Origin of the sequence: Synechococcus sp. R70.1 (assembly GCF_047461675.1) — a bacterium.
Classification (GTDB): domain Bacteria; phylum Cyanobacteriota; class Cyanobacteriia; order Thermostichales; family Thermostichaceae; genus Thermostichus.
In genome coordinates, this window is the sequence record NZ_JANSHR010000026.1 from 263,134 (window position 1) to 317,223 (window position 54,090).

Below are 54,090 nucleotides of genomic sequence, written 5' to 3' on the forward strand. Positions count from 1 at the left end.
ATCAGGCCAAAACCGTAGCCGCGCTGGATAGACCCTGCCAGCCAACCGGCAATTGCCCCGATCACTAGAGACCTTAGTACGCTTTCCATGCCCTTTGCTCCTTCTTTTCTCGAGACAAATCCCCTCTACCTCCAGCTTCTTTCGAAGTCGAGACAGAGCCTAGCAGTGACATGATAACTGCAGGGATCCCTTGCTTTCCACGGCTCCCCAGCTCTACAAAAGGAAAGACTGGCAGGGTGAGATCTGCCAGCCTAGGTTAGTTCCCTGGAAGTGAGCTGAGAGCGTCGTTGCCAACGACTTCAACCCAGTTCCAGTCTCTGCCGTTTCCCCCCTCCCGAAGTGATCCGGATCACGCGGCAAAGGTTCTTTAGAAGCGGCCCTGCTCCCCACCTCTGACCGACAAAGGTCAAAGCAATGGAGGCAGAGCCCTAGAACAAGGGCAATTGCTGCTCTTCCCAGTCGGCGGGGCCTGGAGGATCCGCCTCCTCCTCGTTGGCATTCCCTTCCGGCAAGGGATCTGCTGCTTCCGCCAGCAACTGACGGGCAGCCGCCAGCAACTCGTTGCGCAAGGGGGCCAGATCGCTGCGGTCAGCTAGATACTGCTCCAGAGCCGTCAGGGGCTCTAGATGTCTGGGATCCAAGCCCGGCAAGCGGATGCGGCCAGGGCTGACCACTTCTGGGGCAATGGTGTAGCTGAAGGCAGGGGCAAGGGCTTGGTGCAGAGCCCGCTCGTCAATGCCATCGAGCTGGTCGGGGCGAAGGCGGTAGATGAGGCGTAGGATGGAGCCGGCTACAGGGGCCTTGGCAATGGCCTCCAGGAGTTTGGCTTGCACTTCTTGGGGGGGATAGGGGGTGAGATCGAGGCGGATGGTGTGAAAGGCGCGGGCGGGCAAGGGCAAAAATTCGTAGCTTGCTCCTGTGGCCGTAACCTCTGCCACTACGCAACCTTTTTCCTCTTTTTCCTCCCCGAAGTCCACCCGCTCGATGCTGCCGGGATAGATCACCAAGGGATCCCGACAGAGCACCTGGTGGCAGTGCACATGCCCCAAAGCCACGTACTGGTAAGCTGGCCGCGCCAGCAACCAGAGGGGCACCGTCAGGCCTTTGCCTACCGAAAGATGCCGCTCGGCCCCGTGGCGGGCTGTATCTACCATTACATGGGCTAGTAAAATTGCCGGGATCCCGGGCCGTAACCTGCGGGCCTCCCCTTCCAGCACCAGATCCAAGCGCTGTAGCAGCTTCTGGGTCAGCCCTTCAGGGTCAAGGCCCAAGCCCTCTTGGCGGGCCAGTAGGGTGGAGCGGTTTAGCCAAGGCAGGGTGGTCACCTGGACTGGGCCGCTGCGAGTTTCAATCCAATGGGTCTGCAGCCGATCCCCGACGACAAACCCCGCCACCCCTAAGGCCCGGTAGATGGCTAGGCTGTTGCCCTCCTGGCCCTGTCCGTATTGGTCGTGGTTACCCACCAAGAGAACGGTCGGGATGCCGGCATCGGCCAACCGGCGAAACTGCTGGGCAAAGAGTTCTTGGTGCCGAGGGGGCGGCGTCGCATCGGGAAAGGCATCTCCCCCAAACAGAACTAAGTCCACAGCTAGATCGAGGGCAAGGTCAATGCACCGCTGCAAGGAAGCCACAAAATCCTCCAAGCGGGTGTTCAGTCCCGTGGCCGGGTTGATGGAGCCGTAGGCTAGACCACTGCCCAAATGGACATCGGAAAAATGCAACAGCCTCACCATCTCAGCCGCCCTTCTCTAAATTCCAGGCCCAGCCTGGGATCTAAGTCTCTCGGCGCGGCCGGGCCCACTCTAGCCGCAAGGGCCGACCCATAAATTCCTGACCGTTGGCAACGTTAATGGCTTCTTCTTCCTCCGCCTTGGTGGCCAACTCCACAAATGCAAAACCCCTTGTCTGGCCGGTTTCTCGGTCTCTCGGGATCGTAACTGACTTAACGTTCCACCGCTGCTGGAAGAAGGCTTTGAGCTCTTCAGTTGAAGCTTTATAGTTTAGGTTTCCCACAAAAATGGTCATAGCAATGTAAGCAAGGCAAGGCACAGGTCAGGAGGAGCAGCAGCCCCAGCTCAAGGTACTTCACTTCTACCATGACGCCTTGCTCGCTTGCCCAAAATAACAAGACGTAAAGGGATCCCTGCTCAAAAAGCTTCGCATCTCCCTATCCGAAATGCGCCCTCGTCAAATCTGTAGAACTGGACTTTTTCTGCTACTTCGTTGAGATCTCCCTCCCCCACCTAGCTACCAGGGCTTGGCATCTTATTGCAGCTTGTTAAGGGAGATTGTTAAGATATGTGTTATCCTGACTGCGTCGCGCGTCAGGGGCAGGTTTGGAATAGCCCAAAGCAAGTCTCTGACCTACCCCCAAGCCTCTCGAGGTGACGATAATGGAGGAAACGCCAGGTCTTTCTTTGGAACAAGAATTTCGCCAGCGGGCTTTTGAGATGCTGGTGGCTCGCATGAGTCCCGAGCAAGCTAAGGACATCCTGGTCAAGCTGCACAAGCAAATGCTGCTGCAGGAGGCCACCTATCGCCAGTTGCTGCGCCAGTTCCTCAACGCCTAGGGGTGTATGCATGCCCTTTCATTTCCCACCTGGTGGATTCACGTGGCCAGCGTCTTGGAGTGGCTGGCGGCCATCGTTTGGGTGTGGCAGTTTGGGGAGCGAACGGGGCGCCCCGAATGGCGAAGCCTGAGCTGGGCGATGCTGCCGGCGCTGGTGGGAGCCATGTGTGCCATTACCTGGCACTGGTTTGACAACGACCCCAACTTGGAGGGGCTGGTGACTGCTCAGGCTGGGTTTACCCTGCTGGGCAACTGTACGCTGGCGTGGGCAGCCTACCGCATTTGGCGAGCCGAGCAGGCGGAGGAACGAGATCCCAGCTAAGCAATGAACAGCTTGTTTGCTCTCTCTCTGTTTCCCTACTTGCTCTTTTTGTTCTTCCTGTCGCGGCTGCGCCGGATCCCGCGCTTGGCGGTGGCGGGCTTTTGGCTGCTGCTGCTTTTTGTTGCCGTCAGCATCCCAGCAGGGTTGTACGCCCAGAAGCACTACGGCACTTCTTTAGCCAATGTGGATCCCCTCCATGGAGGGGCAGAGGCTTTTCTCACTCTCTCCAACATTTTGGTGGCCTTGGGCTTCAAGCAAGCCCTTGACCAGAAGGCCCAGGGATCCCCGAACAGCCCTGAGCAGTCGTGAGTCCTCAGGCCTAACTTCCAGGCGTCCCCGGGGTTTGAGCAAGTGTAGAATGAGGGGACCAGCTAGACAAGCTGATGTTTGTTTTGTAAGAGACCTGCCCGATGGTGGCCACGCTTTCTGTCCCCAAAGTTAAACTCAAAAACCCACCGCTGCGCATCCATCGCATGGGGGACAAGGTGCTGCGGCAACCAGCCAAGCGGATTAGCCAAGTCAACGACGAGATCCGCCAATTGGCGCGCGATATGCTGCAGACCATGTACAGCGCTGATGGCATTGGTCTGGCAGCACCACAGGTGGGCGTTCCCAAGCGCTTGATTGTGGTGGACATCTATCCCGACAAGCCAGAAGTGCCGCCGCTGGTACTGATTAATCCGGAGATCCGCGAGTACCTTGGCGAAACAGTGGCCGCTCAGGAGGGTTGCCTAAGCATTCCAGGCGTCTTCTGTGAGGTTCTACGCGCCCAGGGAGTGGTGGTGTCGTTTAAGGACGAAAGCGGACGGCCCCGCACAATCCAAGCCGATGACTTGCTAGCGCGAGTCATCCAACACGAAATCGATCATCTCAACGGTGTGCTGTTTGTCGATTACGTGGAAAACGAACTGCTGCTGGATCAGGAGCTGCGCAAGCATGGCTTCCAGATGCAGGATGTGCAACGCAGAGCTAATCCCCTTGCCGCTCCTGCCCTGAAACCTCGCTAGGTTATTTGCGCAGGCGCTGGGCCAAGAGCTGCTCCTCCAGGGCGGCAATGCGGTTGTAAGCAGCAGTTAGCTGCGCGCTCAAGCGCTGGATCTGGGCCTCAGGGGCAAGATCATAGGTCGGCTGGCGGTTGCCGACTACAGGCGGATCCTCCTCCAGCAAAAAGTTATGGCTCCCATCTCCGACCAAGTCGGCGTTTAGGGTGCTATAGCAGGAGGAGGCGGGCACAGCTTTTTTGGCCTCTTGCCGCGCCAGCAGGGCAGCGACCACCTGTTCTGGCAGCCGTTCAATGGCAGCTTTCAGCTCCTGAATTTGCCCCTCCAGACGCTCAAAATAGTGCTGCAAGGTTTCGCTCATAGCTGCCACGCTCTTAACTCTTTACTCCCATTGAAAAGACAGGTTTCTATCCCTCCCTCCCTTCGCCCAGATCATTTAACGATTGAACAAAAAATGCAGGATTCCCTCCCCTCCTCCCCTCAGCGAGGTTACACCTTGCCCGTGTTTGCAGTGGCTGCTGCCAAGGCAGCCTTTCACCACCTCCTCAAGATTCCCTTGCCCCAGGAGGGTGGTTGTCCCGTCGTGGCAGTGCAGGTGGAGCCTGAGGTGGGATCGGTCAGGATCCCGGTGGAGCAGGTGGCCACGTTGTCGGAGAACACCGCTTTAGCCATCACCCGCTCGGATCCCGGCCCTCACCTGGATCTCACCCGCAACACGCCGGTCTGGGGGTGGGTGGCTCTGGAGGAAAGAGATCCCACCGCCCCCCCCTTGCTTCTAGAAGCGGGCGAGGGGCTGGGGCGACACGCTGACGGCAGTCCAGCCATCTCTGCCTACGCCCGGCGTCTGTTTGAGGTCAACCTTTTGGCAGGGATCCCGGAGGGTTATCGCCTGCGGGTGCGCATCATCTTGCCGGAAGGCAAGCTGCTGGCAGAACGCACCTCCAATGCTGCTTTCGGGGTGCTGGAGGGGCTAGCCCTGGTGGGGACGCGGGCGGAGGTGGAGCCCTCTGCCAGTGCCGAAAGTCTGGAGCAAGCCCGGCAAGAGCTGCAACAGAAGCTCGAGCAGCACAGGCAGCTGGCCTTTTGCCTAGGCAGCCACGGGCAACAGGTAGCCCTGCGGCAAGGGATCCCGGCAGAGCAAATCCTGCGGGTAGCCAATTGGGTAGGGCCGCTGCTGGTGGAGGCGGCGCTGCGGGGGGCGGAGGCCGTTCACTTGATTGGCTACCACGGCAAACTCATCAAGCTAGCAGGCGGCATCTTCACCACCTCCAGCCATGTGGCCGATGCCCGCCTGGAGATTCTGGTGGCAGCCTTGATCCGCTGTGGGGGAGCAGCCGAGCAGGCGCGACGGCTGTTGGAGCTGGGAACGGTGGAAGCAGCAGTGCAGTACCTAGAAAGCCTGGGTTGGGCAGAGCCGGTGCTGCAGGCCCTGGCTTGCCGAATCTGCGAGCGGGCAGCAGCCTATGTGCAAAAGTACGCCGGCCGATCCCTAGCGTTGGCGGTAACGTTGTTTGATCGACAAGGGCAAGTTTGCGTGCAGGCGGGGCAGGGACTTAAACCTCAGCCTGCTCAAACCCTCTAGTGGTTTTCAGCAACTCTAGGCGCTGAGCTAGGTTGGATCCGAAGCTACCCAGGGATCTCCACCAGTGGCTACTTCTTCTGCAGCTTCTCCCCAGCCTCCTCTGTCGGAGAGGGTGGCGCGCCTGCAGGCAGCCCTGAGTGCCCTAGGGTTGAGCTCTCTCCAAGTCCAGGCGCGTCTTTCCGGCCACCGCCTGTTGCTGCGTTTAGAAGGGGAGCCCCTCCCGGATCCGGATTGGCTGCTGGAGAGCCTCCTGCCAACCCTAGAGGAAATGGCGCTGAGCTACCGGCAGCGCCAGGTGGAGCTGTTCGGCTTTCCCCCCAACGAAGGGATCCCGGAATGGCACCGCGAGTGGCGCTACCAGCCGCCGCCCAACCCCAACAGCCCCTTGTACCGTGCCCGGCAGGGGGATGAGGAGGCCCTCCAGGAGGTGCTCAACTACTTGCTCCACCCAGAAGGAATCCGCGCTCGGGTTCACCTGCATCCCAAGCTGGGCTGGCTGCAGATTAACTTGCAGGCTGCAGAGGCGCCGGATCCGGCCTGGGCCAAGGATTTTGTGCGGCGGGTTCTAACGCGCTTAGAATTGACCTTTGTGCAACGGCTGCGGCTTTCTGGGCAAAAGCTGAGCTCTTTCTTTCCAAGCTGGAGCCAGGAATTCGATCTCAAACAGCCCGCCTTTTGGCAGGCTCCCCCAGGCAGGCTTTCTCCCTTTCCTTCTCCAGCAGCCGACGCTGCCGATGGCGAGCCCCCTCGGCCTTCCCCCGCCGCCCTAGACTAAAGGGCAGGGTTCAGGGGGTTGGCCATGCGGGTTGTCTTCTTTGGCACGCCGGAGTTTGCCCTGCCTTCGCTCCAGGCTCTCCTGCAGCCGCCGTCTCCTTTTGAAGTAGTGGGATTGGTCTGCCAGCCGGATCGGCCCCAGGGACGAGGACAAAGGGTGCTTCCTCCGCCCACGAAGGTCCTTGCCCAAGCCCAGGGGATCCCCGTGTGGCAACCTGTCTGTTTGCGGCGGGATGCAGAGGTGCTGGCGGCGCTGGCGGCTCTGGCTGCCGATGTGTTTGTGGTGGTGGCCTACGGCCAAATCCTGCCACCGGCGGTGCTGCAGATGCCCCGGCTGGGCTGCGTCAATGTCCACGCCTCCCTCCTGCCGGCCTACCGCGGCGCTGCCCCCATCCAGTGGGCCATTGCCAACGGCGAGACCGAGACTGGGGTCACCACCATGCTCATGGACGAGGGCCTAGATACAGGAGCCATCTTGCTGCAGGCCAAGCTGCCCATCGGGCCGGAGCAGACCGGCTTGGAGCTAGCCTCCCAACTGGCCCAACTGGGGGCAAGTCTGTTGGTGGAGACGCTGCTGAAGTTGGAAAAAGGAGAGCTGACCCCCATTCCTCAGGATGACTCGCGGGCCACCTACGCCCCCCTGCTCAAAAAACAGGACTTCCAGCTCGATTGGCGGCGCTCGGCCCAGGCTTTGCACAATCAAATCCGCGCCTTTTCCCCCAACTGCTTTACCGGCTTGCAGGGGCAGCGGATTAAGATTGTCCGCTCCGCCTCTCCTCAGTTGCACCCGCCACCTAATCCTCTTCCCCAGGGCAGCCCTGGAGAAGTCGTGGGACTGGCCAAGGGAGAAGGGGTGTATGTGGCTACCGGTGAGGGATCCCTCCTGATCCGACGGGCCCAGCTGCCTGGCAGAAAAGAACAGTCGGCTTGGGATCTGGTCAACGGCGGCCAGCTCAGGGTGGGCATGCGCTTTGAGCCACTTTTGGAGACCGATGGTTCCTCTCCCCAGGCAGAGTAGGTCAGGGGGCTCATTCTGGCTGGGGAAACTCCTGCCAGAGGTTGGTGTGTTGGCGCAGGCTGAGGAACTGACCGCCGCCCAGGATGAGGTGATCCAAAACGGGGATCTGCAGCAGTTGTCCCGCCTGCAGCAGTTGCCGCGTGAGAGCCAGATCCTCGGGGCTGGGATCCAAGCTGCCAGAGGGGTGGTTGTGGGCCACCAGGATGCGGCTGGCTCCCTGCTTGATGGCGCTGCGGAAGGTTTCCCGGGGGTGGGTGAGGGTTTCCGTGGCGGTTCCCCGCGTTACGATCTGCTGGCCGATGAGGCGGTGCTTGATATCCAGGTGCAGGACGGCAAAGTGCTCTTGGGCCTCCCACATCAGGTCGGCGCTTAGGGCCATGGCCGCCTGTTCTGGCGATTCAATCACCGTCAGCTCAGGTGGTCGGGCCAAAAAGATCCGCCGCCCCAGCTCGATGGCCGCCAGTACCGTTGCCGCCTTGGCCGGGCCGATGCCCTCAATTTGAAGCAGCTCCCCGGCCTCCACCTGGCGCAACTGGGCAAGGGGATCTCCTTGCACTTCCAGTTTTTTGAGGAGCAATTGAGCTAGGCCCAAGGCAGAGAGCTTGCCCGGCCCCTGGCCTGTGTTGAGCAAAATGGCCAACAGCTCGGCGTGGGAGAGGCTTTTGGCCCCTTGGCTGAGCAGTCGCTCGCGCGGGCGGTCCCGAAGGGGAAGGTCGCTAATACGCAGCACATACTGGCCCATATTCTTCAACAGCCAAAAGGGGCTGCTACAGGCTGGGATCCCAGGTTACCAGGCAATCGGGCACCTACGCCGTGCTTGCCAGGAACCCGCAGCGGATCTCAAAGATAGGGTACAAACGAGCGCAGCCCATAGGGGCCAACCCTTCCTGAAAAAAAGTGGACGGCTCCCCCCTGAGTATGCTGCAACAACCGCCAGCACCAGGATCAAGGTAGGGCCACAGGTGAAGAAGGGTTACAAGATAGCTCCTAGGAAAGGGGAAAGGACAGAACCGTCACAAAGAGGAAGCCAACTCAAAACGGGATCCCTTGAATCCACCGCAACGCCGCACGCAGCTTGGCCAGGAGAGCGGTGGCCACCCAGTCCGCCACCTGGACGCCTGCCGGATCCCTGCCGACAATAAGGACACGGGGCTGCCGCGTCTGGTAAGGAGATAGAAGGTCTACCTCCACACTCCCCCAGCGCGTAGCGCTAACGGGTATCCCGGCGGACTAGCTAATGTCTCACTAGGAGGCAGTGCGGTGATGGAAAACTTCAATCCCGGCTTGGGCGGACAAGGGCCTAGTGGATTCGATCTGGCCATGGGTGGCCTGGTGGCTGTTCGACAAGCCCTGGCCAGTCCGGATCCCCAAGTGAGAATCCGAGCTCTCAAAGATGCTCTCCAACATGGGGAAGAAGGGGCCCAGCTTCTCCTGAAAGCACTGCAGGAGGACAAGGAGTGGGAGGTAAAGTTCGCTGCTTGGGAGACGTTCCTGAAATCCGACAATCTCCACCACGTGCAGGCAGCAAAGGCATATCAGATCCCCCTACGTCAGGTTGGGGATATTCGAGGAAAGTATATAGCTGGCGAGCGAGACTTTCGCTGGGCTGACTTGAGGAAGGCCAACCTGAAGAAGGCTGACCTGAGCGGGGCTAACCTGATCGGGGCCAAGCTGAGCGGGGCCTGGAGGAGGCCAACCTGAGCGGGGCCGAATTGTTCGGGACCGACTTGAGGGGAGCTGAACTGACAGGTCCTCAGCTCAGAGGGGCCAACCTAAAAGGTGCCAAGCTCGATTCTGAGATTTGACGAGCACAATTCTTCCCGATGGGACGCGCCATCCTTGACTTCGTAGCCCCAAGGTCTGTGGGGTCTCGAAGAGGTCGGAAAGCGGGATCCTCCCAGCCAGGGCAATAGCAGCCAGGACGCTCAGAGCCCTCCACCCCTGACCGAGATGCCCGATCCAACGAGCCTCGTCGGCAGCCCAAAGGGATCCCAGCAGTGGGTCAAAGCTTAGCCGGGGAAAGCTTCTAAAGGCACCACCCGGCCCACACTTTCGGGCGAGCGCAAAAGGCGCAGCAGGTGAGCGGCTAAGGTAGATCCCTCGATCCCGGCGGGAATTTCCACCCCACACCAGCGGCTGGAGCTCTCCTGCAGGGCTGTCACCCACGCGGGCGACAGGGATCCCTGGGCCACCCCAATCAGTTGCGGCAGGGGGTCACCGCGGTAAAGCCCAATCCAGCGCAGGCCCAGTTGGAAGGGCCCAGGCCGAAAACGAGGGTTAGGGCTGCCGTCGGCTTCAAACTTGCTCAGCATCAGCTGCAGCGAATAGATCTGGCGGGTATTCAAGGGGGGAGCGGCAACCCGGCGGGCGCGAAAGGTGGGCACCATCTCGGCAAAAGGAACCTGGACGGTCTGCTCCTCCCCAGGGGTGGTGTCGAAGGCGTAGGCGTAGGCTGGGCTGTCCCAGCCGCCTTGATCCCTGAGCAAAACCTTGTAGCGCTGTCCATCGCCCCGCAGCCGCAGCTCCAGGCCAGCAAACCCTGAGGCGTCCAAGGGAGGCTGCCAATTGCGCGTGCGCGTGGAAACAAAGCCGCCGAAGTTGGCCGTGGAAACCTGGCCCGTAAGCAGCAGCTCGCCCTCTCCCCAGAGCAGTTGGCTTTGGCTCACCCCACCCATTACCACATCGTCCAAGATGCCCCAGAACTGGTTTAACTGGGGGTTGGGCTGGCGGAAGTCGAAGAGTATCTGTTCCGTTTGGCCGCTGCGGCGCAGCCGTTCCAGGTGGGCCCTGGCCACCTCTGGCGCTCCCAGCCCTAAGATCACCCTGGCTGTCGCACAGTCCTGGCTCTGCCCTACCTCCGCCCCTTGCTGGCGCAACGCCTCTGTCAAACCTTCGGGCAGGCCATCGCCCAAAAGAACCAGAGGAAGGGAAGTGGCTGGCGTCAGAGAAGGAGGCATAAAGGGAACTTCTGGGCTTTGAAAGCCATTCTGAAGCCAGCGCCAGAAGCTGGCAAAGGGTAGCACCTCGTAGTAGGTGAGGGTGTTCCAAAATCGCCCTAAGTCCCAGGTCATCTCTAGCTGCTCCAAAACGCCCTCCAAGTAGGCAAACCGGCTACCTACCCAAGGGATCCCCTTCTCCAGCGTAGGCAAAGGGGCAAGGGTGCGGCAGCAGTTGGGGAACCGCCACAGATTAGTCCCGGGGACCGGCAAGCAAGGCTGTGATCTGGTCAGCAATGCGCTGGGTGGCCCCAGGGGATCCCATGCGCCGTTGCCCGTGGGCCCGCAGTTGGGCGGCGTAATCGGGATCCCTGGCTAGGCGATCCAGAATTTGGCAGAGCACGGCAGGGGCCTGCTGGGGAGAAGTGAGGTGGACGGCGGATCCCAGAAGGCGGCTTTGGGCTTCGGCAAAGCGCGGGGTAAATTGTGGCCCCTCTCCTGGCAGGGTGACCACTGGCTTTCCTAGGCCGACGCATTGTTCCGTGGCCGTCCCCGCCATGGCCAACACCACTGTAGCTCGGTGAGCACAGGTGCCGAAATCTCCCCACACCAGCAGCAGGTCGCGGCGCCGAGACGGGATCTTCTTCTGAAGGGGATCCCGCTCCAGGTTGGGGCTGAGGGCTGCATAGACTTGGATTTCCGGCGGCAGTTGCTCTACCACCTGCATCATCAAAGCCCAGTTGCGGTAGGCTTCCGGAGGACGGGATCCCGGCAGCAACAGCACCGCAGGCCGGCTGGGATCCAAAGGCAATTCCCCCCGCGGCTCTAAGTCGTCCATCATCGGGTTGCCCAGGTAGAAGGCCCTTAGGCCCCGTTGCTGCAGGCCAGTTGCCGTCAGCTCATCCCGCAGAAAAGAACCCAGGCAGCGCCTGTGGGCCATCAGCCAGCGCTCCCAGGGCAAGTAATCGGAAGCCGGCTGGCCCAGCCAAGGGCGGCGGTAGGGCCCCCGCTCGTCCCGCCAGTAGTAGTCCGACTTGGCCGTACCCACGAAAACGTAGGGGATCCCGCTCCACCAGGCCATGGCTAGGGGCACAATGTCTCCCACGGCTAGCACCAGCTCCACCTGCTTGGCTAGGCGGCGCACCAGAGCCAGTTGCTGCCTCGTCAGGCCCAACAAGCCAGCGCGCAGATCCCGCCACAGCTGCCGCCAATCCTGGTAGATAAATCCCCCCGAAGGCATTACCTGGGTCAGGGGCAGCAGCGGGATCCCTCGCCGTCGATACGCCACCCCTTCCCCCACAATCGGCAGGGCCTGCACTGGGATCCCTCGTTGGGTGAGGGCTGAGGCAATGCGGCTAGCCACCTCATCTTCTCCGTGGCCATTGCTCAGGCACAGCACCCGCGCCAGATTTTGGGAGTTCATTGCTGGGGGAGGTTGTCGTCTCCAGCCAGACTAAACGAGCCTACCAAAGCCTACCGAATTAAAATAGGGCCAATCTGAGAGAGAAAGCCGGGGCGATGATCCGAAATGAGCGACAGCGAGCCGAGTTTATTGCAGCGGTGGAAGCCTTGCGCCTGGAAGGGCCCTACTTCGTCGAGACCCGTCTTAGCCGTCAGCGGGGACCTTTTTGGCGGGCGGTGAAGGATGTGGCCGCCGGCCAGCCCTGGTGGGAGATCCGCTACTTTCCTGCCTGTGAGCGCTACGCTTGGGCCTACCTGCCGGAAGGAAGCGGCCCCCGTGAGTTTGCCTGGGGACACACGCCCCAGCAGGCTTTCCTCAACGCCCTTTGGCAACAGCCTGACTCCTCTTCGGACAAGGGCTAGCCCAGGTGCCGGAGAGACTATTCCGGTTTAGAGTAAGGATTAAAACTCCCACGCGCAGGGGACATGAAACCACAAGCCGTCGCCCGGATTCTCGATGCCAACCTTGACCGCGCTCGCGAAGGGCTCCGGGTATTGGAGGAGTGGTTTCGCTTTGGCCTGGAGAACGGCGAGCTGGCTAGCGAGTGCAAAGCTATGCGCCAGGCCCTAGCCCGTTGGCACAGCAACCCACTGCGGTTGGCCCGCGACACCCCTGCCGACCCCGGCACCCAGCTCTCCCACCCCCAGGAGGAGGAGCGGCGGGATCTCAGCCACCTGTTGCAAGCCAATTGCAGCCGCGTGCAGGAGGCGCTGCGGGTGCTGGAAGAATACGGCAAGCTGGCCGAATCCCAGCAGTGGGTGGCCCCTGGCCTGGCCAAGCTGGCCAAGGACATGCGCTACCACCTCTACGTTCTTGAAAGTGAGCTGTTGGGCAAATCCCTGCGCCGACGGCTGTTGGCAGCCCGTCTTTACCTGGTCACCAGCCCGGTGCCCCACTGGCTGGAAGTAGTGGAAAAGGCGCTGCAGGGCGGGGTGACCTTGGTCCAGTACCGCCGCAAGAACCTGGCCGACAGGGAGATGCTCTGGGATCTCAAACAGCTGCGGCAACTGTGCGACCGCTACCAGGCGTTGATGATTGTCAACGACCGGGTGGACTTGGCCTTGGTCAGCCAGGCGGATGGGGTACACCTGGGCCAGACGGATTTGCCAGTTGCCCAAGCCCGACAACTGCTGGGATCCCAACGCCTGATTGGCCTGTCCACCACCAACGCCGAAGAGTTGGCCCAGGCCCTCGCCAGCGACGTGGATTACATTGGCGTCGGCCCTGTCTACGCTACCCCCACCAAGGCGGAAAAACCGCCTGCGGGCCTGGAGTACGTGCGCCTGGCTGCCGAGAAGGCCTCTCTGCCCTGGTTTGCCATTGGCGGCATCGATCTCCACAACCTGCCGGAGGTGCTGCGGGCAGGCGCCAGTCGCGTAGCCGTGGTGCGGGCCCTGATGGAGGCGGCGGATCCCACCCAGACCGCCCGTGCCATGCTGGCCGAGTTGCAAGGGATCCCTGCTCTATCTTGAAAGAGAAAAAGCCTACTTGTTCATTCCCCTGATGGCAGAGTTGGCAAAAGAACTCAGAGAGCTCACGGATCGCAACCAGAAAAGCGGCGGCGATCCCAGCCTAAGTGGGATTGCCACTGAGGTGCAAGGGGAGCTGATCCAGGAGCTGGATCTGATGATCCGGGCCCGCTACCCCCTGATCTACCTGGTCTCCCCGGAAGAGGAGCCGGCCGATGCCGTGCTCGTGCAGGTAGCCAAGAGAACCGATCCGCCGCGGCGGCTGCTGTTTTGGGACGTGGTACGGGGCTGGCAGGATAGCGGCGAAGACCGGGGTTCCCTCATGGCCGCCCTGGGGCGGGTGTGGCGCTCAGCTCCCCAGGAAGACACCCTGTTTGTGCTGCGGGATCCGCACTTTGTGTTGCGCAACGCCACCAGCGACAAAAACGCCCCCATCCTGCGGGAGCTGAAAAACCTTAGCCGCGAGCTCAAGCGCACCCGCAAGACCTTGATCCTGCTCAGCCATACTCTGGAGGTGCCCAGCGACCTAGCCGAGGAGGTCACCGTTGTCGATATTCCCCTGCCCAACAGCGAAGAGATTAGCCGCCTCATCCAGCTCTATGTAGCTCCCGAAAAACTTAAGCTCAGCCCCTTGGGTCGCGAGCAACTGGTCAAAGCCTGTCAGGGGCTAAGCCGAGAGCGCATCCGCCGTGTTTTGGCCCGCGCCCTGGCCGCCAAGCAGGAGGTCAACGAGGCCGATATCGACCTGGTGTTGGAGGAGAAGAAGCAGGCCATCCGCCAGACGGGCATTCTGGAGTTTTTCACCGCCCGCGAGACCCTGAAAAATGTGGGTGGGCTGGACAACCTCAAGGCTTGGGTGCGGGTGCGCCAGGAAGCCTTTACCGAAGAGGCGCGGCGCTACGGCCTGCCCAACCCCAAGGGGGTGCTGCTGGTGGGGATCCAGGGCACCGGCAAGTCCCTCTCGGCCAAGACCATCGCCAACGAGTGGCGGCTGCCCCTGTTGCGGCTGGATGTTGGGCGGCTGTTTGCTGGGATTGTTGGCGAGTCGGAAAGCCGCGTGCGCCAGATGATCCAACTGGCGGAGGCCATGGCCCCCTGTGTGCTCTGGATTGACGAAATTGACAAGGCCTTTGGCAACATCACCAGCGGCGCCGACGGGGACTCGGGCACCAGCCGCCGGGTGTTCGGCAGCCTCATTACCTGGATGCAGGAGAAAACCAGCCCGGTCTTCATCGTGGCCACTGCCAACAATGTGCCCCTCTTGCCGCCGGAGCTGTTGCGCAAGGGCCGCTTCGACGAGATCTTTTTCCTTAACCTACCCACCCACGCCGAGCGCAAGGAGATCTTCCGGGTACACCTGCAGCGGCTGCGCCCCAACCGCCTGCGGGAATTCGACCTAGATGCTCTAGCAGCCGCAGCTCAAAATTTCAGCGGCGCCGAGATCGAGCAGGCTATCGTGGACGCCATGTACAACGCCTTTGGGGGCAGTGGCAGTGGCGCTCGGCGAGACTTCACCCAGGAAGACATCCTGCAGGCCATCCGCGAAACCGTGCCCTTGGCCTCCATTGCCCGCGAGCAGATCGAAAGCCTGAAGTGCTGGGCTGCCCAAGCCGGCGCTAGAGTTGCCTCTCAAGATGCTCAGGTGCTGCAGGAGATGAAGCAATGTTTTGCGGCTTCGTAGAGCCCCTAGGCGGGGGTTGAGGTCCTGGAGTCGGCTCCCACCAAGCGGCTTACTGAGGCATTGGGAACCTAAGCGCTCCTCCCCTCGTGTCACAATGGGTAAAGATTGGCTTCTTTTTGTGTCTTGGCCCTGTGCTCAAGCCTCTGTACTACCGCGAGATCCCTTGCCCAGAGACCGCTCAAGTGCTGCGCTGGCTGCAGGAGCACCTGCCTTTGCCTACGGGCAGCCAAAAGGTGCTGACTCCTACCGGCCTGCGCCTACAGGGATCTGGAGCGGAGCTGGCCGTTTTCCTCTGGTCGGGGCTAAACACCACCTATCTCAAGATCTTTCAGTGGTCAGAGCGGCCTTTTCCCCAGCAGGGCCGCTGGCTAAAGGAAGTGGAAAAGGCTATCCAAAGCCAGTTTCCCCACCGCTACCCGCAGTTGCCCCCTATCGATCTCAGCCAGGGATCCATCTTTGAGCAATTGGAGCCCTTTTACCCGCAGACGGTAAAGTATTTCCGCCGCATCCCCAACGGCGAGTTTGACCTGCAGCGGGTTTACTGGTGGGAGAGGCGCTGGCGGGAGGAGGTACAGTCCCCTCCTACTCAGCGGCCACCGGTGCTGTTGCGTCAGCCTGCCCCCCAACCTGCACCCTTGGAGTGGGACTTGGTGGTGGTGGGCGGAGCCCTGGGAGCCATCTACGGCGCGGCCATGGCCCGCCTGGGCTACCGCGTGGCCTTGGTGGAACGGCTTCCCTTTGGCCGCATGAATCGGGAGTGGAACATCTCGCGGCGGGAGCTGCAGACCCTGGTGGACTTCGGCCTCCTCAGCTCTGAGGAGATGGAGAGCCTCATCCTCAGGGAATACACCGATGGGTTCAACAAGTTTTTTGATGGCAACAGCCCTGTACGCGCGCCCGTCCTGCACACGCCGACGGTGCTCAACCTGGCCATCGATGCCGAAAAACTCCTGCAGCTCTGCGGCCAGATCCTAAAAGCCTGCGGCGGCGCCATCTACGAGCGCAGTGAGTTCCAGCGGGCCTATATCGAGGAGCAAGGCGTCACGGTGGTGGTTAGGGACTTAACCACTCAAGAAGAGTTCTGCCTGGGAACCCGCCTGTTGGTGGATGCCATGGGGACAGCTTCCCCCGTTGCCCAGCAGCTCTACGGCCGCCGCGCCTTTGACAGCGTTTGCCCCACGGTGGGAGCTACCATTGCAGGGGGGTTTGAGCCGGGAGTTTGGGATCCCCAGTTTGGCGACATCCTGGCCAGCCATGGAGACATCAGCCGCGGTCGACAACTGATCTGGGAACTGTTCCCTGGGCCAGGGGAGGATCTCACCTTCTACCTGTTCTACTACCACCAAGTACACCCGGAAAACCCGGGCTCCCTCTTGGAGTTGTATGAAGACTTTTTCACCATCCTGCCTGAGTACCGCCGCTGTGACCCAGAGCGCCTGCAGTGGAAGAAGGCCACCTTTGGCTATATCCCCGGACGCTTTGGCCGGCAGCCAGCTCCCGCAGAGCCCTTCGACCGCGTCCTCTTGATTGGGGATGCGGCAGCCCTGCAATCGCCCTTGAGCTTTACGGGGTTTGGATCCCTGGTGCGCAACTGCCCCCGCCTTTGTGACCTACTGGACACAGCCTTGCGCCATGATCTGCTCAAAGCGGCCGACCTAGCCCAGATCCGCGCCTATCAGGGCAACTCGGCGGTGACCTGGCTGTTTTCTCGCGGCATGATGGTGCCCACCGGTAAGGTACTGCCGCCCGAGCGCATCAACGCCATCCTCAACAGCTTCTTTGGCACTCTCACTACCGAGCCGCCAGAGGTGGTGGACGACTTTATCAAAGACCGGGCTGGCTGGCTGGCCTTTAACCGCATGGCCATCAAGGCAGCTCTGCGGAACCCACGGCTGCTGCTGTGGATTTGGGAGGCGGTGGGGGCGGAAGGCTTTGCCCAGTGGCTACCCACCTATTTCAGCTACACCGGCCTGGCCTTGCTCTCGGCCTTGCTGGGGGGCTGGTTCCCCAAGCTGCTGCGGCGCCTGCAGCTCTGGCTGGAGCCTCGCTACCCGCGCCTCTGGCTGCGCTGCCTAAGCTGGAGCTACACCCTCACTTACGGTGTCGGCCGGCCGCGCCTCGAGTTCCACCTTCCTGCTCCTAGTTCTTCTGCTAAGCCAAGCGTCCAAAATCCGATACCGAGCTGGATAGAAGAAAGAGTCTAGCTCATGCAGCCACGGCAGTTTAGAGTCACAAACAGGTAGGCTAAGGGCAGAACTTGTTTGTCACCACCCATGAGCGACACGGTTTTCAGCAAGATCATCCGTAGGGAGATCCCCGCCCAAATTGTCTACGAAGACGAGAGGGCAATTGCTTTCAAAGACATTGCTCCCCAGGCCCCTGTCCACATCCTGGTGGTGCCCAAGGAGCCCATTCCCCGGATTTCCCAGGCCAAACCTGAGCATGAGGCGCTGTTGGGGCACCTACTGTTGACAGCCCAACGGGTGGCTGCTGCAGCTGGCCTAGACAAAGGCTACCGCTTGGTCATCAACGACGGAGAAGACGGTGGCCAAACTGTCTTTCATCTCCACATTCACGTTCTCGGCGGTCGACCCATGGGCTGGCCTCCCGGCTAGACGACGGTTTTGCCGCCAATGGGGGGCTTTATAGAGCGCTCCGCGCTGCCAGGGCGAGAAGGTGCAGACGTGTCAACCGGTGTCGAACGCGCTTGGGCAAGCGCTGTAGAGGGCAAATTTTGCCAACTGCGGGCATCGGCTGGCAGAGAGTTTACCCAAGGGCACTTAGCGGGGCTGGAGAGACAAGCACCTCTAGCTCTGTGGAGGCCCCGCCTTTAAGCAGGAGGCAGGGGAGGACGTCAAAGATACAATGCTGCTGTTAAGGGTAGCCGGCGGGTGAGGTCTAAAGCCAATGGAGTGGCATGTCACCGATGCGGAAAGCCTGATGATTATCGACCAAGAGGTGGGCAAGCATGGGCTTTCTCCTGCCGAATACGAGGTGGTGCGTCGGGTAATTTACGCTACCGCAGACTTCGAGTATCTCCACCTCATCCGGTTTGCCAACGAGGCTCTGCAAGCAGGGGCGGCAGCCCTGGCAGCGCGCACCACCATCGTGGTGGACGAGCCAATGGTGCAGGTGGGCATTGCGCGGGCTGTGCAGAACACCTTTTCCAACCCCATCTACTGCGGCAGCGAAGCTGTCACCCGCCCCCAGAAGGACAAGACCCGCTCTGCCTGGGGCCTGCAGACCCTGGCTCAGCGCTACCCGGAGGCCATCTTTGTCATCGGCCAGTCCCAGACTGCCCTCACCACCCTAGTGCAACTGATTACAGCGAAGGAAGTAGCCCCCGCCCTCGTGATCGCGACGCCGGCTGGGTTTGTGAACGTGGTGAAAGCCAAGCAGGAGCTGGCCGATTCGATGGTACCCCACATCCGCACCGAGGGACGTAAAGGCGGTCCCGCTGTAGCAGCGGCGGTGTTGGATGGACTTTTGGATCTAGCCTGGCAGGCCTACACGCAACCTGGCCGTGGGGATCGCCCAGGTAAACCTAGCCCTGGATAAGCCAAGATCACAAACGCCCTGGGATCTTGGTCACACCTTTCTAGGTTTCGTCTTGGCAAGCTGGGAGCTGCCTTCTTGGAGTGCAGCAGGGCGTCTAGTTATGCAACATTTCCGGCATTTCAGTGGTTTTTGGAGGATCAGTTGCCTTCTAGCTGTAGCGTTTGGGCTGAGAGGGTGGGCTTATCCCGAGCAGGTGGCCGCTTTGCCCCTGTCTTCCCTCGCCGCCTCCCTGGATCTCAGCTTGGAGGAAGCCCAGCTCAACCCCTACCAGCGCTGGCAACAGCAGCATGCACCTTCTGCCCTTCCCTCTGCGGGTAGCAGCTTCTACCGCCTAGCCCAACAAGCAGAGCAAGAAGCCCCAAAGCTGCCTTTTCCGCTCAAGGCAGAGGGGATTCCCTTGGGACAAGACAGCTCTTTTGTCTTGCATCCCAGCGGTCTAGGGTATCGGCTGTCTTATTGACGATCAGTAGTGATTCCCCACCTTTCGGTGGTGCACCGCAGTGAGGCCCTCAGGACTGGAGACCCGTCCTGCCTCAAGGATGCTGTAGACCACCCAGTGGTCACTGGTTTCTAGGCGGCTGGCCACGCGGCACTCTAGGTAGGCCAAGGCATCGGCAAGGATAGGGGATCCGTTGGCGGCAGGGTAGGTCTTGACGCCAGCAAAGCGGTCGGCCCCTGGAGGAAACCGCTTGAGGAAGTGGCGCATCAGGGACTGGTGATGGCCCTCCTGCAGCACGTTGAGGACAAAGGTGTCTCCCACTTGCAGGAAAGACTCAATGGCCCGATCCTTGGCCACCGCAACGCTGATCCCCGGCGGATCAGAGCTGGCCTGGGCTACCCAGGAGGCGAGCATGGCGCTAGTGGCCTGCCCTTTGCGGGCGGTGAGGATGTAAAGGCCATTGCTGATGCGACCCAGAGCGCGATCCAGGTCAGCATCTAGGGCTTTCATTTGCTGAATGCTGCGATCCCGGGTCAGCCATTGCCCTAGGTCGGTGCCAGCCTCTTCCGCCAGCTGCAGCAGGGTTTCGTTCACAGGCTGCTTGAGGAGGATGGGCGGAAACACTTCCTTGGCACCCAGCTCCTGCAAAGTGTTGCGGCAGAGGTAGACCGACTCGTCGTCTTCTCCCCCCGACTCAAACAGGCCAAAGCCCTGCTTGCCGTGGGCAGCAGCCAGGAGAGTTTTCAGCAGCATCTGCGTGGTGGCTGCCTCGGGCCCCGATTGGGGGGGCATGCCGATCACCACACCGGCAGCCAAGCTGGTTAGCTCCCGCACCTCATGGGCATCCAGCAGCCGCAGATCCGCCAGCTCTACGGCAACGCCGGTTTTTTGGATCCCGCGGGCAATGGCTTGAGCCAACGTTTCCGCCTGGCCATATCCCGACAGGTAAAAGACAGCCACCAGCCGTTCGGCTTTGGCCTGCTCTAGACTCCAGCGGCGGTAGTGCTCTACCCACTTAGACAAGTGATGCCGCAGTAGGGGGCCGTGGCCGGTGGCGATGGCCGCAATGGGAGGTAGGGCTTCCATGCGCTTGAGAGCCGAGAGCACGGAGCGGGCGTTGGGCGCCATGAGGCAGTCGTAGTAGAGCTTAAAGTCGGCCTGCAGCAGGTGGGGATGCTCATCCCAAGCCAAGTCGTCGCAGTAGTGCATCCCAAAGACGTCGCAGGTGTAGAGGATCTGGGTGCCGTGGTCGTAGGTGAGGATGGTGTCGGGCCAGTGCAGGTTGGGAGCCGAGATGAACTCCAGGACATGCCCCTTGCCCAGATCCAGGCGATCCCCCTGCTTCACCACCAGGTGCCGGAAGGGCCGATGCACCAGGTTTTCTAGAAACTGCACGGCCACTTTAGAGGCCACCACCGTCAGCTGGGGCGCCAGCTCCAACAGGTCCCCCACTAGGCCGCTGTGATCTGGCTCGGTGTGGCTGACCACCAGGTAGTCGATTGTGGCGGGATCCAGGAGGCCTCGCAGCAGATCCAAGTACAACTGCCGAAACTTCTCGTGGGAGGTGTCAATGAGGGCCACCTTCTCGCCGCGGATCAAAAAGGAGTTATAGGTGGTGCCATTTTCCAGGGCAAACTCGATGTCAAACCGATCCCGATCCCAGTCCTGGGAGCGGATGGCAAGGGTATCGGCGCCAATAGGCAGCGTCTGCAGTGTGAGATGCGCCAAGCGCGGTGCAACTGCCATAGCGGCCATGTCCTCCCCCTCTGCCAGACGGCAACTTGGCGTGTAACTGAACCTAATTGCAATGTAACTGAATGTTGAGGCAGGGGGAAGGGAGAGGACAGCCGGCAAGTTTGGATTTTCTAATGGAATGCTTCAGGGATCTGCCGCCAAGGAGCCGGAGCCAAAGGCAGCCGCAAACTGGGCCAAGGTGTGGCGCAACTGATCCAGGTTTTGGCCAGTGGCAGCGGAAACAAACAAAGCCTTGGGGTAGAGCAGGCGGACATCTTCCACCCACTCGGGATCCAGGCGGTCAATTTTGTTGAACACCAATTGTCGGGGACCGGTGGTCAGGGGCATCTGGTCCAGCAATTTTTCCACCGCCTCGATTTGCCCTTCCCAGTTGGGGTGGGAGAGATCCACCACGTGCAGCAGGGCATCGGCCTCCGTCACCTCCTCCAGCGTGGCCTGGAATGCCTCTACCAATTGCTCAGGCAGCTCAGTTAAAAATCCCACGGTGTCGGTCAAGAGCACCGCCTGCTGACCGGGCAGCTCCAGCCGCCGCGTGGTGGGATCCAGGGTGGCAAAGAGTTGGTCAGCCACGTAGACCTGGGCGTGGGTGAGGGCGTTGAGAAGGGTAGATTTACCAGCGTTGGTGTAGCCCACCAGGGCCACCACAGGAATTTGGGATCCCTCCCGCCGTTGGCGCAGCCGCTGGCGGTGGCGGCGCAGCTCTTCCACTTCCTGCCGCAGCTTGCTGATGCGCCGCTGGATGGCCCGCCGCTCCGTTTCCAACTGGGTTTCCCCCGGCCCCCGCGTGCCAATTCCACCTCCCAACCGCGACATGGTGCGACCGCGACCAGCCAAGCGGGGCAGCAGATACTGCAGTTGTGCCAGCTCCACCTGCAACTTCCCGGCCCGGGTTCTGGCCCGCTGGGCAAAGATATCCAGGATCACCTCGCTGCGATCCACCACTCGCACCCCCAGGGTCTCCTCTAGGTTGCGCACCTGGCTGGGGGTGAGCTCGCGGTCGAACACCACCAGGTTGGCCCCCAAATCCTGCACCAGCAAGGCCAACTCCTGGACTTTACCCGAGCCGATGACCGTGGCAGAATCGGGGCTCTCCCGCCGCTGCCAGATAGTTTGGAGCACCTGTCCGCCGGCGCTCTCCACCAAGCGGCCCAGTTCCGCCAAGGCGTCCATGAGATCCTCGTAGCTTTGGCCCGGCCCCTGCAGCCCCACTAGGATGGCCCGCTCCTGCTTGGGATCCACCTGGCGGGCAGTTGCTTGGCGCCGAAAGCCATCTTCTAGCTCCGTCACCAGCTCCTGCAGATCTTGTTCTGCCAGGATCCCCAAGGGCAAAGGCTCAGAAACCTGCCAACGGCGCCCTTCCTCCGGCACCAGATGGGCCAGGTAGGCGCACTTGACAAAGCCCGTGGCCCCTCCGCCGCGGCGCAGCCGTCCCTCTAGGGGAGAGACCGAGAGGGTAATGAGGGCATCCAGCCGCTGGAGAGCCATAGCTGTCAGCGCTTTTTGGCTAGGACCCCCTGGGCCCACTTGGGTGGTGATGCAGCGGATCCCGGACAGGCGCTCCGCCCCCTGGCGCGGCAGCTCCCAAGCCGGGATCTGCGTTTCAAAAGGGGATCCCAGCCCCACGCGAATCACTTGGCCCCGCCGATTGAGGTAAACACTGATGGGCTGGCTTTCCAGATCTTGAGTGAGGGCTCCCAGCCTTTGGGCAAACTCCACCGTCACCAGCCGATTGGGGGGCAGTCGCAGTTGGTAAAGACGTTGCAGTTGCTTGCGCTGATAGGGTTTTAGCCCCTTGGCCTGGGCAAGGCTCAAACCAAGGTCGGTCTGCTGGCGAGAGGCGCTAACCCTGGGCATAGGGACGAGGAAATACCCGAAAACAGGCTTTTATCTACCATACACGCTTTGTCCGAGCCGCCTGGGAGGGAGAGCCGCCGGCCCAGGGCCAATGGGGGCGTGGCGACGGGGCCCCAGATCCTCTGCAAAGGTTAACTACCAGGACAAGCCGAACGGCGCGTTGGCGGCAATCCCCCAGAAGGCTCGTGCCTATGTAGACGGCTAACTGAAGGTGGTGGGATCCAGCCCCGACCTCAACCATCACGAGGTGTTTATCCGCAACAACGTGCCGGTGATGGCCTTCTTGTTGCTGCATGGGCGGTCAGACATCGTGCGCCGCTTCCTGGACTCCTGCCTTACCTGCCCAAGCTGGAATCCCTGTATCGAGCTTGCCATTGAGGTAGCTACCGCTGGCGAGAAAATGGTCAAGCCGGGTTTGGAAGAGGTGGATGGATTGGATTTTGCGCCGGGCCAATTTGCCAGATGGCCGTAAGGGAATCGACATCGGCATCGAGGGGGAGCGCATCGTTGCCCTGGAGGCAAATCTGCAGGCTACTGCTCCCCAGGAGATCGATGTGAGCGGCCGCTTGGTGTCGCCCCCCTTTGTGGATGCCCACTTTCACCTGGATGCTGCCCTCACCTACGGGATCCCGCGTGTCAACCAATCGGGCACCTTGCTGGAAGGGATCGCCCTCTGGGGAGAGTTGAAGCCACTGCTAACTCCGGAGGCGGTCATCGAGCGGGCTCTAACCTACTGCGACTGGGCAGTGGCGCGCGGGATCCTAGCCATCCGCGCCCATGTGGACGTGTGCGATCCCAACTTGTTGGCGGTGCGGGCCTTGCTGGAGGTCAAGCAAAAAGTGTCCCCCTACCTGGATTTGCAACTGGTGGCCTTTCCCCAAGATGGCTACTACCGCTCGCCGGGGGCGGTGCAGCTTTTGGAGAAGGCTCTGGATTTGGGGGTGGAGGTGGTGGGTGGGATCCCCCACTTCGAGCGGACGATGGCCGAAGGAGCTGCTTCAGTGCGGGCTCTGTGCGAGATTGCAGCCGCGCGGGGCCTCCGGGTGGATCTGCACTGCGACGAAACAGACGACCCCCTCTCCCGCCACGTCGAGACCTTGGCCTATGAGACGCTGCGGCTGGGCCTGCAGGGTCGAGTGACGGCCTCCCACCTCACCTCGATGCACTCGATGGACAACGCCTACGTGAGCAAGCTAATCCCCCTAATGGCCGAGGCAGAGCTGGGAGTGGTCGCCAACCCGCTGGTCAACCTGGTGCTGCAGGGCCGCCAGGACACCTACCCCAAGCGGCGGGGGCTGACGCGAGTGCCGGAGCTGATGGCCGCCGGGCTGACGGTGGCTTTTGGCCAGGACTGTGTGATGGATCCCTGGTACCCTTTGGGCAGCGGCAACATGCTGGAAGTGGCCCACATGGCCGTCCACGCTGCCCAGATGACAGGCTATGAGCAGATGCGGCAGTGCTTCCTAGCGGTAACCGAAAACCCAGCCCGCCTGCTGGGCCTGGAGGGCTACGGGCTCCAGCCCGGCTGCCGCGCCGATTTGGTGGTGCTCCAAGCTGCCGATGCCGTCGAAGCCATTCGCCTCAAGCCACCCTGTCTGTATGTTTTCCGCCGGGGCCGCCTCATTGCCCAAACCCCGCCGGTGGTTGCCCAGCTCCATCTTCCAGGGCGCCCAGCCCAGGTGGAGTTTACCCGTCAGCTTTAAGGCTAACGGCGCACGGTGCCGCTGAAGCCGCTGGCCTTAAATTGCTCCAGGGTCAAGGGCAGGGGGCTGGTCACGGGCACGGAGATGCGAATGGAGAAGGGGCTTTCCCCAGGAGGAACTTCGGCAATTGCCCCCAGGCGGGTGCGCTCCGGCAGAACTTCGTTGCCGTTGGCATCATAGAGGCGACCAAAGACGTCGGCATTCAGCACGGTATTCTTGGAGCGGTTGACAACTGTGCCCTCGATAAACAGGCACCTGGCCGGTATGGGGTTGCCGTTGCTGGTTACCAGGTTGGTGTATTCAGGGGTATCGGGGCAGGAGGTGACGTGGAGATCCTTAAGTTGCAGCGGGATCTTCCCAAAACCCGCTAGGAGCGCCGCCAAGACCACCCAAGCCAGACTCCAAGCAAGGGAAGAGAACCTTTGGGCTAGACGCTGCCTGTGCTCCCAAACTTGGCTCATGCTCTCTCCTCCAAGGCCTACCCCCTTAGTCTAGGGGATTCCTTGCTGGGTAAAACCCCTCTTCGGTTTGGATCCCGTCCAGGCGCTGATCCCAGGGATCGCAGGGGAGGGGCTGCTCCAGCAGACAGGCCTGCGGGACAATGCCCCACTTGGGCACGGTGGGATTTGGTAGGGAGGCCAGAAACCAGTCATAGTATCCTCCTCCGTAGCCTAAGCGCCTCCCCCAGCGATCGCAGGCCAGGGCAGGCACGAGGATTAAATCCGCCTCGCCCGGGTCGACAACGGGGCTGGTGGGGGAGGGTTCCAGCAAACCCCAGCGGTTGGGGACTAGCTCAGCCAGATTGTAGCGGTGCCAGCGCAACTGCCGCTGGGGCAAGCAGCGAGGGATCCCCCACTGCTTCTCTGGAAAAAGGACAAATAGGGATCCCAGATCCACCTCTGAGCCGAAAGCCACATAAGCCAGGATGGCTTTGGCGGCCAGGATTTGGGGACAAGAGGCCAAATGAGCCACGATCTTTTGGCTGATAAGAGCTCGATCCAACCCCTGCCGTAGCTGGCGAAAGTGCTGGCGCAGATAGGCCTTTGCTGAGGCAGGATCTGCTGTAGCGGCAGGAAGCTGAGGGAGAGAAAGTTGCTGCACAGGCCCAACGAGATTACTGGATGGCCAGCAACTCCACCTCAAAGTCCAGGGTGGCGTTGGGAGGGATCACGCCGCCAGCGCCGCGGCTGCCGTAGGCCAACTCCGGCGGGATGCGCAAGTACCGCTTACCCCCCACGCGCATCGTGGCCAGACCTTCTTCCCAGCCAGGGATCACCTGCCCTGCCCCGTAGGTAAAGGTAAAGGGTTGATTGCGCCTGTAGGAGCTATCGAAGACCGTACCATCCTGAAGTTTGCCCACGTAGTTCACCACCACCTTTTGCCCTGGCTGCGGGGAAGGCCCTGTCCCTTCCACAATGTCGTAGTACTGCAAGCCCGACTCGGTGGTGACGAAATCCTTAGCTTGGGATAGGGCGGTAACTACCGGATTGTCCTTGGCTCGGGACAGAGCTGTTGCTGGCAGTCCAACCCCTGCCCACAGGCAAAGCAAGGCCAAGCCCACCAGCAGCACCCGTTGCGTTGCTTTCATCGGCGTTTCCTTAGCTGTTGCTGTTATGGTACCAGGATTGCCTCAGCTCCTCAGCTCGGCAAATTCGATGATTTGGCCTTGCGGATCCCGCACCCAGAAAACCAAGGGCTTCTCGGAGCGGACACTGTTGCGGATCCCTTGTTTGTTAATCCGCCTCAGGAGGGCCTTGAGGGCCTCCCGCTCATAGCTGGCGTGGCGATAGCGAGCGCTGCCGCTGCGGCCTGCCGTTGTCCCGTAGGTTGACAAAGGCCTGGAGGATGTAGCCGCATAGGGATCCGTAGAGCCAGGGATCACGTGCAGCTGCACTGCGTCAGAGAGCTGGTACCAAAGGCCAGAGGTATCGAGGGTTTTCGAGGCAGACTGGCCCTTGGCGTCAAGGCGGGAGCCAAGGCCAAGATCCCCCGGGAAGTAGACGGAGCCCAGGCTAGAGCTGACGACGCTTTGCTCATAGCCGTAGTAGTACTGCAGCGGCAGCTCCGCCTCCGGCAGCTTCAACACCTTCTCGTAGAACCCCCTTGCCTGCTCCAGATCGGGCACGATGATGGTGTAGACCCGCGGTGCGCCGCTCAAAAATGTCCACATCGCCCCGCCATAGGCTGAAAGCAGTAAGAACATTAGCCCCTTTGTGGAAAGCAAAGCCTCCAGCGGAATGAGGGGCAGCAGCAGTCCAAGGGGGCCCAACATCGGCACTGTCCGTGGGTGACTCTATAGTCCAGTATAGGACTCTCCCCTCCCAGGTGATGAAGCTTGCCCTGTTTGCCCCTACTCCCCGCGGTCGCCAGTTGGCCCAGCCTTTGCTGTCGCTGCTGCCGGAGGAGTGGATCTGCTGGAGCAAGGCCAACTCCCAAGGAGAGCCCCTGCCTCCGCCCTGGCAAGCTTACGGGGATCCCCTACCCGGATCCCTAGCGGCAGCAGTGGCCCAGAGCTGGCCGCAGGTGCAGGGCTGTATCTTTGTCTTGCCCGTTGGGTCAGTGGTGCGGCTCATTGCTCCCCTCTTGCAGGACAAATACCGGGATCCGGCGGTGGTGGTAGTGGACGAAGCTGGCCGCTGGGCCGTCAGCCTCTGTGGCGGACATGTGGGGGGAGCTGATGCCTTAGCGCGGCGGGTGGCGGCTGCTTTGGGAGCCGAGCCCGTCCTCACCTCCGCCTCGGAGGGGCTGGGGATCCCGCCTGTGGATTTGTTGGGGGATCCCTACGGTTGGCGGCGGGGCGCTGGCGATTGGAACGAGGTGGCTGCTGCTTTGGCGCGAGGAGAGCCAGTGGCCGTTGAGCAAACCTGTGGCACGCAGCTCTGGCGGCGGGCTTGGCCGGCAGATCACCCTCTCTTGAGCACTGCTCCTAGCCAGGCGGTGGCCCAGATCCGGATCAGCGAGTATTCAACTTCTTTGGACAAGATCCCCACCGTTCACTGGCATCCGCGGGTGCTGTGGTTGGGGGTGGGCTGCGAGCGGGGCACTAGCCGCGCCTGGCTGGAGGGATCCCTGCGGCGCCTGTTGCAGAGCCAGGGGCTGGCTTTCGAGGCCATTGCCGGCTTGGCGACCCTAGAGCTGAAACGGGATGAGGCGGGACTTGTGGAGCTGGCCCAAGCCTACGGCTGGCCCATTCAGTTTTTCTCGGCCGAGGCCCTGGCGGGGATCCCGGTTCCCCACCCTTCGGAGGCGGTGCAACAGGCGGTGGGCACCCCTTCGGTAGCGGAGGCGGCTGCCCTTTTGGCGGCCCAGCGCTGCTCAGGGGATAGCGATCCAGCCCCAGCGAGAGCTACTCTCCTCTGCCCCAAGCAGGTCTTTGCCTCCGAAAGCGAGGGAGCTTGTACCCTAGCCATTGCTCGCGCTGCCCGAGAGTATTCGCCTCGCGCCGGCCACCTGTGGCTGATTGGCACCGGCCCTGGGGATCCCGCCCAATTGACGCTGGCTGCCCGGCTGGCTTTGGCCCAAGCCGACGCGGTAATCGGCTACCAGCTCTACCTGGACTTGGTGGCGCCCCTCCTGCGCCCCGGCCAGATTTGCGAAGCCTTTCCCATCACGCAGGAGGTGCAGCGAGCGCAGCGAGCCATTGCCCTGGCCCAGCAGGGGCTGCAGGTGGCGGTGATCTCTTCGGGAGATGCGGGGATCTACGGCATGGCCGGTCTGGTGCTGGAGTGCCTGGCCCGTGCTGGTTGGGATGGGATCCGCCCCTCTCTGGAGGTGCTGCCGGGGATCTCTGCGCTTCAGGCTGCTGCTGCCCGGCTAGGGGCACCCCTGATGCAGGACTTTTGCGCCATCTCCCTCTCGGATCGGCTCACTCCCTGGCCGGCCATCGAGCAACGCCTGCAGGCGGCTGCCCAGACCGACTTTGTGGTAGCTCTGTATAACCCTCGCTCGCGGCAGCGCTTGGATCCCTTTCTCAAGGCGCTGCAGATCTTTCGCCGAGCCCGCTCTGCCCATACCCCGGTGGCAGTGGCCCGCAACCTCTACCGCCCCGGCGAGACCCTCCACCTCACCACGCTGGGGGAGGTAGATCCCGAGGCGGTGGATATGTTCACCCTGGTCTTGATCGGCAACTCGCAGACCTTTCGCTACGGCAGGTGGCTAATCACCCCCCGCGGCTACCCCTTGGGTAAGACTTAAAACACCCTGAGATGCCGAGGATTCAACTGCAGCCGTCGGGGAAGCTTGAGCCGCCTTTCGGTTTGGCAACGTTTTCGGGCAGTTGCCGGCGAAAATAAGTATGGCCGAACCGAGAGCTGCTACCATTGACGACGGCAAGTGGAAGAGGGATCCCCTTTTCGGATTACGATAATCTATGAGCAGTAGGGTGGCGTAGCCAAGTGGTAAGGCAGAGGTCTGCAAAACCTCTATGCGCCAGTTCGAATCTGGCCGCCACCTCTTGAAGCTGACATCCCCAGCGGGACACGCATGAAAGACAAGTTAATGTTGATGATCCCGGGCCCCACTCCCGTTCCCGAGAGTGCGCTGCTGGCCATGGCGCGGGGGCCCATCGAGCACCGCAGCAAAGAGTTCACCGCCATTTTGGAAGAGGTGACGGATGGGCTGCGCTGGCTGCACCAGACTACTTCCGATGTGTTTGTCTTTGCCTCCAGCGGTACCGGGGCGATGGAAGCCGGGATCCTCAACACCCTCAGCCCTGGGGATCGCGTCTTGGTAGGGGTCAACGGCAAGTTTGGCGAGCGCTGGGCCGAGATGTCGGAGCAATTTGGCCTGCAGTGCGAGCGGATAGAAACCCCCTGGGGCGTGCCCTATCCCGTCGAAGTCTTCCAGGAGAAGCTGGCTGCTGACCGGGAGAAGACCATCAAGGCGGTCATCCTCACCCATTCAGAAACCTCTAGCGGCGTGGCCAACGATGTGCAGGCCATTGCGGCTGCCGCCCGCGAGCATGGGGAAGCCTTGGTAATTGTGGATGCCGTCACCAGTTTGGGAGCCATGCCGGTGCCCATGGACGAGTGGGGCTTGGATGTGGTGGCCTCTGGATCACAGAAGGGCTACATGATCCCGCCAGGGCTGGGGTTTGTAGCTGTTAGCCCGCGGGCCATGGCTGCTGCCGAGCGCTCTCGCTTTCCCAAGTACTACTGGAGCTTTAAGCTTGCCCAAAAAGCCCTGCGCCAAGGCACCACTCCCTTTACGCCGGCAGTGAACCTGTTTTACGCCCTACAGGTTACCCTGCGCCTAATGCGGGCCGAAGGATTGGAGGCCATCTACCGCCGCCATGCCCGCTTGGCCCAGGCCACCCGCGCCGGTGTCAAGGCCCTGGGGCTGAAGCTTTTGGTCAACCCCGAGTCAGCAGCCAGCCCCTCGGTAACAGCCGTGCTGGCTCCGGAAGGGATCAACGCCGACACCCTCCGCAGCACCCTGAAGAAACACTTCGACATTGCCCTTGCTGCTGGCCAAGATCACCTCAAGGGCAAGATCTTCCGCATCGGCCACCTGGGCTTCGTGAGCGAGCGCGACATTCTCACAACCCTGGCTGCTCTGGAATCGACCCTGCACACCCTGGGCTACAGCGACTTCTCTCCTGGAGCAGCTCTCAAAGCGGCCGAAGAGATCTTGGCCAACCCCTAGGGATCCCTGGCCCATTCTGTAGCTCTTGACACCTAGCGACCCTCCCTTGCCCTGGCTAGAATGGGTGAACCTGCTTAACAAAAGATAAAACTCCAAAGTTTACTTCTCTGGAGAGATGCCTGGTTGAGACTCAAGGGCTGTCATGCTGATTAGTTTGCAACGGGATCCCTGTCAAACTGCTTCGGCAGCAGAGTTGCGGCGAGTGCTGCAAGGGATCGGCCCCCTTTCTTGTCCCTGGCAGTACAACTTTCACCTGCACACCCGCTGTTCGGATGGGCAAATGGATCCGGTGGAACTGGCGGAGCAGGCGCGCCGGCATGGCCTCCAGGGGCTGGCCATCACCGATCACCACACCCTGAAGGGCTACCAACAGGCCCGCGCCCACCTGGATCGCCCCGATGATCCCATCCTGTGGCCGGGGATCGAGATTACAGCCAACTTGCTGGGCTGCGAGGTGCATATTCTTGGCTACGGGTTTGATCCTGCTGACCCTGTTTTGGAGCCTTACATCCAAGGCGAGCAAGTGCCCGGCCTAGGTGCTGCTGAGGCCATTGGGGCCATTCAAGCAGCAGGAGGGTTGGCGGTATTGGCCCATCCCTTTCGCTACTGGCTGCCTGCAGAAGTCCTCGTCCCGGCAGCAGCAGCTCTAGGAATTGACGGTCTCGAAGTCTACTACGCTTACAAAAATCCGGAACCTTGGACTCCCAGCCCAGAAGAGACGGCGATTGGGGAGGAGTTGGCCCAGACCTACGGACTCTTGAAAACCTGTGGCACCGATTCCCACGGTTCCAGCATCCTCAGGCGCATTTAGCCGGCTCCACCTAGGGGCGGGGATAGAGCAACTGGCCCAGGCGGCGCAACTGCTCGGCCGTGCCCATACACAGCAGCAGATCCCCTGGCTGCAGCAAGGTGTCGCTGGTGGGTCCGCCAATAAGCTGGCCATCGGCTCGCCGAATCGCCACCACCAAAGCGCCAGATCGGGCTCGCAAATTGGCTGCCCCCAAGGTTTGGCCAACATAGGGGCATTCTTGAGCCACCAGCTCGTACTCCTCTAGGTAAAAGGTACGATCCCGACCGGACAGGATCCCATCCACAAAGTCCACCACGCGGGGGCGCAAGGCAGCTGCTGCCATCCGCTTTCCGCCCGTAATGAAGGGGGAAATAGCGTGGGTGACACCTGCCCGCTGCAGCTTTTGCAAAGCCTCTTCCGTGTTGGCGCGGGCAACGGTGCGGATGCGAGGGTTCAGGGTGCGGGCCGACAGCACCACATAGAGGTTCTCGGCATCGGTGGAGAGTGCGGCGATCAGCCCCTCGGCCCGCTGCACCCGCGCCGCCAGCAAGGTGTCATCGAGGGTGCTGTCTCCCTGGAGAGCGATGTATCCCAGCTCTTGCGCCACCTGAATAGCTTCGGCAGATTGATCGATCACCAAAAACGGCACCCCCTCTGCCTGCAACTCTTGGGCCACCTGCCGCCCAATACGCCCAAAACCGCAAACGATGTAGTGGTTGTTCAGCGCTTCCATTTGTCTCTTCCACTTCCGCCGCCGGATCCCTTCCTGAAAATGCCCTTGGATGAGGGCCTCCGTAAAGCGATTCACCATAAACCCGATGCTCAAGACCCCCATCAGGATCAAGGCCGCTGTGAACAAGCGTCCCCGATCCCCAAGCGGCCTCACCTCCATAAAGCCTACAGTGGTTAGGGTGATGACGCTCATGTAAAAGGCTTCCACCCACGGCCACTGCTCCACCCCGTGGTACCAGAGAGTGCCGATGAGGACCACGCCCAGCAGCGCCCCCACACCCAATCTCAGATCGCGGCGGATGCCGGGATCTCTTTTGGCAGCTTGCAAGGGGGGACGCACCGAGGCCATGGAGCCAATACAATGGGGAGGAGGAAAAGGGTTGTTGAGCAGGCAGATGCCCGAGTACGTCAAGATCGAGTATCGGATCGACAAAAATGGGCAGGTAACGGAGACCGTGCTAAACGGTAACGGCTCCAGTTGTACGCTAGCGACTGCGGAGCTGGAAGCAGCCCTTGGAACGGTGCAAAAACGAGAGCTGCTGCCTGAGTTTCATCAGCCGGCAGAAACTGAGATAGAATCACGGGTTTCTTTGCAACAAACCTGCTGAGTCCCACCTCTACCTGCTCATTTTCTCTTCTTGCCCCTCTTGCCGGCGTTGGCAGCCCGCGCCGCCTCAACTGCTCCTTGGAACAGCCAAACGGCTAGGGGAGCGGCCACGATCAAGATGATGCTAGTGGGGCCAACGCCAAAGTCCGGCTCACCAGAAGCCAACTCGAAGATTGAGCCCACAGCGGCAATGGCGCTGACGCAGGAAACCGCTAGGAGCAGGTAGCTTTTGACAGGGGTGGTCATGGGGAACCCGTCTGGAGACTACAGTTAGGGGCTAGGGCCTGTCCAGCCCAAGAGCAAGCTGGCTAGACTTCTCTTCGCAAAAAAGCCCCCTCATCTTTGAGAGGGCTAGCTTTTTTTCTATGCTACTACGGGTAGGGCTCCGCCCCAGCAAGCCGAAGTCGGGGTTGCTAGCCTACAGTTCGATTTACCCCTTGACAATGATCTTGCCAACCATTCCGGCTCCCCGATGGGGCGTGCAGTAGTAGGTGTACTCGCCCGGCGGGACATCGACAAAGGCCGTCTCGACCACTTGGCTGGGAGCAGTGAGCAGGGCCTTGTGGGAGAGCTTGGCTGCCAGGGCCGCATCGCCACCGGGTACTTTGTCGAAAACAACGTTGTGGGGATAGACCTTGTTGTTGACCCACCGAACAGTATCCCCTTGCTGGATGGTGAGGACAGGGGGATCGTAAATGAGCTGGGCCTTATCGGAGCCCATTTTGACCGTGTAGGTTTCAGCAGCAGCAGGGTTGGACAAAAACGCCCCTGCAGCCATCCCGAGCACAAGGGTGAGGAGAACAAGCTGTAGACGCTTTGCCAGGTTAAAAACAAACAACATGGATCTCTCTCAAAACGTAACAGCACCTACTCTTCTGCTGCTTGGCCACCGCTTTCCAAGCTGTGCCTGGTCATGCAGGAGGAGTGACAGCTCTATCTTAACCCAACTTTAGGCATCTTTAAGCATGGAAAGCATCTTTTTTGCCAGAACCAGAATCAGTTAAACTACGCGGGGGGACATCCCGGGTCTGCTCGCTGACGGCTCTTGCGAAAGCTCCCCGTTAAAGCGAGAAGCCCACGCTGCACCTACCTACAGGATCAGTGCCGGGAGTATGTCGCGTGTAGGGCGGCCGTGCTTCTTCTCTCAGGTTGCCCCTGCGTTCACGGCCAGCTTCCAAGAGGCTTCTGGCAAAATCTGGACCTGCCCCATTAGCACTGCCCTAAGCTTGGGCAGAGTCCCCAAGCTGGAGATGCACTACTAGGTGCAGAGGTGAAGGTTCTTCCCAGCGGCTTTGTAGCAGCTCTTTGGCTTGAGAGGGATCCGCCGCCTCCCCCAGATACCCACCACCTATACCTAGACTGGTATTGTAGGTTTTTAGGGCCAGAGGTGGGCAATTTCCCGAAGCCTAACCTCGTTCAGGAAAGCAATGCTAAAGTGCCGCTTGCACAGCAGGCTATTTGAGGTAAATTGGCGGATTCGTAGGACTTCCTCAACAACGGACTGAATAGTGATAGCTTTTGTCAGATTGAGTTGGATCGAATGCTGTTTAACTGATTTCGAGAGTTAAGGCCTATCTCTAGAAGAAAGCCAAAACGGTTTTTTTGGCAGCATACGGACCAGCCGCTGAGATCCCTAGGGCTCTAGAGTGGGCTGGCTGTCCTCAAGGGGCCGTTGGGTTAAAGGCCCTTTCCTGGGAAGGTCCTCCCAGCTTGAGCGCTTGAGTAAGCAATCCTTGCTGCAGGTAGGAGGCGCACTGGCCTAAGCTAGCTTAACATGGTTTCAGAGGTGGGCCAGGCGTTACCTTCGTAACCGTGGCTAACTGACCCAGCCTCTAGAGATTGGCTCCTCTTTCCTTGCACCGCAGGCAAAAAGACAATGGTAGGCATCTTCAGGCGCTTTTTCGGCTCTCGTGGTCGAGCAGCTTCCCAGAGCTTATCAGAAACGGTTTCCCAGCCGGCCAAAAAGAAAGACAACACCTTCTTTCTCGACCCGGATGAGGCCAAGACCCTTGGCAACATCGAATACATGCGCACTCCTAGAACTGTGAAGCACACCTTCAAAGACTTTGGCTCTGGCGGCAAGATAGAGGTGGTGGAGGAGGTGTCTTCCTTGAGCAAGGTTAAGTTGACTGAAGAAAAAAGCAAAGCTCCTGAACCTGTTGCCGAACAGGGCTCCCCCACCTCCAACAGTGGCAGCGGAGTGGCCTCACGCCGCGGAGGAGGATCTGACCTAGATAGGTTCCGCGAGATGGCTCGCAGCTTACGGAAAAAGTAGGCTAGCCGCGAGTGAACTAGCGCCCAGATTCAACCCATCAATCAGCACCGAAGGGAAAGGCAATGGCAATCAAGCGAGGCACCCTGGTAAGAGCCATCCGTGAGAAGCTGCAGGGCAGCTTGGAAGCCCAAGCCAGTGATCCCATGATCCCCAACTACGTCTTTGACACGGCTGGAGAAGTGGTGGAGATTAAGGGAGACTACATCCAGATTAAGTTTGGAGCTGTTCCCACCCCTCCGATCTGGCTGCGGGTTGATCAGGTCGAGGAAATTGCCGGTTAGGTTGCTCCCTGCCGGAAGAAAGAGGGAGGCAGTGGTATCTCTTGCTCCGCCCAGCCGCGAGCAACTTTTGCGACGGCGGCAACTTCTGCGCCAAGAGCGGCGTCGCCGTTTTTGGCAGGGATCCTGGCGCTTGGCCAGTTCCACAGCTCTCCTGCTACTGCTGGTGCAAAGCCTGCAGCGGCCCTACTGGCAAATTCGTCGACCAGAGCAAATTCAGGTCAGCGGTAACCACTGGGTGGATCCCGACTGGATCCGGGGGCAATTGCCTCTGACCTATCCGATAAACATCTGGCAGGTGCAGCCAGCAGCGTTGGAAAAAGCCTTGCTGGGATCCCCGACTTCCCCTTTCCAGAGCGTCCAGGTGCGGCGGCGGTTGCTGCCAGTGGGAGTTGTTGTCCAGGTGCAGGAACGGCAGCTAATTGCCCGTGCTCGCCGAGGCGACCAAACGGGTTGGGTGGATCGAGAGGGCAACTGGCTGCCCCCGGATCCCTACCGTTTCCTTGAGTCCTTGCCCGAGTTGGAGGTGCTGAGCTGGGAGAGCCACCCACCCGAGCAATGGGCGCCACTGCTCGAAGCCCTGCACCTGTCTGAAGTTCCAATCAGGGCAGTGGATTGGCACGCCGGCGGAGGGATTACCCTACACACTGAGCTGGGCAATGCTTATCTGGGGCCGCTTTCTGACCGCCTGCCCTTGCAAATTCAAATCCTCAACCAAATGCGGGATCTGGGCCGCTACTGCGAGTGTACGCCCGAGGAAATTCTCCAGATTGATCTAAGCAGCCCCAGCGTGCCCACCTTGCAGCTTACCCCCGCCGCCATGCAGAGGCGCCAGAAGGATCTGGAGCAACGCTAGACTATTCCCTTGGCTAAAGCCAACTCCATCCCGCGGGCGTGAAGGTAGCTTTGTCCCTAGCAAGCTAACCCTAGGCCTTTTACTTTGGCCTTGGCTGCCTGCGCTGGGGGGCTAGCTTGCAGACCAGGGTCAGAGTTTGCTGCATAGTAGTGTAGTCGTCTTACGTTGGAGGGCGGCTAGATCCTGGGGCTGCCGTGCCGCGTTTTTTTCTGATGAAGACAAGGCCAGCGGTGGAGGTTAGCCAGTTGTGGGTCGCCTACCCTGGTTGCCCACTGGTTCTGCAAGGGGTGGATCTCAGAGTTGAAGTTGGCCAGCGGGTGGGGGTTATCGGCCCCAATGGTGCCGGCAAAACTACCCTGTTCCTTGCTCTTGCGGGTCTCTTGCCCCTCCGCGCTGGGCAGATTACGTTGTTTGGGGAGCCGCTGCAACCTGGCCAATTTCGGCCTGAGGTGGGGCTAGTGTTTCAGGATCCCGATGACCAACTGTTTGCCGCCTCTGTGGCGGAGGATGTGGCCTTTGGACCGCGCAATCTCGGTTGGCCTGAAGCGGAGATTATCGCCGCCGTACAGTCAGCCCTGCAGAGGACTGGCACCCTGCATCTAGCCAATCGCCCACCCCACCGCCTCTCCAGTGGCGAAAAGCGTCTGATTGCCATCGCTGGGATCCTGGCGATGCAGCCCCAGTTGGTGCTCTACGACGAGCCGACCGCTAACCTGGATCTGCGGGCGCGACGGCAGCTAATCGCCTTTTTCCAGCAAGTAGGCCACACCTTTCTGCTGGCCTCCCACGATCTGGAGCTGATCCTTGAGGTGTGCGATTGGGTGATCCTTTTGGATCAAGGCCGCGTCTGGGCTCAGGGATCCCCCAGGCAGCTGCTAAGCCAAGCCGACCTCTTGGAAGCGCATAGTCTGGAGGTGCCCCCTTCGCTGCGCTGTCAGGGAAAGAGTGGCTAAGCTGGTGACTCTGAGGAGAAGGAGTGTCAAGAACTGTTTGTTAACAGTTAACAACAGTCGTGCTTTCTTAATAAAAGCTATCACTCCAATTAAGAATATTGATTTTTATTCGGGGTGATTGGGGATATCATTCTGCTTAGGTTGGGGATCCTCGCTCTGAGCTATCTCAGCCGAATTCTCTGTATGATTTCAGCAAGGGATAGGTTGAGCTCAGAGTTGACAGCTTTGCCTTCCTGCGCGATGGCTCCCTTGAAATCCCGATGACTCCTAGTGGCTCGTCCCAACCTAGTCTGAGGTCTGTTGCTAAGCAGGTCTTTCTTGGGCAAAAAGGGGGGAGGAAGCGTCTAGGTCAGTCAGGGTTGGTTTTCCTGAAGGGATCACCAGGTGAGGCAGAGACAGAAGGATCTTCACTTGAGGTCAACGAAGTAGCCAGATCCTAGCAGCAAGCCAATCGGCAAGACAGTGGCTGCTAGGTTGAACTTCACGGTGCTTAGGAACTAGGCGTTCAAAGGGGTGGAGAGTTGATATGCCTATTGCGGTTGGAATGATTGAAACGCGGGGGTTTCCAGCAGTAGTAGAAGCAGCCGACGCCATGGTGAAGGCGGCGCGTGTCACGCTGGTGGGCTACGAAAAAATTGGCAGCGGGCGCGTCACTGTGATCGTGCGGGGTGACGTCTCCGAGGTGCAGGCCTCAGTAGCTGCCGGTTTGGAATCTGCCAAGCGGGTAAGCGGTGGCGAGGTTCTCTCCCACCACATCATTGCTCGGCCGCATGAAAACCTGGAGTACGTGCTGCCCATTCGCTACACCGAAGCGGTGGAGCAGTTTCGCACCTAGCCCGGAAGCTGGTTAACCCATCTCAGCGTAAGGAGTCCCTATGGCCATCGCAGTTGGAATGATTGAAACGCTGGGTTTCCCAGCGGTAGTGGAAGCGGCCGACGCCATGGTGAAGGCAGCGCGCGTCACCTTGGTGGGCTACGAGAAAATTAGCAGTGGGCGCGTCACCGTGATCGTGCGGGGCGATGTCTCTGAGGTGCAGGCCTCGGTAGCTGCCGGCATCGAAGCCGTGAAGCGGGTCAACGGCGGCCAGCTGCTCTCCTGGCACATCATTGCTCGTCCCCACGAAAACCTGGAGTACGTGTTGCCCATTCGCTACACCGAGGATGTGGCCCAGTTCCGCGAAGGGGTCAATGCCATTCGTCCCTTCACGCGTCCCTAGATGCGTATTGCGATTGTACGGGGTACCGTCACCAGCACCCAGAAGGATCCCAGCCTGACGGGCGTGAAGTTCCTGGTGGTGCAGTATGTCGATCTCGAAGGCCGGCCGCAGCCGGACTATGCTGTGGCTGCTGACCCAGTGGGAGCCGGCGCCGAGGAATGGGTGCTGGTCAGCCAAGGTAGCGCGGCTCGCCAACCGCGGGGAAACGAAACCCGCCCTCTGGATGCCGTGGTGATGGCCATTATTGACACCGTTAGCATTGACGGTCGCTCCGTCTACAACAAGCGCGAGCAACGCTAGCTGGGATCCTTCCCTTTCCTCTTTGATTGGGTCTAGAGGCTCACGGTTATGCCTGCTCAAACCTACGCTGCGCCGCCAACGCCCTGGTCACGTCGCTTGGCGGAGCCTACCATTCATCCCTCTGCTTACGTCCACTCCTTTTCCAATCTCATCGGGGATGTGCGCGTCGGCGCTCAGGTGCTCATCGCCCCTGGAACTTCCATCCGCGCCGATGAAGGATCCCCCTTCTACATTGGCGACGGCTCCAATATCCAGGATGGGGTGGTGATCCACGGCCTGGAGCAAGGGCGGGTCATTGGGGAAGATGGCCAGCCCTACTCGGTGTGGATTGGCAAGAACACCTCCATTGCCCACATGGCCTTGATCCACGGGCCAGCCTATATAGGCAACAACTGCTTCATCGGCTTCCGCTCCACCGTGTTCAATGCGCGGGTGGGAGATGGCTGCATCATCATGTTGCACTGCCTCATCCAGGATGTGGAGATCCCGCCGGGCAAATATGTGCGCTCCGGCTCCATCATCACCAACCAAGCTGAGGCCGACCGGCTGCCGGATGTCCAAGATAGCGATGCCAAGTTTGCTCAGCACGTTATCGGCATTAACCAAGCCCTGCTGGAGGGCTACCACTGCAGCGAGAACCTCGTCTGTATTGCTCCTATTCGCAACGAGCTGATGCAAGCCCGTGCTTCTGGTTCTTCCTCCTCTCTTGCCAATGGGCACAACGGCAGCGGATCCCTTCTAAGTCCAGAGGTGGTGGAGCAGGTGCGCGCCCTCTTGGCCCAAGGCTACCGGGTGGGCCTGGAATACGCTGATCCCCGCCGCTTCCGCGTCTCCTCTTGGCAGAGCGAAGGCCCAATCCTCGGCACCCACGAGGCCGAGGTGGTGCAATCGCTGGAAGCTCTTCTAGCGGCCCACCGCGGGGAGTATGTGCGCCTGTTGGGGATCGATCCCAAAGCCAAGCGGCGGGTGCTGGAGCAGATTATCCAAACCCCAGAAGGTCCCGCAACCCCCTCGGGATCCTCTGGCCGCCTTTCGGTGGCTATGCCAGGCTCCAGCAGGGGGGAATGGCGTCTGGAGGAGGAGATCCAAAGCCTGGTGGCCCAAGGGTACCGCGTTGGCCTGGAAGTGGCCGATGCTCGCCGCTACCGCACTTCTTCGTGGCAGACCTTGGGTACTTTCAGCGGCTCGGTCCAGGAGATCCTAACGGCTGTGCGGGCAGCCCTAGCCGAGCACGCGGGAGAGTACGTGCGCCTGTTGGGGATCGATCCCAAAGCCAAGCGGCGGGTGCTAGAGAAGGTGATTCAGACCCCCAAAGGTCAGGTGGGCAGCAGTCCGGCGGAGGCGGGCGCGGCGACAAGCACGACTTCTGCTTCTGGGGCAGGGGACAGCAGCAGCCCGGATTTGGAGCTGCAGGAAGAGGTGCACCGGTTACTGGCCCAGGGCTACCGCATCGGCTACGAATATGCCGACGAGCGCCGCTTCAAAACTTCCTCTTGGCAGAGCGGGCCGGTCCTTCGCGCTAGCCGTGGGCCAGAGGTGTTGGCCGAGCTGAGGGCGGCGCTGGCAGAGCACCAGGGCCACTACGTGCGCCTGCTGGGGATCGATCCCAAAGGGAAAAAGCGGGTCTATGAGCGCCTCATCCAGACCCCCAGTGGCAAGCCGCCCACTTCTGCGCCAGCAGCTCAAGGAGCGCCGGTGGCTGCAGTTTCCCCTCCCTCCACCCCTAGGCGACTTAGTAGCGAGGTGGTGTCGCAAGTCCAGCAACTACTTAGCCAGGGCTACCGCATCGGCACTGAACACGCTGACAAGCGCCGCTTTCGCACCTCCTCTTGGCAAAGCTGTAGCCCCATTGAAGCCACGCAATTGGACCAAGTGGTAGCAGCCTTGGAGGCCTGCCTAGAGGAACATCGCGGCGAGTACGTGCGCCTGCTGGGCATTGACCCCAAATCTAAGCGGCGGGTGCTGGAGCAGATTATCCAAACCCCTTGAGGAGTTCCGGGTTGGTTTCCAGCCAGCCCTCTAGCGATGAGAAGCACCTTGGCTTCCACTCTGCCCACCTCCCTCAGGTCCCAAGCCTGGCTTGCGCAGAGCGGTAAAGCCCACTACGTTGTCAGTGGTGAGGTAGACATAGAGGAGGAGGCAAGCATCGGCCCAGGGGTGCTGCTGCGCGCCAATCCCGGCTGCCGTATCCACATCGGGCGGGGCGTCTGTATTGGCGCGGGCTCTATCCTGCACGCCTGTGGGGGATCCCTGGTTGTGGAGGCGGGGGCTACTTTGGGAAGGGGGGTGCTGGTGATTGGGCAAGGCACCATCAGCGAAAATGCCTGCATTGGCTCGGAAGCCACGCTGCTCAACTGTTCAATACTCCGCCAGGCAGTCATTCCTCCCGGCTCGCTACTTGGGGATCCCACCTGGCGAAGCGAGCAAGAGACGACTGGAGTAACCCAGACAGAGCCAGAAGAGACAGAGAGGGTGCAAGAGTTGCCCGCAGCCCCTGTCCAAGGGGTGTCCGAGGCCCCTCCTCCTTCTTCTGAGGCAGAGGTAACCCCTCAGGAGCAAGCAGCGGCGGAGCCAGCGCAAGAACAGAGGGGGGCAGGCAGGCTCAACGGGATCCCAGGCCGTGCCGAGCTGGAGCGGCTGTTGGGCAAGATCTACCCTCACCGTCAGGTTCTCTCCTCGCGGGATGGGCGGTTCTGAGAGCTACCCTGGCATCGAGGAAGTAGAGTGCCATGTCCACCTCTCTGGGCCTTATTCAGACGCGCAGCTTCCCCGTCATTGTCCGCGTTGCCGACGCCATGACCAAGTCGGCCGGCGTGACTCTCATTGGCTTTGAGAAGATCTCCGGCGGCTACTGCACGGCAATTGTGCGGGGGAACATCGCCGATGTGCGCATTGCCATCGAAGAGGGGATTGAAGTGGCTCGCCAGTTTAACCAGGAGGAGATCTCCAGTCTGGTGATCCCAAGGCCCCTGCCCAACCTAGAGGTGGTGCTGCCTATTAGCAGCAAGCTGTCTCAGCTGGCCCAAAGTCGGGGCTACAGCCGCCTCAGCAACCTAGCCGTGGGCCTGCTGGAGACCCGCGGCTTCCCCGCCATGGTGGGGGCTGCTGACACAATGCTGAAAACAGCCGATGTGCAGCTAGCCGCCTACGAGACCATTGGCGACGGCTTGTGTACGGTCATCATTCGCGGCACGGTCTCCAACGTGGCCATTGCCATCGATGCGGGCATGTACGAGGCAGAGCGCATCGGCGAGCTAAACGCCGTGGCCGTGATCCCACGCCCCCTCGACGAACTGGAGCAGGCCCTGCCGGTGGCCAGTTGTTTTGTTGCTCAGCCGGTTACCTTGCCCGTGGCGATCCCTCAAGCTCAGAAAGAAGAGGTACAGCGCAGCGAGAGGGCGGGAGAGCGGATCCCAGTCTATTTGGAGCCCCCAGGCACTCCCTAGGCTCACCGCTAGACAGCAAGCCAAGCAGGAAAAAAAATGCTAGGCTACTGGAAGACCTGGGTCCGTGCGGCTCGGACGCCCAAACCGTGTCAGGATCGGAAGATAGCAGCACTACGGGATGCTCTGAGCAGGCGCGTCAACCCAGGTCGCCCTTTTCCCGCAGCTGGGTTCCACGGGCACTAGCAGGGCACACCCTATGGCTGAAAAAGACAATCCCCTTGCCAACTTGGCTCAAAAAGCCTTTTACTTCGGCATGGGTCTGGCGGCGCTAGTTGCCGACAACGTCCCCAAGGTGGCTGGGAATGCCAGAGACCGCCTGCTGGAGCTGCGCAAGCAGGTACAGGTTCTAGTAGATGAATTGGTAGAGCTGGGGGCAATGAGAGCCGAGGAGGCGCGAGCCTACATGGACGCTATTGCCGCCACTGTCAGCCGCAAGGAAGAGGGAAAGGCTGCCGGTGGCCCCCGCAGAATCACCATTGAAGATATGGGCGAGGCAGAGGCAGAAGGGAGCACTGCCATTGAGCTGTCAGAGGCAGCTCGACTGCGCCAGCGGATTGCTGAGCTGCAGGCAGAATTGGAGCGGATCAAGAAAGAGGCCGGTAAAGCCTAGCTTGGCAGAGTATACAGGTTGCACTGCAAAGGCCAGCTTGAGCTCTAAGTAACGCGTCCTGGAGGACTCGAACCCCCGACATCCGGTTTTGGAGACCGACGTTCTACCAGCTGAACTAAGGACGCACTAGAGACTAGCTTTCTATCTAGCCTAGCAAGTTTCCCTGTAGCTTTAAAGGGCCTCCTCCTGGAGATCTTCCTTGGCTTTGATGCGCGTGGCTTTGCCTACTCGCTTCCTCAGGTAGAAGAGCTTGGCGCGGCGCACTTTGCCCCGCCGTAGCACCTGAATGGACTCGATGCGCGGCGAGTGAACTGGGAAGACGCGCTCCACGCCAATGCCCTGGAAAACCTTGCGCACGGTGATGGTGCGGTTGAGACCCGCATGGCGCATGGCAATGACCGTGCCTTCAAAAGTTTGCACTCGCTCTTTGCCACCTTCTTGAATGCGTACCCCCACCCGCACCTGATCCCCAACGTGGATCTCAGGTAGGTCCGGCTTCAGGTATTCCGCCTCCACAAGGCGGAGGATGGCCTCGGGGTTGATGCGAGCGTTCATGGCTTTCCCGCGCTCTCAGCGGCTAACTATCGTAGCAATCCCCCTGCTTTTTGTACAGGTCTCGAAGGGCCGGACGACCCCGGAGCTCAAGACTGCGTTGGCGCCCCTCTCTTTGCTAGATAGGCTAGATTGTAGGCTCTTGTGAGAGGCGGGAGACGCCGTGAAGCCCCAGACGGGATCCCTGCCCCCTGCCAAATCTGCAGACCAACCCCTGCTCCAGCCCGAACCCCCTAGGAAAGGGTGGCCTACTGGCTGGATTCTCTTGGGTCTGCTGCTGGCTAGCTTGGGAGGGGGTGGTATCTTGGTTCAGCGGTACCTCCAGCAGCAGAGGGTACAGCGCCTACAAAGGTTGACGGTGCCCGTCGAGGTAGTGGATCTAGTCCAACGGCTGCGGGTAAGCGGCCAGGTGCAGCCCATTCGCCAGGTGAATGTTGGTCCTCGGGAGGCGGGCCGTTTGGCGGAGCTATTGGTGGATCAGGGAGATGAGGTGGTGGCAGGGCAGGTGCTAGCCCGGATGGACTACGGCGATCTAACTAGCGGCATTCGCCAAGCCCAAGCCCGCATCCAAGAGCTACAGGCCCGCCTGGCGGAATTGCAAGCCGGCGAGCGACCCCAGGTCATCGCAGCAGCCCAGGCCAGGGTGGATGCGGCGCAGGCGCAGGTGAGTTTGGCCCAAAAGGAGCTGGAACGGATTCAGGCGCTGGTGCAGGAGGGGGCTGTAGCCCGCAGCGAGCTGGATCAACGCCTAGCTCGCTTGGAACAAGCGCAAGCGGACTTGCAAGCTGCCCAACAAGAGTTGGAGCGATTGCGGTTAGGTAGCCGCCCAGAAACGCTGCAGCAGATCCAAGCCCAGATTGCCCAGGCCCAAGCCGAGCTAGCCCAGCGGCAATCTCGCCTAGCTGAGGCCGAGATCCGGGCGCCCTTTTCCGGTGTGGTGGTGCAGCGCTTTGCCGAGGTGGGATCCTTTGTAACTCCCACAACCGCAGCTTCCGACGCTACTGCTGCTTCCTCTAGCTCCATCCTGGCGTTGGCCCAGGGGATCGAGGTGCGAGCGGAGGTGCCGGAGGCGCAGATTGCCCAGGTGCGGGTGGGACAGCCGGTGGAGATCCGATCCCTGGCCTATCCGGATCGAGTGGTACGGGGACGGGTGAAGCGGATTGCCCCTGCCACGGTGGTGGTGCGGGAGGTCACCGTCTTTCGGGTCGCGATCGAGCCGGAGCAGGAGGCAGACTTTCTGCGCATTGGCATGAACGTCTCGGTGGATTTTCTCGGGGAGCAGCAACCCCAAGCCCTCACGGTGCCCTCGGTGGCCATCCTGCGGGAGGGGGGCCAAGAGGGGGTAATCCTGTTGGATCCGCAAACCCAGCGGCCTGTCTATCGGCCAGTAGAAACGGGCCTCACCCAGGGAGGGATCACCCAGATCCTCTCCGGCCTGCAGGCGGGGGATCGGGTCTTTACGGCGCTGCCGCCAGGAGTAACCCTGCAGAGTTTGCTTCCACAAGAGCGCCGTCCTAGCCGAAGTGGGAGAGTTAGGCCGCACCCATGAGCTTTCTGGTTGCAGCCAAAATGGCCTGGCAAATGGTGCGACGGCACCGCTTGCGCACAGGCTTGAGCATGCTGGGGATCCTCATCGGCAACGCGGCAGTGGTAGCCATTGCTGGCTTTGGCCATGCTGCCCAGGAGCTGGCCGTGGATCAGTTTCGGGCTTTGGGCACCAATTTGCTGATTGTCTTCTCTTCCAGCTTTGGCCTAGCGGATGCCAGCAACGTCCGTCCTCTTACCCTCGACGACCTGCGGGCGATTGCTGCGGAAGTGCCTGCGGTATCGGCAGCTGTCCCCAGCCTGGCGGTCAATGTGCGGGCTGTGCGGGGCGGGGTGGATCGCCGCTATGAGGTCATAGGCACCTGGCCGGAGTATTTGTCGGTGCTGAATTTAGAGGTCGAGGAGGGCCGCTTCCTCTTGCCAGCGGACATTGAGGAGCAGCGCCCGGTGGTAGTGCTGGGCAGTGAGGCCGCCCGCGAGCTGTTCGGCTTGGATCCCGCCGCCGCTATTGGAGAGACGCTGCTGCTCAACAACTTGCCCTTTGAGGTAGTCGGCATTTTGCGCCCCAAGCCAACAGTGTTTGGCAACAACGATGCCCGCCTGTTTCTGCCGGTAGACGTGGTGGCCAACCGCTTTGTTGGACGGCGCTCTCCCTATGGCCTGGAGTTGACGGCCATCTTTGTCTCAGCCCGCTCCGAGGCAGATTTGCCGGCTGCCGAGTTCCAGATCCGCAACCTGTTGCGCCAGCGGCACCAACTGATAGGAGAAGATGACTTCGTCATCCGCAACCAGAAAGTGTTGCTGGATGGGGCAGCCAGGATTTTAACTCTACTGCGGGTACTGCTGAGCGGCACAGCGGCGCTCTCGCTGCTGGTGGGTGGGGTGGGGATCATGAACGTGATGTTGATCTCGGTGGCAGAACGCACCCCTGAGATTGGCTTGCGCAAGGCAATTGGGGCCGACAGTCGGCAAATTTTGCAGCAGTTTGCAGCCGAGGCTATCCTGATTGCCGTCAGCGGGGGAGTGGCCGGGATCCTCCTCAGCAGCAGCCTCCTGGTGGCAGTGCGAATGTTTACCCCCTTGGCCACGACTGTCGATCCCGTGGCAGTGGTCATATCTTTTTCCCTCTCGACGGGGGTTGGACTGGTCTTTGGCATTTTCCCCGCCCGCAAAGCGGCGCAACTGGATCCCATTGAGGCCCTGAGAGCCTGAGATCCACCGTCTGTGGGATAGTAGGTGTGAGGTGCCCGCTGTTCGCTAAGGAGCTTTCCCTTGGTCAAAGAGCGAGTAGAGGTAATTGTCCCAGCCACTACCGCCAACCTGGGGCCAGGGTTTGACTGCATGGGTGCAGCCCTGCAGCTCTACAACCACTTCCAGTTTCGCGAGATCCCTGCTGGACTCAGCATTCACTACCGCGGCAGCGATCCTATCAGCCAGGGCAAGGACAACTTGGTGTATCGCGCCTTCTGCCGGGCCTTCGAGCTGCTGGACAAGCCTGTGCCGGGAGTGGAAATTGAGATTACCCTCAACGTGCCCCTGGCGCGAGGGCTGGGCAGTTCTGCCACTGCTATTGTCGGCGGCCTGCTGGGAGCCAATGCCATTGGATCCCTTAACCTAGCCTCCGAGACCCTCCTCCAGTTAGCCATTGTCCTCGAAGGTCACCCCGACAACGTGGTGCCCGCCCTTCAAGGCGGCTGTCAGCTCTGTGTGCAGGGACAGCAAGGGCAGTGGGTGTTCTGCCCGGTGGAGTGGCACGAGCGCATTGGGATTGTGGCGGCGGTGCCTAACTTCAAGCTCTCCACTCAGGCAGCCCGCGAGATCCTGCCCAAGTCCGTCAGCTTGGCCGATGCCGTTTTTTCCAGCAGCCATCTGGGGCTGCTCATCCGCAGCTTGCAGTCGGGGCGGGTGGACTGGCTGAGGGTGGCTTTGCAGGATCGGCTGCACCAACCGGCCCGCATGGAGTTGATCCCTGGTTTCAAGGCAGTCCAGGAGGCAGCCCTGGCTGCAGGAGCCTACGGAGTGGTGATCAGCGGGGCTGGGCCTACCCTCCTGGCGTTCTGTGCGCCTGAGGAGCGAGAAGGGGTAGGAGCGGCCATGGTCAGCGCCTGGGCCCAGCTAGGTATCGAGGCAGAAGCGAAACCCCTGAGTTTGGATTGGCAGGGGGGAAGAGTAATCACCCACTCTAGAGATGAGGAGCTATCTGAGAGATAAACGTCGTCCCTGGTGCCCCACACCGCTAGCCCAAGCAGAGCGGGCAAGGGTAGGACGGACAGCAGAGCTGTCTTCTTGCAAGAGCAAGCTGGAGGCCTTCTTGGGTCAGCAGGACGGAGTCCGTAAGTCGCGCTTCATGCTGGGCTAGGGAGGAGTTAAAGAGGCAAGCGCTCTGTTTGCCCCGATTTTCCAGATTTGCTCTTTGTTGGCTAGGGAGGCAAGCAGCTTGCTCGGCAGGAGGAGATTTTAGCGGCGCCAGCTAGTAGCCATCAGGCAGTTGCTCTAGCAACAAGCCGGGGGAGCTAGGCTTAGAGTCAAATTCAGTTGAGGATGAGACGGGGCTACAGGTAAGATCCATGGGGGTAAACCCCAAGGGGAAGCTCTAGACTGACAGAACAAGGAAGGTGGCTGCGCTGAGGATTGGGTAAGTAAGGTAAAACAGAGAAAAAAAGTTGCCAGGGGAGTCATTGTACCAGCTATGGTTTCGTAGCTATTGGAGCTAACGATCTGGAGGTTTTAGCTTGAAGCCTTCTGAAGCAGGTAGTCGCTGTTTGCTGAGCTTTGTGGGGAAGCGTAACATCTTATCCTAAGTTGTGACGGAGCTGAAATGTCGGTTCTGGGGAGCGCTTGTTTTCCCTAGAATGGGATCGCCAGCCTGGTTAGAATGGGATCGCTAGCCTGGTTCACTCTTGCAGTTTAGCCCTTACCCTAGGCGATGGACGATGCCATGACTCCTGAGATGATACGTCAATTCTGGTCTTTGGTCAGCGAGATCGGCAGACCGGATTGGCTGGATCAGCGTGACGATGACTTGGTCAATCTCCTCCTGAATGCCTGTCAGAAAAGATATGCCCTCAGCACGGTCGATACCTCAGTCCTCAACCGTTACATTACCCTCCGCCTGCCTCTAATCCGCGAAATTGTTGTGGACTAAAGCAAGGTAGGAAACTTTTTTCTTGTCATGGCGATTGCACGGATTACTTTGCTCGTCTACGGGGTGCTGCTTTTGGTAGGCGGAGTAGTCGGTTATAGAAGAGGCAAAAGTCTCAAGTCTTTAGTTGGAGGTTTGGTGGGAGCGGTTCTCAGCGGAGCTAGCTATGGCCTCCTGGGAGCGGATCCCCGTTGGGGCCTAGGCTTGGGCTTAGGGACGGCGGCGCTGGGATCCCTTCTTTTTGCCTTGCGCTACCGCAAAACTGGCAAATTTCTGCCCGCTGGTCTGATGTTGGCCGTGAGCTTGACGGCTGTTCTTCTCTTGGGCTTAAGTTTCGTTGAGGTTCTCCCCAGTCCTAGGGGGTGAGGATTCTTCCACAGCTTGTAACTAGAGGAGCTTCCTACCACAAGGCGGTCTATCCCTGTCGCGGCAGCGGCGCGGAGTGTCTGGCAGGGAGCCTGCGCTGCCTTTTTGGGGCAGGTTTGGGCTGCTGGGCGTCCTTGCTCTAAGCTGAGAGCTCAGCGAGGAGCGACGCGATAGAAGCGAGTGGTGGTCGCCCATTCGCGGGCAGGGATCTTCTCGACGAGGATGGCGCGGGCGATGGCGTCGCCTAATCTGGATCCCTCCACCTGCACCCGGGCAAAGGAGCCACTCTCTTCAAAAGCAACGATCTCCTGGAAGTTGAGCGGCCGGGGGGAGGCCACCGCCAACACTTGGGCTTGGCCAAAGGGCGGGGCAATGGTCAGGCGGTAGCTGGCGCCAGGGGGTGGGAAGGTGCGCACTTCGCCGGCCCGCAGAAACTCCTCTCCACCCGAGAAGGGATTGGGCAAAATAAGGTGAGTGCGTCCATCGGCTTGGATGCTAAACAGGTAGACGTAGGCGTCACGGTTGGTACTGAGAGTCAGGCGAATCGGCTCGCCAGGCCGGTAGATGGGGTTAGAGCCGCGCCGATCCAGCTCCAAGGTCACCTGCAAGTCGGAAGGCACAGGGTTGACGAGGATGGAGCGGGCCCCGGTTTCTAGGCGAGTGTCAGCTAGTTGTAGCCTTGGCAGCGAGGGGTAGATGCCTAGCGTTTTGGGAAAAACAGCGGCGGTGGGCGCCACCGACAGCCCCAAAGCCAGCGGCAGGAAGAGCAGTTTGGCGTCCATGGTTCGACCTGACATTCAGTGGCTATGTTCAGCCTAGGAAGGGGCAGAGTTTTACTGGAGCGGGCTTCGCGCAATCTCAGATCTCCTGCTGAGGCAGTTTCCCCTGCTGCAGATGGCAGGCCCAGGGCTGAACCGTTCTCACCATTTGGGTGGGAAAACTGGGAGATCCCAGCTAGAAAGGGCTAAGCTGCAGATCAGGGATCAACCTTGCCTATGGCCAGCGACAGTTACCAAGAAGGCATCGCAGCGGTTCAGGCGGGCGATTTTCCGGCTGCCATTCAAGCATTTCGCCGGGCAGTTGCCGAGGATCCCACCCATACAGAGGCTCGCTATAAGTTGGCCTGGGTGCTGGGTATGAGCGGCTATCTGGATCCAGCCCTGGCCGAACTGGAGGCGGTGGTGGCGGCGGATCCCGGCCATGTTGCAGCCCACTACAACCGGGGGGCCCTGCTGTTGCAAAAGGCCCAACTGGAAGCAGAGGTCGAGGGCCAGATCGATCTTGAGGTGCTGCGGCGGGCGGAAGAAGCTTTTCAAACGGTGATGCGCTTGGATCCTACAGATCAACGGGCCTACGCCTTTCTCACCTTGGTCAGGCGGGCGATCCGCAACTACCATAGCCGCAGGGATGAGGAGGCCAGGATCCCCTAGCTTGGCTGTCGCCCGCACCCCAGTTGCAGCTTCTCTACCAACTAGCGACGGACGCCAATGTGGAAAACCAGGTCACCGCAGGCCCAAGCCTACGGCTCGAAGGGCGTAAGCGGCTTCGGCCCAGGGGAGACCTAAGAATTAAGTGGAGGAATCTCCAGGTCAGACGAGAATGCCGCCGAGGTACGCAATTGCGGGGCCTCGGAAGCTTGGGAGCTTGATCCCTGGCTAACCTTGGAGATATCCACCATCGAGACCAACCCTTGCAGGGTGGCAGGGATGGAGCGGGGATCCATAAAAATGACCTTCGAGCTGGGACTGCTGCCCACTTTGAGGCCCATATCGATGTAGCTTTGGGCCATCAGGTATTGCAAGGCGTTGGCTGCCTCGGGGTGTTCTTGCAAGGCAGCGGCAATGGTTTTGATGGCCTCTGCTGTACCCTCGGCCAATAGCAGCCGCTGTCGCTTTTCGGCTTCTGCCCGCAGGAGTTGAGCCTTGGCAGCCCCTGCCGCCTGGTTGATGCTGGCCTGCTGTTCCCCCTCTGACCTGAGGATGGCGGCCCGCTTCTCCCGCTCGGCAGCCATTTGCTTTTCCATCGAGTCCTGCACGGTTTTGGAGGGTTGAATATCCCTGACTTCCACGCGGGTGATCTTGATCCCCCAGGGATCCGTGGCCTCGTCCAGTTCGGCCAGAAGGCGGGCGTTGATCTCGGCGCGCGAGGAAAAGGTCTGATCCAAGTCCATGCGGCCAATCTCAGCCCGCAGCGCCGTCAGCACCAAGTTCACCAAAGCTCGCTGCACATCTTCTACCGCATAGCGAGCCTTGATCATATCCGTGATGCGCCAGTAAACCACTGCGTCGGCCATTAGTGAAACATTATCGCTGGTGATGCACTGCTGCGGCGGCACGTCCAGTACCTTCTCGCGGATGGTTTCCTGGAACACAATCCTGTCAATGGGGGGAAAGATGACGTGCAAGCCGGGTGTCAGCTTGCGGTGAAACCTACCCAGACGTTCTACCAGTGCCTCATAGCCCTGGCTAATGATCTTGACAGAGCTGAACAGGTAGCCGATAAAGATGAGGGCAATGGCGGCTGGGATGACCGGCATACGACTCTTCTCCTGACAGAGGGTTCAGCCCCTATTCTAGACGGTTGCTGGAACTGATCCCTTCACCTCGATACACCGGAAGGCTATCTAGTAGAAAGCCTGCAGGAGGATCCCTTCTTATGAAACTAAACAGCAAGAACCTAGAAGTTGGCTTAAACAAAATTTACGATGTCATTATTGCTGGCGGTGGCGCGGGGGGGTTGTCGGCAGCCATTTACTTGGCCCGCTACGGCTTGAGCTGCTTGGTGGTGGAAAAGGGCAGAGGCCGCTCTTTTTGGATGCAGGACTTGCGCAACTATTTGGGCCTGCCGCCAAACACGCCAGGACGAGAGCTGTTGCGACAAGGAAGGGAGCACGCCCTTAGCTTGGGGGTGGACTATCTAGGGGGCTATGTGGAAGATGTTACAGATGAGGGGGAGCTTTTTGCTGTCAAGGTCAAGGTGGGGAAAGTCAACAGTGTCTACCCTATTTTTCGCAGCAAGTATTTGATTGCGGCAACAGGTATTATTGATTATCTGCCTCAATTGGCTGATATGCAGAATGTTTACGAATATGCAGGCTACTCGCTACATGTCTGCATGATCTGCGACGGTTATGAAATGCGGGATCAGAAAGCAGTATTGATTGTCAATTCAGAAGATCGGATTAATACAGCTTTTGTCCTCAACTGGTTTACGCCTTATATCTCGGTGTTAACCCATGGCTTGTGCTCGGTTGGCCCCGAGATACGCAAAAAGCTGGCAGATCATGGTTACCCTCTCTACGAAGCTCCCATTCGTCGCTTTCTTGGAGAAAACCACCAGCTGCAAGGAGTAGAGCTGGAGGACGGCACCTACATCGAGGCTACTACTGGCCTGGTAGCCATGGGCGCCAAATACCACAACGGCTATTTGAAAGGGATCCCCGGCTTGACATGGCAAGGGGAGAACCTGCTCACCGATGAGTGGTGCCGCACTTCCCACCCGCGCCTGTTTGCGGTAGGAGATTTGAAGCAGGGCCTCAACCAGGTGGCGATTGCCGTCGCTGACGGAGCGCTGGCCGCCACGGCCATCTGGCGGGACATCCGCCGATCCTCACCTCCCCGTAAGTGGGAAGAGCGCCTGCACTCAATTTAGGTTCATCCTACTTGCTGCAGGGAGTGGTGATAGTCTTTTGCTCTGTAGTTGTTGTGAAAACCTTGGCAACTCCATGCATTTTCTGAAGGCGGTGATCTTTTTTTTGGCTTTCCTCTTGGTGGGTCTATATTACGGTGCTGCGGGGGCCCGCCCTCTTTTCAACCTCAACCTCACCTCGACTCTAGGATACAGTCCCGTTCTCCCAATTGAGAGTGTTCGCGTTCTGCAAGGCAGCCATCCGCAAGAACTACTCATTTATCTATCGGCTCCCTCTGCTGCTTGGGTCTATCAAGAGCGGCTGAACGGGCATTATCTAATCGACATTCCCTATGCTGTAATCACTCATTCCACAAGGGTTGAGGTTGCCAAGGAACTGCCCTATCAACTCAACTGGGGCAACCAAGACCAGCACACTGGGCGTCTGTTGATTACACCCGCGCCTGCTTATGTACAGGTGTTTCTACAGCATGGCTGGGTTCCAGATCCTAGCTTTCTCGACCCAGCGGAAAATAGCCAGCCCTTGCAACTGCCTTTGGAAGCAGTGCTGGGGCCTTTGTTGGAGGTGCCGGCCCGTTCTGCCTTCCTCACGATTGACGATGGGCCTTGGCCTCAGTCCACCCCTCGCCTTTTAGAGGTTTTGGATCAGCTACAGATTCCGGCCACCTTCTTTCTTATCGGCACTCATGTTTCCCAATTTCCAGAGTTGGCCCAGTCCATTCAAGCTCACCACCACACGATAGCCAACCATACCTTTACTCATGATTATCGACGTCTCTACAGCAGCAACGAGATATTTTATGCCGAGGTGGAGCAGACAACCGAGCTGATGAAGAGGCTGGGCTTGGATCCTCAGCTGATTGTTCGGCCACCGGGGGGCTTTCGCCTAGATCCAGCTTTACGCCACTCTTTGGAACAGGCGAGGTATCAGGTTGTTTACTGGAACATTAGCCCTGAAGATGCCTATGCCGACCAAATACCGGCCCAGCTGGTGGAGCGGGTTCGCGCTCAGTTGCAGGCGCTCAGGAACTCGGAACAACCGCTAGTTTTGCTGCTTCATGACCGCTGGCCCCATACCGCTGAGGCCCTGCCAGGTATCGTGGCTGCCGTTGAGGAGGCAGGCTATCGCTTTTTGCCCTGGCCGACTTCTAAGAATGCTGCCTGATATTCTGGATGACGATTGAATCCAAAGGAGCAGTCAGTTTTTGGGGGAGGAGGGGGAAGCATGCGCAAGCTTATAGTAGGGGGAGCGGCCTTGGCTTTGGCCCTGCCAGTCGCCTCAGCTTCCGCCTATTCCCAGCCGCTGCTGCCGCTATTGCCTGCTGCCTCTGCAGGCAGTACTGCTCGCGAGGGAGTTGTAGCCCTGTTTCGTCAGTCCATCTGGTGGGATTTTATCCGCGGCAATCGTGGGGAAAACCTGCGCTTGTTCCCTGCTCAGTTGCTCTCCTCCTCGCAGCAGGGAGTGGTGGCCGTGTTTGAGATCCAGCGGCAGCCGACGGTGGAGCCCGTGGTGCGCGTGCTCAGCTTTGACCATCAAGGAGGGTACGATTTTCGTCTGCTCCACATGGCTGAGCCCATCCCAGGTCGGCTAATCGAGGCTCAGCTGCGCACCGACATCACACCCACTCCCCAGCCCAAGTTGGTGCTCCTCACTGAGCGAGGGGGAATCAGCCTGCTGCGGTCGGTTCTGATCTTAGAACACCGAGCAGAGGGGCTTGTGCCGCTGCTGAGCGTAACAGATTTGAACAACGCCAGCCTGCGGGTCAGTCCCCAGGGGATCCTAATCCTCTCCAGTGCCCCGGGAGCTAGCCGCGACTTGCGGGCTACGCTCTACCAGTGGGAGGGAGATGGCTTTGTCCGCCGCGATCTCTAGCCTCCCCGCCTTTTAAACCGCTCTAGGGCCGCAGGTCTATGACCAGGGAGACCAGGGAGCTGTTGAGCCTGCCAACAGGCCCCTAGGCTGGGGGCTTGGCCCACCTGCCAAAGAAACAGGCTCTCTGCTCCCAGGGGATGGATGCTCCAGGGATCCAGGCCAGCCCCAAACCAGCCGTAGGGATCGACAGGGGCGGGCTGGCCGGAATTGGTTTGGTCAAAGCGGCGCACCTCAAAGTGGAGATGGGGCCCGCTGGCACAGCCGCTTTCCCCTGACAGGCCAATCACCTCCCCAGCTGCCACCCTCTGCCCCTCGTGTACCCGGATTTGGCTGAGGTGGGCGTAGAGGGTTTCTAGGCGGATCCCGCCCGGGGATTCCCCTTCGTGCAGGATGCGCACCCGCAGCCCTCTGACTGGACGGCTCAGGCTGGGGCAGAAAAACTCTGGCTCCGGACGCGCTACAGTAACTCGTCCAGGGGCGGCGGCCAGGATGGGGGTGCCTACCGGCATGGCCCAGTCGTAGCCGGCATGGCCATCGCTTTTGCCACAGGGGTGCTGGGGACTGGGAGTCCAAACCTGGCCCTGGCCGCTGACAAACCGGCCATTGCCGTCTTCCTTCCCCAAAGGCAGGTCGTGGTCGAAGAGGTTGGTGACCGGGAAGTCACCGATAAAGGGTTTGTGCAAAAGCGGCCACTGGGGCGGCGGCGGGTCCCCTTGGACTTGACGATAGCTCTCTAGTTGCCGCCGGTAGCTCTCCAGCTTCTGAAGCTGAGCGGGATCCTGCAACTGCTGCCGCAAAAGATCCACCAAGCGCAGGGCCTGAGCCCAGTCCCGGCGCTCCACAGCCCGGCTCAACTGGGCGTAGACTCCCCTCAGGACTTCCTGGGACACGGAGGAAGGGGGCCTCTGGGGAAAGCCAGGCAGAATGTTTACGAATTGATACAATAGGCAGCAAAGTATCAGTAGGCATACCTTGAGCAGACCAGGCGGTTTGGCTCGGGTGCCACTTTCCTTTTTGCCACCCGCTTTTCTCCTCAGCCCCTGCCCAAGCTGTGGGAAAGCGCAGTGGCTCTGACCAACCACCCCGCGGGAGCTTCTCATGCGTTGGCTGTTATCCTCTGGTGTTCTGGTTAGC

62 protein-coding genes, 2 tRNA genes and 1 other RNA gene are annotated in these 54,090 nt (G+C 60.3%); 44 read left to right on the top strand and 21 right to left on the bottom strand.

The genetic code is table 11. The annotated features are described in order from the left end of the window. Window positions 1–428 precede the first annotated feature (428 nt). Both NW807_RS04225 and NW807_RS04230 read right to left on the bottom strand, forming a co-directional pair. Window positions 429–1,733, bottom strand: coding sequence for a metallophosphoesterase family protein (locus tag NW807_RS04225; RefSeq protein ID WP_414425361.1), 1,305 nt, complete (start codon window positions 1,731–1,733; stop codon window positions 429–431). 40 nt (window positions 1,734–1,773) lie between these two features. Next, window positions 1,774–2,025 (bottom strand): RNA recognition motif domain-containing protein, encoded by a 252-nt coding sequence (locus tag NW807_RS04230; RefSeq protein WP_414395004.1) that lies wholly within the window; start codon window positions 2,023–2,025, stop codon window positions 1,774–1,776. Window positions 2,026–2,393: 368 nt separating this feature from the next. Here NW807_RS04230 and NW807_RS04235 point away from each other — a divergent pair, with 368 nt between their 5' ends. The 4 genes from NW807_RS04235 (at window position 2,394) to def (ending at window position 3,898) form a co-directional block, all read left to right on the top strand. Next, on the top strand, window positions 2,394–2,570 hold the full coding sequence (locus tag NW807_RS04235; RefSeq protein WP_414395003.1) for an NblA/ycf18 family protein: 177 nt from the start codon (window positions 2,394–2,396) through the stop codon (window positions 2,568–2,570). A gap of 6 nt (window positions 2,571–2,576) precedes the next feature. Next, window positions 2,577–2,891 carry a DUF2499 domain-containing protein gene (locus NW807_RS04240; protein WP_414395001.1) on the top strand — a complete coding sequence of 105 codons (315 nt, stop codon included), beginning with the start codon at window positions 2,577–2,579 and terminating at the stop codon, window positions 2,889–2,891. A 3-nt stretch (window positions 2,892–2,894) separates the two neighbouring features. Beyond that, entirely contained in the window at window positions 2,895–3,200 is a 306-nt protein-coding gene (locus NW807_RS04245) for a DUF3593 domain-containing protein (protein ID WP_414395000.1), read from the top strand. 101 nt (window positions 3,201–3,301) lie between these two features. Further along, window positions 3,302–3,898: a peptide deformylase gene (gene def, locus NW807_RS04250; RefSeq protein ID WP_414425362.1), complete on the top strand. Its 597-nt coding sequence runs from the start codon at window positions 3,302–3,304 to the stop codon at window positions 3,896–3,898. A 1-nt stretch (window position 3,899) separates the two neighbouring features. On the opposite strand, the gene NW807_RS04255 is transcribed toward def, so the two are convergent. Further along, window positions 3,900–4,253, bottom strand: a complete 354-nt coding sequence (locus NW807_RS04255) for a hypothetical protein (protein ID WP_414425363.1) — start codon at window positions 4,251–4,253, stop codon at window positions 3,900–3,902. A gap of 93 nt (window positions 4,254–4,346) precedes the next feature. Here NW807_RS04255 and cbiD point away from each other — a divergent pair, with 93 nt between their 5' ends. From cbiD to fmt, 3 genes are all read left to right on the top strand, one after another. Continuing rightward, entirely contained in the window at window positions 4,347–5,474 is a 1,128-nt protein-coding gene (cbiD, locus tag NW807_RS04260; RefSeq protein WP_414425364.1) for a cobalt-precorrin-5B (C(1))-methyltransferase CbiD, read from the top strand. Between the two features lie 64 nt (window positions 5,475–5,538). Next, complete coding sequence (locus NW807_RS04265; protein WP_414425365.1) at window positions 5,539–6,249, top strand: hypothetical protein; 711 nt, start codon at window positions 5,539–5,541, stop codon at window positions 6,247–6,249. 24 nt (window positions 6,250–6,273) lie between these two features. Beyond that, window positions 6,274–7,266 carry a methionyl-tRNA formyltransferase gene (fmt, locus tag NW807_RS04270; RefSeq protein WP_414425366.1) on the top strand — a complete coding sequence of 331 codons (993 nt, stop codon included), beginning with the start codon at window positions 6,274–6,276 and terminating at the stop codon, window positions 7,264–7,266. Between the two features lie 10 nt (window positions 7,267–7,276). Here fmt and radC read toward each other — a convergent pair whose 3' ends face one another. Further along, a complete protein-coding gene (gene radC, locus NW807_RS04275) occupies window positions 7,277–8,008 on the bottom strand; it encodes a RadC family protein (protein WP_414425415.1) in 732 nt (243 codons plus the stop codon). Window positions 8,009–8,298: 290 nt separating this feature from the next. Further along, complete coding sequence (locus tag NW807_RS04280) at window positions 8,299–8,457, bottom strand: hypothetical protein (RefSeq protein WP_414425367.1); 159 nt, start codon at window positions 8,455–8,457, stop codon at window positions 8,299–8,301. Between the two features lie 72 nt (window positions 8,458–8,529). On the opposite strand from NW807_RS04280, the gene NW807_RS04285 reads away from it, so the two are divergent. Both NW807_RS04285 and NW807_RS04290 read left to right on the top strand, forming a co-directional pair. Continuing rightward, window positions 8,530–8,967 (top strand): pentapeptide repeat-containing protein, encoded by a 438-nt coding sequence (locus NW807_RS04285; protein WP_414425416.1) that lies wholly within the window; start codon window positions 8,530–8,532, stop codon window positions 8,965–8,967. A 26-nt stretch (window positions 8,968–8,993) separates the two neighbouring features. Next, window positions 8,994–9,071, top strand: a complete 78-nt coding sequence (locus NW807_RS04290) for a pentapeptide repeat-containing protein (protein WP_414425417.1) — start codon at window positions 8,994–8,996, stop codon at window positions 9,069–9,071. Between the two features lie 204 nt (window positions 9,072–9,275). On the opposite strand, the gene NW807_RS04295 is transcribed toward NW807_RS04290, so the two are convergent. Continuing rightward, window positions 9,276–10,337, bottom strand: coding sequence for a CIA30 family protein (locus tag NW807_RS04295; RefSeq protein WP_414425368.1), 1,062 nt, complete (start codon window positions 10,335–10,337; stop codon window positions 9,276–9,278). Between the two features lie 118 nt (window positions 10,338–10,455). Next, window positions 10,456–11,625, bottom strand: a complete 1,170-nt coding sequence (locus NW807_RS04300; protein WP_414425369.1) for a lipid-A-disaccharide synthase-related protein — start codon at window positions 11,623–11,625, stop codon at window positions 10,456–10,458. 95 nt (window positions 11,626–11,720) lie between these two features. Between NW807_RS04300 and NW807_RS04305 the strand changes: the two genes are divergently transcribed. The 7 genes from NW807_RS04305 (at window position 11,721) to NW807_RS04335 (ending at window position 18,832) form a co-directional block, all read left to right on the top strand. Continuing rightward, entirely contained in the window at window positions 11,721–12,026 is a 306-nt protein-coding gene (locus tag NW807_RS04305; RefSeq protein ID WP_414425370.1) for a hypothetical protein, read from the top strand. Between the two features lie 63 nt (window positions 12,027–12,089). Beyond that, entirely contained in the window at window positions 12,090–13,136 is a 1,047-nt protein-coding gene (locus NW807_RS04310; RefSeq protein WP_414425371.1) for a thiamine phosphate synthase, read from the top strand. Window positions 13,137–13,290: 154 nt separating this feature from the next. Next, complete coding sequence (locus NW807_RS04315) at window positions 13,291–14,814, top strand: AAA family ATPase (RefSeq protein WP_414405306.1); 1,524 nt, start codon at window positions 13,291–13,293, stop codon at window positions 14,812–14,814. Between the two features lie 131 nt (window positions 14,815–14,945). Next, window positions 14,946–17,018, top strand: coding sequence for an FAD-dependent oxidoreductase (locus tag NW807_RS04320; RefSeq protein WP_414425372.1), 2,073 nt, complete (start codon window positions 14,946–14,948; stop codon window positions 17,016–17,018). 69 nt (window positions 17,019–17,087) lie between these two features. After that, entirely contained in the window at window positions 17,088–17,429 is a 342-nt protein-coding gene (locus NW807_RS04325; protein WP_414394984.1) for a histidine triad nucleotide-binding protein, read from the top strand. A gap of 292 nt (window positions 17,430–17,721) precedes the next feature. Continuing rightward, on the top strand, window positions 17,722–18,372 hold the full coding sequence (locus NW807_RS04330; protein WP_414409859.1) for a precorrin-8X methylmutase: 651 nt from the start codon (window positions 17,722–17,724) through the stop codon (window positions 18,370–18,372). 202 nt (window positions 18,373–18,574) lie between these two features. Further along, window positions 18,575–18,832 carry a hypothetical protein gene (locus NW807_RS04335; RefSeq protein WP_414425373.1) on the top strand — a complete coding sequence of 86 codons (258 nt, stop codon included), beginning with the start codon at window positions 18,575–18,577 and terminating at the stop codon, window positions 18,830–18,832. Between the two features lie 3 nt (window positions 18,833–18,835). Here NW807_RS04335 and NW807_RS04340 read toward each other — a convergent pair whose 3' ends face one another. Further along, the gene (locus tag NW807_RS04340; protein WP_414425374.1) at window positions 18,836–20,566 is read right to left on the bottom strand and encodes a diflavin flavoprotein; all 1,731 of its coding nucleotides are present in this window, start codon (window positions 20,564–20,566) and stop codon (window positions 18,836–18,838) included. A 123-nt stretch (window positions 20,567–20,689) separates the two neighbouring features. Further along, the gene (gene hflX, locus NW807_RS04345) at window positions 20,690–22,420 is read right to left on the bottom strand and encodes a GTPase HflX (protein ID WP_414425375.1); all 1,731 of its coding nucleotides are present in this window, start codon (window positions 22,418–22,420) and stop codon (window positions 20,690–20,692) included. A 211-nt stretch (window positions 22,421–22,631) separates the two neighbouring features. Between hflX and NW807_RS04350 the strand changes: the two genes are divergently transcribed. Both NW807_RS04350 and NW807_RS04355 read left to right on the top strand, forming a co-directional pair. After that, the gene (locus NW807_RS04350) at window positions 22,632–22,892 is read left to right on the top strand and encodes a glycoside hydrolase 100 family protein (protein ID WP_414425376.1); all 261 of its coding nucleotides are present in this window, start codon (window positions 22,632–22,634) and stop codon (window positions 22,890–22,892) included. After that, window positions 22,849–24,123 carry an amidohydrolase family protein gene (locus NW807_RS04355; RefSeq protein ID WP_414425377.1) on the top strand — a complete coding sequence of 425 codons (1,275 nt, stop codon included), beginning with the start codon at window positions 22,849–22,851 and terminating at the stop codon, window positions 24,121–24,123. Before NW807_RS04350 ends, NW807_RS04355 begins: the two co-directional genes overlap by 44 nt. A gap of 2 nt (window positions 24,124–24,125) precedes the next feature. Here the strand turns inward: NW807_RS04355 and NW807_RS04360 are convergent, their stop codons facing one another. From NW807_RS04360 to NW807_RS04375, 4 genes are read right to left on the bottom strand one after another with little or no spacing between them, the layout of a single operon-like run. Beyond that, window positions 24,126–24,584, bottom strand: coding sequence for an FxLYD domain-containing protein (locus tag NW807_RS04360; RefSeq protein ID WP_414405246.1), 459 nt, complete (start codon window positions 24,582–24,584; stop codon window positions 24,126–24,128). A gap of 25 nt (window positions 24,585–24,609) precedes the next feature. Beyond that, window positions 24,610–25,224 (bottom strand): 5-formyltetrahydrofolate cyclo-ligase, encoded by a 615-nt coding sequence (locus NW807_RS04365; RefSeq protein ID WP_414425378.1) that lies wholly within the window; start codon window positions 25,222–25,224, stop codon window positions 24,610–24,612. A gap of 13 nt (window positions 25,225–25,237) precedes the next feature. Next, window positions 25,238–25,711, bottom strand: coding sequence for an FKBP-type peptidyl-prolyl cis-trans isomerase (locus NW807_RS04370; protein WP_414425379.1), 474 nt, complete (start codon window positions 25,709–25,711; stop codon window positions 25,238–25,240). Window positions 25,712–25,753: 42 nt separating this feature from the next. Next, window positions 25,754–26,395 (bottom strand): hypothetical protein, encoded by a 642-nt coding sequence (locus NW807_RS04375; RefSeq protein ID WP_414425380.1) that lies wholly within the window; start codon window positions 26,393–26,395, stop codon window positions 25,754–25,756. A 56-nt stretch (window positions 26,396–26,451) separates the two neighbouring features. Between NW807_RS04375 and cobJ the strand changes: the two genes are divergently transcribed. From cobJ to NW807_RS04395, 4 genes are all read left to right on the top strand, one after another. Then, window positions 26,452–28,317, top strand: coding sequence for a precorrin-3B C(17)-methyltransferase (gene cobJ / locus NW807_RS04380; RefSeq protein ID WP_414425418.1), 1,866 nt, complete (start codon window positions 26,452–26,454; stop codon window positions 28,315–28,317). Between the two features lie 186 nt (window positions 28,318–28,503). Continuing rightward, window positions 28,504–28,575 (top strand) — tRNA-Cys (locus NW807_RS04385). Window positions 28,576–28,605: 30 nt separating this feature from the next. After that, window positions 28,606–29,766, top strand: coding sequence for a pyridoxal-phosphate-dependent aminotransferase family protein (locus NW807_RS04390; RefSeq protein WP_414405250.1), 1,161 nt, complete (start codon window positions 28,606–28,608; stop codon window positions 29,764–29,766). Between the two features lie 142 nt (window positions 29,767–29,908). Beyond that, window positions 29,909–30,577 carry a PHP domain-containing protein gene (locus tag NW807_RS04395; protein WP_414425381.1) on the top strand — a complete coding sequence of 223 codons (669 nt, stop codon included), beginning with the start codon at window positions 29,909–29,911 and terminating at the stop codon, window positions 30,575–30,577. A gap of 10 nt (window positions 30,578–30,587) precedes the next feature. Here NW807_RS04395 and NW807_RS04400 read toward each other — a convergent pair whose 3' ends face one another. Further along, window positions 30,588–31,637 (bottom strand): potassium channel family protein, encoded by a 1,050-nt coding sequence (locus tag NW807_RS04400; RefSeq protein WP_414425382.1) that lies wholly within the window; start codon window positions 31,635–31,637, stop codon window positions 30,588–30,590. A 34-nt stretch (window positions 31,638–31,671) separates the two neighbouring features. Between NW807_RS04400 and NW807_RS04405 the strand changes: the two genes are divergently transcribed. Next, the gene (locus NW807_RS04405; RefSeq protein ID WP_414405253.1) at window positions 31,672–31,896 is read left to right on the top strand and encodes a DUF2997 domain-containing protein; all 225 of its coding nucleotides are present in this window, start codon (window positions 31,672–31,674) and stop codon (window positions 31,894–31,896) included. 17 nt (window positions 31,897–31,913) lie between these two features. On the opposite strand, the gene NW807_RS04410 is transcribed toward NW807_RS04405, so the two are convergent. Then, on the bottom strand, window positions 31,914–32,141 hold the full coding sequence (locus NW807_RS04410) for a hypothetical protein (protein WP_414405254.1): 228 nt from the start codon (window positions 32,139–32,141) through the stop codon (window positions 31,914–31,916). Between the two features lie 184 nt (window positions 32,142–32,325). Next, on the bottom strand, window positions 32,326–32,736 hold the full coding sequence (petE, locus tag NW807_RS04415; RefSeq protein WP_414425383.1) for a plastocyanin: 411 nt from the start codon (window positions 32,734–32,736) through the stop codon (window positions 32,326–32,328). A gap of 1,035 nt (window positions 32,737–33,771) precedes the next feature. On the opposite strand from petE, the gene NW807_RS04420 reads away from it, so the two are divergent. The 12 genes from NW807_RS04420 (at window position 33,772) to NW807_RS04475 (ending at window position 41,830) form a co-directional block, all read left to right on the top strand. Then, the gene (locus tag NW807_RS04420; protein WP_414425384.1) at window positions 33,772–34,170 is read left to right on the top strand and encodes a hypothetical protein; all 399 of its coding nucleotides are present in this window, start codon (window positions 33,772–33,774) and stop codon (window positions 34,168–34,170) included. A gap of 62 nt (window positions 34,171–34,232) precedes the next feature. Then, on the top strand, window positions 34,233–34,451 hold the full coding sequence (gene ndhO / locus NW807_RS04425; RefSeq protein ID WP_414394954.1) for an NAD(P)H-quinone oxidoreductase subunit O: 219 nt from the start codon (window positions 34,233–34,235) through the stop codon (window positions 34,449–34,451). Between the two features lie 31 nt (window positions 34,452–34,482). Continuing rightward, a complete protein-coding gene (locus NW807_RS04430; protein WP_414425385.1) occupies window positions 34,483–35,304 on the top strand; it encodes a cell division protein FtsQ/DivIB in 822 nt (273 codons plus the stop codon). A 194-nt stretch (window positions 35,305–35,498) separates the two neighbouring features. Next, the gene (locus NW807_RS04435; protein WP_414412379.1) at window positions 35,499–36,257 is read left to right on the top strand and encodes an energy-coupling factor ABC transporter ATP-binding protein; all 759 of its coding nucleotides are present in this window, start codon (window positions 35,499–35,501) and stop codon (window positions 36,255–36,257) included. A gap of 526 nt (window positions 36,258–36,783) precedes the next feature. Further along, on the top strand, window positions 36,784–37,092 hold the full coding sequence (locus tag NW807_RS04440; RefSeq protein WP_414361187.1) for a carbon dioxide-concentrating mechanism protein CcmK: 309 nt from the start codon (window positions 36,784–36,786) through the stop codon (window positions 37,090–37,092). Window positions 37,093–37,132: 40 nt separating this feature from the next. Continuing rightward, entirely contained in the window at window positions 37,133–37,474 is a 342-nt protein-coding gene (locus tag NW807_RS04445; protein ID WP_414361188.1) for a carbon dioxide-concentrating mechanism protein CcmK, read from the top strand. Then, complete coding sequence (locus tag NW807_RS04450; protein WP_414394949.1) at window positions 37,475–37,774, top strand: EutN/CcmL family microcompartment protein; 300 nt, start codon at window positions 37,475–37,477, stop codon at window positions 37,772–37,774. A 48-nt stretch (window positions 37,775–37,822) separates the two neighbouring features. Then, window positions 37,823–39,763, top strand: a complete 1,941-nt coding sequence (locus tag NW807_RS04455; RefSeq protein ID WP_414405258.1) for a ribulose bisphosphate carboxylase small subunit — start codon at window positions 37,823–37,825, stop codon at window positions 39,761–39,763. A gap of 36 nt (window positions 39,764–39,799) precedes the next feature. Continuing rightward, window positions 39,800–40,471: a hypothetical protein gene (locus NW807_RS04460; RefSeq protein WP_414425386.1), complete on the top strand. Its 672-nt coding sequence runs from the start codon at window positions 39,800–39,802 to the stop codon at window positions 40,469–40,471. Window positions 40,472–40,503: 32 nt separating this feature from the next. After that, window positions 40,504–41,220: a carbon dioxide-concentrating mechanism protein CcmK gene (locus tag NW807_RS04465; RefSeq protein ID WP_414394944.1), complete on the top strand. Its 717-nt coding sequence runs from the start codon at window positions 40,504–40,506 to the stop codon at window positions 41,218–41,220. Window positions 41,221–41,273: 53 nt separating this feature from the next. Beyond that, window positions 41,274–41,371, top strand: an RNA gene (gene ffs, locus NW807_RS04470) — signal recognition particle sRNA small type. A gap of 45 nt (window positions 41,372–41,416) precedes the next feature. Beyond that, on the top strand, window positions 41,417–41,830 hold the full coding sequence (locus tag NW807_RS04475; RefSeq protein ID WP_414405260.1) for a hypothetical protein: 414 nt from the start codon (window positions 41,417–41,419) through the stop codon (window positions 41,828–41,830). Between the two features lie 52 nt (window positions 41,831–41,882). On the opposite strand, the gene NW807_RS04480 is transcribed toward NW807_RS04475, so the two are convergent. Together NW807_RS04480 and rplS are read right to left on the bottom strand one after the other, a co-directional pair. Further along, a tRNA-Trp gene (locus NW807_RS04480) sits at window positions 41,883–41,955 on the bottom strand. Window positions 41,956–42,001: 46 nt separating this feature from the next. Continuing rightward, a complete protein-coding gene (gene rplS, locus NW807_RS04485; protein WP_414394941.1) occupies window positions 42,002–42,385 on the bottom strand; it encodes a 50S ribosomal protein L19 in 384 nt (127 codons plus the stop codon). Between the two features lie 160 nt (window positions 42,386–42,545). Here rplS and NW807_RS04490 point away from each other — a divergent pair, with 160 nt between their 5' ends. The 5 genes from NW807_RS04490 to NW807_RS04510 all read left to right on the top strand — a co-directional run bounded on the left by NW807_RS04490 (window position 42,546) and on the right by NW807_RS04510 (window position 47,435). Next, a complete protein-coding gene (locus NW807_RS04490; protein WP_414425387.1) occupies window positions 42,546–43,931 on the top strand; it encodes an efflux RND transporter periplasmic adaptor subunit in 1,386 nt (461 codons plus the stop codon). After that, window positions 43,928–45,139 (top strand): ABC transporter permease, encoded by a 1,212-nt coding sequence (locus NW807_RS04495; RefSeq protein WP_414425388.1) that lies wholly within the window; start codon window positions 43,928–43,930, stop codon window positions 45,137–45,139. The genes NW807_RS04490 and NW807_RS04495 overlap by 4 nt, the downstream gene beginning before the upstream one ends. A 60-nt stretch (window positions 45,140–45,199) precedes the next feature. Continuing rightward, entirely contained in the window at window positions 45,200–46,138 is a 939-nt protein-coding gene (thrB, locus tag NW807_RS04500; protein ID WP_414425389.1) for a homoserine kinase, read from the top strand. 727 nt (window positions 46,139–46,865) lie between these two features. Next, window positions 46,866–47,072 carry a hypothetical protein gene (locus NW807_RS04505; protein WP_414425390.1) on the top strand — a complete coding sequence of 69 codons (207 nt, stop codon included), beginning with the start codon at window positions 46,866–46,868 and terminating at the stop codon, window positions 47,070–47,072. A 27-nt stretch (window positions 47,073–47,099) separates the two neighbouring features. Continuing rightward, window positions 47,100–47,435, top strand: a complete 336-nt coding sequence (locus NW807_RS04510) for a TMEM14 family protein (protein WP_414394932.1) — start codon at window positions 47,100–47,102, stop codon at window positions 47,433–47,435. Window positions 47,436–47,587: 152 nt separating this feature from the next. Here the strand turns inward: NW807_RS04510 and NW807_RS04515 are convergent, their stop codons facing one another. Continuing rightward, complete coding sequence (locus tag NW807_RS04515; protein WP_414394931.1) at window positions 47,588–48,217, bottom strand: DUF4384 domain-containing protein; 630 nt, start codon at window positions 48,215–48,217, stop codon at window positions 47,588–47,590. A gap of 213 nt (window positions 48,218–48,430) precedes the next feature. Between NW807_RS04515 and NW807_RS04520 the strand changes: the two genes are divergently transcribed. Beyond that, window positions 48,431–48,865, top strand: a complete 435-nt coding sequence (locus NW807_RS04520) for a tetratricopeptide repeat protein (RefSeq protein ID WP_414405265.1) — start codon at window positions 48,431–48,433, stop codon at window positions 48,863–48,865. Between the two features lie 131 nt (window positions 48,866–48,996). On the opposite strand, the gene NW807_RS04525 is transcribed toward NW807_RS04520, so the two are convergent. Beyond that, the gene (locus NW807_RS04525; protein WP_414409758.1) at window positions 48,997–49,971 is read right to left on the bottom strand and encodes an SPFH domain-containing protein; all 975 of its coding nucleotides are present in this window, start codon (window positions 49,969–49,971) and stop codon (window positions 48,997–48,999) included. 119 nt (window positions 49,972–50,090) lie between these two features. Between NW807_RS04525 and NW807_RS04530 the strand changes: the two genes are divergently transcribed. From NW807_RS04530 to NW807_RS04540, 3 genes are all read left to right on the top strand, one after another. Beyond that, window positions 50,091–51,086: an NAD(P)/FAD-dependent oxidoreductase gene (locus NW807_RS04530; protein WP_414405266.1), complete on the top strand. Its 996-nt coding sequence runs from the start codon at window positions 50,091–50,093 to the stop codon at window positions 51,084–51,086. A 73-nt stretch (window positions 51,087–51,159) separates the two neighbouring features. Further along, complete coding sequence (locus NW807_RS04535) at window positions 51,160–52,248, top strand: polysaccharide deacetylase family protein (RefSeq protein ID WP_414425391.1); 1,089 nt, start codon at window positions 51,160–51,162, stop codon at window positions 52,246–52,248. 60 nt (window positions 52,249–52,308) lie between these two features. After that, window positions 52,309–52,956, top strand: coding sequence for a hypothetical protein (locus NW807_RS04540; protein WP_414394924.1), 648 nt, complete (start codon window positions 52,309–52,311; stop codon window positions 52,954–52,956). Here NW807_RS04540 and NW807_RS04545 read toward each other — a convergent pair. Beyond that, complete coding sequence (locus tag NW807_RS04545) at window positions 52,953–53,846, bottom strand: M23 family metallopeptidase (protein ID WP_414425392.1); 894 nt, start codon at window positions 53,844–53,846, stop codon at window positions 52,953–52,955. The genes NW807_RS04540 and NW807_RS04545 overlap by 4 nt on opposite strands. Window positions 53,847–54,090 lie beyond the last annotated feature (244 nt).

Coding starts and splice junctions, on each gene's coding strand:
- NW807_RS04450 (WP_414394949.1), top strand. CDS start 37,475: ATGCGTATTGCGATTGTACGGGGTACCGTCACCAGCACCCAGAAGGAT.
- NW807_RS04515 (WP_414394931.1), bottom strand. CDS start 48,217: ATGGACGCCAAACTGCTCTTCCTGCCGCTGGCTTTGGGGCTGTCGGTG.
- radC (WP_414425415.1), bottom strand. CDS start 8,008: ATGGGCCAGTATGTGCTGCGTATTAGCGACCTTCCCCTTCGGGACCGC.
- NW807_RS04530 (WP_414405266.1), top strand. CDS start 50,091: ATGAAACTAAACAGCAAGAACCTAGAAGTTGGCTTAAACAAAATTTAC.
- NW807_RS04325 (WP_414394984.1), top strand. CDS start 17,088: ATGAGCGACACGGTTTTCAGCAAGATCATCCGTAGGGAGATCCCCGCC.
- NW807_RS04295 (WP_414425368.1), bottom strand. CDS start 10,337: ATGACCTGGGACTTAGGGCGATTTTGGAACACCCTCACCTACTACGAG.
- hflX (WP_414425375.1), bottom strand. CDS start 22,420: ATGCCCAGGGTTAGCGCCTCTCGCCAGCAGACCGACCTTGGTTTGAGC.
- NW807_RS04315 (WP_414405306.1), top strand. CDS start 13,291: ATGATCCGGGCCCGCTACCCCCTGATCTACCTGGTCTCCCCGGAAGAG.
- ndhO (WP_414394954.1), top strand. CDS start 34,233: ATGGCAATCAAGCGAGGCACCCTGGTAAGAGCCATCCGTGAGAAGCTG.
- rplS (WP_414394941.1), bottom strand. CDS start 42,385: ATGAACGCTCGCATCAACCCCGAGGCCATCCTCCGCCTTGTGGAGGCG.
- petE (WP_414425383.1), bottom strand. CDS start 32,736: ATGTTGTTTGTTTTTAACCTGGCAAAGCGTCTACAGCTTGTTCTCCTC.
- NW807_RS04340 (WP_414425374.1), bottom strand. CDS start 20,566: ATGGCCGCTATGGCAGTTGCACCGCGCTTGGCGCATCTCACACTGCAG.
- NW807_RS04400 (WP_414425382.1), bottom strand. CDS start 31,637: ATGGCCTCGGTGCGTCCCCCCTTGCAAGCTGCCAAAAGAGATCCCGGC.
- NW807_RS04355 (WP_414425377.1), top strand. CDS start 22,849: ATGGATTGGATTTTGCGCCGGGCCAATTTGCCAGATGGCCGTAAGGGA.
- NW807_RS04510 (WP_414394932.1), top strand. CDS start 47,100: ATGGCGATTGCACGGATTACTTTGCTCGTCTACGGGGTGCTGCTTTTG.
- NW807_RS04420 (WP_414425384.1), top strand. CDS start 33,772: ATGGTAGGCATCTTCAGGCGCTTTTTCGGCTCTCGTGGTCGAGCAGCT.
- NW807_RS04475 (WP_414405260.1), top strand. CDS start 41,417: ATGGCTGAAAAAGACAATCCCCTTGCCAACTTGGCTCAAAAAGCCTTT.
- NW807_RS04230 (WP_414395004.1), bottom strand. CDS start 2,025: ATGACCATTTTTGTGGGAAACCTAAACTATAAAGCTTCAACTGAAGAG.
- NW807_RS04360 (WP_414405246.1), bottom strand. CDS start 24,584: ATGAGCCAAGTTTGGGAGCACAGGCAGCGTCTAGCCCAAAGGTTCTCT.
- NW807_RS04255 (WP_414425363.1), bottom strand. CDS start 4,253: ATGAGCGAAACCTTGCAGCACTATTTTGAGCGTCTGGAGGGGCAAATT.
- NW807_RS04410 (WP_414405254.1), bottom strand. CDS start 32,141: ATGACCACCCCTGTCAAAAGCTACCTGCTCCTAGCGGTTTCCTGCGTC.
- def (WP_414425362.1), top strand. CDS start 3,302: ATGGTGGCCACGCTTTCTGTCCCCAAAGTTAAACTCAAAAACCCACCG.
- NW807_RS04525 (WP_414409758.1), bottom strand. CDS start 49,971: ATGCCGGTCATCCCAGCCGCCATTGCCCTCATCTTTATCGGCTACCTG.
- NW807_RS04540 (WP_414394924.1), top strand. CDS start 52,309: ATGCGCAAGCTTATAGTAGGGGGAGCGGCCTTGGCTTTGGCCCTGCCA.
- NW807_RS04235 (WP_414395003.1), top strand. CDS start 2,394: ATGGAGGAAACGCCAGGTCTTTCTTTGGAACAAGAATTTCGCCAGCGG.
- NW807_RS04445 (WP_414361188.1), top strand. CDS start 37,133: ATGGCCATCGCAGTTGGAATGATTGAAACGCTGGGTTTCCCAGCGGTA.
- NW807_RS04505 (WP_414425390.1), top strand. CDS start 46,866: ATGACTCCTGAGATGATACGTCAATTCTGGTCTTTGGTCAGCGAGATC.
- NW807_RS04390 (WP_414405250.1), top strand. CDS start 28,606: ATGAAAGACAAGTTAATGTTGATGATCCCGGGCCCCACTCCCGTTCCC.
- NW807_RS04240 (WP_414395001.1), top strand. CDS start 2,577: ATGCATGCCCTTTCATTTCCCACCTGGTGGATTCACGTGGCCAGCGTC.
- NW807_RS04375 (WP_414425380.1), bottom strand. CDS start 26,395: ATGTTGGGCCCCCTTGGACTGCTGCTGCCCCTCATTCCGCTGGAGGCT.
- NW807_RS04395 (WP_414425381.1), top strand. CDS start 29,909: ATGCTGATTAGTTTGCAACGGGATCCCTGTCAAACTGCTTCGGCAGCA.
- NW807_RS04245 (WP_414395000.1), top strand. CDS start 2,895: ATGAACAGCTTGTTTGCTCTCTCTCTGTTTCCCTACTTGCTCTTTTTG.
- fmt (WP_414425366.1), top strand. CDS start 6,274: ATGCGGGTTGTCTTCTTTGGCACGCCGGAGTTTGCCCTGCCTTCGCTC.
- NW807_RS04310 (WP_414425371.1), top strand. CDS start 12,090: ATGAAACCACAAGCCGTCGCCCGGATTCTCGATGCCAACCTTGACCGC.
- NW807_RS04520 (WP_414405265.1), top strand. CDS start 48,431: ATGGCCAGCGACAGTTACCAAGAAGGCATCGCAGCGGTTCAGGCGGGC.
- NW807_RS04225 (WP_414425361.1), bottom strand. CDS start 1,733: ATGGTGAGGCTGTTGCATTTTTCCGATGTCCATTTGGGCAGTGGTCTA.
- NW807_RS04300 (WP_414425369.1), bottom strand. CDS start 11,625: ATGAACTCCCAAAATCTGGCGCGGGTGCTGTGCCTGAGCAATGGCCAC.
- NW807_RS04285 (WP_414425416.1), top strand. CDS start 8,530: ATGGAAAACTTCAATCCCGGCTTGGGCGGACAAGGGCCTAGTGGATTC.
- NW807_RS04465 (WP_414394944.1), top strand. CDS start 40,504: ATGTCCACCTCTCTGGGCCTTATTCAGACGCGCAGCTTCCCCGTCATT.
- NW807_RS04330 (WP_414409859.1), top strand. CDS start 17,722: ATGGAGTGGCATGTCACCGATGCGGAAAGCCTGATGATTATCGACCAA.
- NW807_RS04535 (WP_414425391.1), top strand. CDS start 51,160: ATGCATTTTCTGAAGGCGGTGATCTTTTTTTTGGCTTTCCTCTTGGTG.
- NW807_RS04460 (WP_414425386.1), top strand. CDS start 39,800: ATGAGAAGCACCTTGGCTTCCACTCTGCCCACCTCCCTCAGGTCCCAA.
- cobJ (WP_414425418.1), top strand. CDS start 26,452: ATGAAGCTTGCCCTGTTTGCCCCTACTCCCCGCGGTCGCCAGTTGGCC.
- NW807_RS04305 (WP_414425370.1), top strand. CDS start 11,721: ATGATCCGAAATGAGCGACAGCGAGCCGAGTTTATTGCAGCGGTGGAA.
- NW807_RS04455 (WP_414405258.1), top strand. CDS start 37,823: ATGCCTGCTCAAACCTACGCTGCGCCGCCAACGCCCTGGTCACGTCGC.
- cbiD (WP_414425364.1), top strand. CDS start 4,347: ATGCAGGATTCCCTCCCCTCCTCCCCTCAGCGAGGTTACACCTTGCCC.
- NW807_RS04440 (WP_414361187.1), top strand. CDS start 36,784: ATGCCTATTGCGGTTGGAATGATTGAAACGCGGGGGTTTCCAGCAGTA.
- NW807_RS04370 (WP_414425379.1), bottom strand. CDS start 25,711: ATGAAAGCAACGCAACGGGTGCTGCTGGTGGGCTTGGCCTTGCTTTGC.
- NW807_RS04495 (WP_414425388.1), top strand. CDS start 43,928: ATGAGCTTTCTGGTTGCAGCCAAAATGGCCTGGCAAATGGTGCGACGG.